33 protein-coding genes and 1 pseudogene (1 of these 34 running past the window's edge) are annotated in these 57,671 nt (G+C 70.9%); 19 read left to right on the top strand and 15 right to left on the bottom strand.

Annotated elements, in window-relative coordinates; all coding sequences use genetic code 11:
- The 3 genes and pseudogenes from AC07XP_RS05965 to AC07XP_RS05955 all read left to right on the top strand — a co-directional run.
- Positions 1-90, top strand: a pseudogene (locus AC07XP_RS05965) (styrene monooxygenase/indole monooxygenase family protein) (its annotated part extends 1,149 nt beyond the left edge of the window); the annotation flags it as partial.
- Between the two features lie 33 nt (positions 91-123).
- Entirely contained in the window at positions 124-585 is a 462-nt protein-coding gene (locus tag AC07XP_RS05960) for a flavin reductase family protein (protein ID WP_253252594.1), read from the top strand.
- Positions 586-636: 51 nt separating this feature from the next.
- On the top strand, positions 637-1,878 hold the full coding sequence (locus tag AC07XP_RS05955; protein ID WP_159270810.1) for a dienelactone hydrolase family protein: 1,242 nt from the start codon (positions 637-639) through the stop codon (positions 1,876-1,878).
- Between the two features lie 55 nt (positions 1,879-1,933).
- Here the strand turns inward: AC07XP_RS05955 and AC07XP_RS05950 are convergent, their stop codons facing one another.
- From AC07XP_RS05950 to AC07XP_RS05930, 5 genes are all read right to left on the bottom strand, one after another.
- Complete coding sequence (locus tag AC07XP_RS05950; RefSeq protein ID WP_095746312.1) at positions 1,934-2,293, bottom strand: hypothetical protein; 360 nt, start codon at positions 2,291-2,293, stop codon at positions 1,934-1,936.
- Between the two features lie 103 nt (positions 2,294-2,396).
- A complete protein-coding gene (locus AC07XP_RS05945) occupies positions 2,397-2,726 on the bottom strand; it encodes a roadblock/LC7 domain-containing protein (protein ID WP_235944037.1) in 330 nt (109 codons plus the stop codon).
- A gap of 101 nt (positions 2,727-2,827) precedes the next feature.
- Positions 2,828-3,352: a GTP-binding protein gene (locus AC07XP_RS05940; RefSeq protein WP_139706695.1), complete on the bottom strand. Its 525-nt coding sequence runs from the start codon at positions 3,350-3,352 to the stop codon at positions 2,828-2,830.
- Positions 3,349-4,065, bottom strand: a complete 717-nt coding sequence (locus tag AC07XP_RS05935) for a hypothetical protein (protein ID WP_495264096.1) — start codon at positions 4,063-4,065, stop codon at positions 3,349-3,351. The genes AC07XP_RS05940 and AC07XP_RS05935 overlap by 4 nt, the downstream gene beginning before the upstream one ends.
- A 351-nt stretch (positions 4,066-4,416) precedes the next feature.
- Positions 4,417-5,265 (bottom strand): ParB N-terminal domain-containing protein, encoded by an 849-nt coding sequence (locus tag AC07XP_RS05930; protein WP_495264095.1) that lies wholly within the window; start codon positions 5,263-5,265, stop codon positions 4,417-4,419.
- 175 nt (positions 5,266-5,440) lie between these two features.
- Between AC07XP_RS05930 and AC07XP_RS05925 the strand changes: the two genes are divergently transcribed.
- The 10 genes from AC07XP_RS05925 (at position 5,441) to AC07XP_RS05880 (ending at position 38,668) form a co-directional block, all read left to right on the top strand.
- On the top strand, positions 5,441-5,974 hold the full coding sequence (locus tag AC07XP_RS05925) for a sigma-70 family RNA polymerase sigma factor (protein WP_070062431.1): 534 nt from the start codon (positions 5,441-5,443) through the stop codon (positions 5,972-5,974).
- Between the two features lie 39 nt (positions 5,975-6,013).
- A complete protein-coding gene (locus AC07XP_RS05920) occupies positions 6,014-6,259 on the top strand; it encodes a FecR/PupR family sigma factor regulator (protein ID WP_495264094.1) in 246 nt (81 codons plus the stop codon).
- Positions 6,260-6,416: 157 nt separating this feature from the next.
- Positions 6,417-6,665, top strand: coding sequence for an MbtH family protein (locus AC07XP_RS05915; protein WP_495264093.1), 249 nt, complete (start codon positions 6,417-6,419; stop codon positions 6,663-6,665).
- Between the two features lie 5 nt (positions 6,666-6,670).
- Positions 6,671-7,417 carry a thioesterase II family protein gene (locus AC07XP_RS05910; RefSeq protein WP_495264092.1) on the top strand — a complete coding sequence of 249 codons (747 nt, stop codon included), beginning with the start codon at positions 6,671-6,673 and terminating at the stop codon, positions 7,415-7,417.
- Complete coding sequence (locus AC07XP_RS05905) at positions 7,395-8,096, top strand: 4'-phosphopantetheinyl transferase family protein (RefSeq protein WP_495264091.1); 702 nt, start codon at positions 7,395-7,397, stop codon at positions 8,094-8,096. Before AC07XP_RS05910 ends, AC07XP_RS05905 begins: the two co-directional genes overlap by 23 nt.
- A gap of 5 nt (positions 8,097-8,101) precedes the next feature.
- Entirely contained in the window at positions 8,102-13,369 is a 5,268-nt protein-coding gene (locus tag AC07XP_RS05900) for an amino acid adenylation domain-containing protein (protein WP_495264166.1), read from the top strand.
- Complete coding sequence (locus tag AC07XP_RS05895; RefSeq protein ID WP_495264090.1) at positions 13,369-20,421, top strand: SDR family NAD(P)-dependent oxidoreductase; 7,053 nt, start codon at positions 13,369-13,371, stop codon at positions 20,419-20,421. Before AC07XP_RS05900 ends, AC07XP_RS05895 begins: the two co-directional genes overlap by 1 nt.
- Before the next feature lie 14 nt (positions 20,422-20,435).
- Positions 20,436-23,531 (top strand): non-ribosomal peptide synthetase, encoded by a 3,096-nt coding sequence (locus AC07XP_RS05890; protein ID WP_495264089.1) that lies wholly within the window; start codon positions 20,436-20,438, stop codon positions 23,529-23,531.
- The gene (locus AC07XP_RS05885; protein ID WP_495264088.1) at positions 23,528-31,291 is read left to right on the top strand and encodes an amino acid adenylation domain-containing protein; all 7,764 of its coding nucleotides are present in this window, start codon (positions 23,528-23,530) and stop codon (positions 31,289-31,291) included. The genes AC07XP_RS05890 and AC07XP_RS05885 overlap by 4 nt, the downstream gene beginning before the upstream one ends.
- Positions 31,292-38,668, top strand: a complete 7,377-nt coding sequence (locus tag AC07XP_RS05880) for an amino acid adenylation domain-containing protein (protein WP_495264087.1) — start codon at positions 31,292-31,294, stop codon at positions 38,666-38,668. It begins immediately after the preceding gene.
- A gap of 96 nt (positions 38,669-38,764) precedes the next feature.
- Here the strand turns inward: AC07XP_RS05880 and AC07XP_RS05875 are convergent, their stop codons facing one another.
- The 6 genes from AC07XP_RS05875 to fhuF all read right to left on the bottom strand — a co-directional run bounded on the left by AC07XP_RS05875 (position 38,765) and on the right by fhuF (position 46,447).
- Complete coding sequence (locus AC07XP_RS05875) at positions 38,765-41,212, bottom strand: TonB-dependent siderophore receptor (protein WP_495264086.1); 2,448 nt, start codon at positions 41,210-41,212, stop codon at positions 38,765-38,767.
- 204 nt (positions 41,213-41,416) lie between these two features.
- Positions 41,417-42,445: a FecR family protein gene (locus tag AC07XP_RS05870; RefSeq protein ID WP_159275879.1), complete on the bottom strand. Its 1,029-nt coding sequence runs from the start codon at positions 42,443-42,445 to the stop codon at positions 41,417-41,419.
- Positions 42,442-43,020 carry an RNA polymerase sigma factor gene (locus tag AC07XP_RS05865; RefSeq protein ID WP_070062439.1) on the bottom strand — a complete coding sequence of 193 codons (579 nt, stop codon included), beginning with the start codon at positions 43,018-43,020 and terminating at the stop codon, positions 42,442-42,444. Before AC07XP_RS05865 ends, AC07XP_RS05870 begins: the two co-directional genes overlap by 4 nt.
- A gap of 160 nt (positions 43,021-43,180) precedes the next feature.
- Positions 43,181-44,500 (bottom strand): lysine N(6)-hydroxylase/L-ornithine N(5)-oxygenase family protein, encoded by a 1,320-nt coding sequence (locus AC07XP_RS05860; protein WP_495264085.1) that lies wholly within the window; start codon positions 44,498-44,500, stop codon positions 43,181-43,183.
- Positions 44,487-45,593: a GNAT family N-acetyltransferase gene (locus tag AC07XP_RS05855; RefSeq protein ID WP_492699253.1), complete on the bottom strand. Its 1,107-nt coding sequence runs from the start codon at positions 45,591-45,593 to the stop codon at positions 44,487-44,489. Before AC07XP_RS05855 ends, AC07XP_RS05860 begins: the two co-directional genes overlap by 14 nt.
- Positions 45,594-45,661: 68 nt before the next feature.
- Complete coding sequence (fhuF, locus tag AC07XP_RS05850; protein WP_495264084.1) at positions 45,662-46,447, bottom strand: siderophore-iron reductase FhuF; 786 nt, start codon at positions 46,445-46,447, stop codon at positions 45,662-45,664.
- A 162-nt stretch (positions 46,448-46,609) separates the two neighbouring features.
- Between fhuF and AC07XP_RS05845 the strand changes: the two genes are divergently transcribed.
- The 3 genes from AC07XP_RS05845 to AC07XP_RS05835 all read left to right on the top strand — a co-directional run bounded on the left by AC07XP_RS05845 (position 46,610) and on the right by AC07XP_RS05835 (position 49,933).
- Complete coding sequence (locus tag AC07XP_RS05845) at positions 46,610-46,843, top strand: hypothetical protein (protein WP_070062443.1); 234 nt, start codon at positions 46,610-46,612, stop codon at positions 46,841-46,843.
- An 85-nt stretch (positions 46,844-46,928) separates the two neighbouring features.
- Positions 46,929-48,608, top strand: coding sequence for a cyclic peptide export ABC transporter (locus AC07XP_RS05840; protein WP_487848198.1), 1,680 nt, complete (start codon positions 46,929-46,931; stop codon positions 48,606-48,608).
- 74 nt (positions 48,609-48,682) lie between these two features.
- Positions 48,683-49,933 (top strand): glutamate carboxypeptidase, encoded by a 1,251-nt coding sequence (locus AC07XP_RS05835; protein ID WP_447746383.1) that lies wholly within the window; start codon positions 48,683-48,685, stop codon positions 49,931-49,933.
- A gap of 17 nt (positions 49,934-49,950) precedes the next feature.
- Here AC07XP_RS05835 and AC07XP_RS05830 read toward each other — a convergent pair whose 3' ends face one another.
- Genes AC07XP_RS05830 through AC07XP_RS05820 form a run of 3 tightly spaced genes read right to left on the bottom strand, consistent with a single transcriptional unit; the run spans position 49,951 to position 52,361 of the window.
- The gene (locus AC07XP_RS05830) at positions 49,951-50,655 is read right to left on the bottom strand and encodes a glutathione S-transferase N-terminal domain-containing protein (RefSeq protein ID WP_495264083.1); all 705 of its coding nucleotides are present in this window, start codon (positions 50,653-50,655) and stop codon (positions 49,951-49,953) included.
- A 55-nt stretch (positions 50,656-50,710) separates the two neighbouring features.
- A complete protein-coding gene (locus AC07XP_RS05825) occupies positions 50,711-51,673 on the bottom strand; it encodes a TIGR03571 family LLM class oxidoreductase (RefSeq protein ID WP_495264082.1) in 963 nt (320 codons plus the stop codon).
- A 7-nt stretch (positions 51,674-51,680) separates the two neighbouring features.
- The gene (locus tag AC07XP_RS05820; RefSeq protein ID WP_493193592.1) at positions 51,681-52,361 is read right to left on the bottom strand and encodes a TetR/AcrR family transcriptional regulator; all 681 of its coding nucleotides are present in this window, start codon (positions 52,359-52,361) and stop codon (positions 51,681-51,683) included.
- A 202-nt stretch (positions 52,362-52,563) separates the two neighbouring features.
- On the opposite strand from AC07XP_RS05820, the gene AC07XP_RS05815 reads away from it, so the two are divergent.
- Genes AC07XP_RS05815 through AC07XP_RS05805 form a run of 3 tightly spaced genes read left to right on the top strand, consistent with a single transcriptional unit; the run spans position 52,564 to position 56,076 of the window.
- The gene (locus AC07XP_RS05815; protein WP_095746287.1) at positions 52,564-53,367 is read left to right on the top strand and encodes an SDR family NAD(P)-dependent oxidoreductase; all 804 of its coding nucleotides are present in this window, start codon (positions 52,564-52,566) and stop codon (positions 53,365-53,367) included.
- A 22-nt stretch (positions 53,368-53,389) separates the two neighbouring features.
- Positions 53,390-54,526, top strand: a complete 1,137-nt coding sequence (locus AC07XP_RS05810) for a DUF5938 domain-containing protein (protein WP_159270827.1) — start codon at positions 53,390-53,392, stop codon at positions 54,524-54,526.
- Positions 54,527-54,531: 5 nt separating this feature from the next.
- Positions 54,532-56,076, top strand: coding sequence for an AMP-binding protein (locus tag AC07XP_RS05805; RefSeq protein WP_495264081.1), 1,545 nt, complete (start codon positions 54,532-54,534; stop codon positions 56,074-56,076).
- 1 nt (position 56,077) lies between these two features.
- On the opposite strand, the gene AC07XP_RS05800 is transcribed toward AC07XP_RS05805, so the two are convergent.
- Positions 56,078-57,640 carry a class I adenylate-forming enzyme family protein gene (locus AC07XP_RS05800; protein ID WP_495264165.1) on the bottom strand — a complete coding sequence of 521 codons (1,563 nt, stop codon included), beginning with the start codon at positions 57,638-57,640 and terminating at the stop codon, positions 56,078-56,080.
- Between the last annotated feature and the right edge of the window lie 31 nt (positions 57,641-57,671).

Here is a 57,671-nt window from a genome sequence, read left to right as displayed (position 1 = left end):
TTCGACGACCCGCGCAACTTCGCGCCCTGGTGGTTCGACGCGGCCGAGGCCGACCGTTTTCTCGAAGCCAAGGCGCGCGAGGCCGCGGTCGACCGCTTCGACCGGCGCGACTTCCGCAAGGCGCTGGGCCAGTTCAGCACCGGCGTCACCGTCATCACCACGCGCGCGCTCGACGGGCGCCGCGTCGGCATGACGGCCAACTCGTTCTCGTCGGTGTCGCTCGATCCGCCGCTGGTGCTGTGGAGCCTGGCGCGGCAGGCGCCCAGCGTGGCCGATTTCACCGGCGCGAGCCACTTCGCGATCAACGTGCTGGCCGCGCCGCAGCACCACCTGTCGCGCCAGTTCTCGACACCGCAGGCCGACAAGTTCGGCGGCGTCGACTGCTGCGAGGGCACGGCCGGCGTGCCGCTGCTCAACGGCGTGCTCGCGCGCTTCGTGTGCCGCAACGTGCGGCAGTACGACGGCGGCGACCACCTGATCTTCATTGGCGAGGTCGAGGGCTACGAACGCTTCGACGGCGAGCCGCTGGTTTTTCACTCGGGCTACTACCAGGTCACGACGCGCCATCCGGAATGCGTACAGTGAGCCCCTGGTTCCCCACGTCCACCTTTCAGCATTGAACGGAGTCACACACCCATGCAGAACAAGGCATCCACCTCTTCGTCGCAAGACATCCGCATCCAGGCCGCCGACGGCAGCGGCAGCTTCGGCGCCTACCTGGCCCTGCCGCGCGGCGGCACCGGCCCGGGCCTGGTGCTTGCGCAGGAAATCTTCGGCGTCAACAAGACCATGCGTGACGTGGCCGACTACTACGCCGAGGAAGGCTACGTGGTGCTCGTGCCCGACCTGTTCTGGCGCCAGGAGCCCGATGTGCAGCTGGGCTACACGCCCGACGACTGGCAGCGCGCCTTCGCGCTGTACCAGGGCTTCGACGAAGCGCTCGGCATGCAGGACATGCAGGCCGCCATCACCGCGCTGCGCCAGCGCCCCGAAGTGCCCGGCGGCAAGGTCGGCGTGCTCGGCTTCTGCCTGGGCGGCAAGCTTGCCTACCTCGCGGCCTGCCGCACCGATGCGGATGTGGCCGTGGGCTACTACGGCGTGGGCATCGACGCCGCGCTCGACGAGGCCGACCGCATCCGCTGCAAGCTGGCGCTGCACGTGGCGGAGCTCGACGGTTTCTGCCCGCCCGAGGCGCGCGACCGCATCGTGCAGACGCTGCGCGGCCGGCCGAACGTCGAGGTGCACGTGTACCCCGGCGTCGACCACGCCTTTGCGCGCGTGGGCGGCGAGCACTTCCACCGTGCCTCGGCGCTCATGGCGCACGAGCGCAGCGTGGCCGCGCTGAAGTCGGCGATCGGCCCCAACTACGACCTGGCCGCGCTGTGGGACAAGCACTGCGAGTACGAGTTCGGCACCCGCAACGTCGACGACACCATGGGCACCATGGTGGCTGAGCCCTACGTCAACCACATCCCGACCATGACCGGCGGCGTGGGCTACAAGAACCTGCACGCGTTCTATACGAACCACTTCGTCAACAGCAACCCGCCCGACACCTCGCTGGTGCCGATCTCGCGCACCGTGGGCGCGACGCAGGTGGTCGACGAGATGCTGTTCTGTTTCACCCACACCACCGAGATTCCGTGGATGCTGCCGGGCGTGGCGCCCACCGGAAAGCGCGTGGAGATCCCGCTGCTCGCGGTCATCAAGTTCCGCGGCGACAAGCTCTACCACGAGCACATCTACTGGGACCAGGCGAGCGTGCTGGTGCAGGTGGGCCTGCTCGACGCGGCGCTGCTGCCGGTGGCGGGCGTGGAAACGGCGCGCAAGCTGCTCGACGAGACGCTGCCGTCGAACACGTTGCTGACACGCGCTTGATGCGAACCTGAGGCGTCCGCGCGGCGAAACTGCCACGCGGGACGCGGCGGGCTGCTCAGACCGTCATGCCTTGTTCGACGTCGAGCGTCTTGCGGCGCGCCATGGCCAGGTTCGACTTGGTCTTGTCCAGCACCAGGTAGACGAACAGGCCTTCCTTCTTCTGCATCGGGCGGATGATGTGGTACTGCTTGCCGAGCGTGATCAGCATGTCTTCGATGCTGTCGTTCAGGCCGAGGTCGCGCATGGTGCGCAGCTTGGCGCGGACCACTTCGGTGTTGCCGGCGGCGGCCACCTCGAGATCGACGCCCGAGCCGATCTGGCCCAGGATCATGCCGCTGCTCGAGTCGACCAGCGCCGCGCACAGGGCGCCGTCGCAGGTCATCAGGTCGTCCATGGATTGCTTGATATTTGCCATCGAAATCTTTCCTAGTCCTCGCCCCTGAAAGTCGGCGGCCACCCGGGCGAAGGGGATGGGTGGCTGCCGGTGTCGAATGGGTGTGGTGCGCCGATGCCCGGCGTCAGGCGTGCTGCAGCAGCTGCGTCGCCTGTTTCGCGAAGTACAGGACCTGGCCGATGATGGCTTCGCGGCTGGTGACCACGCTCACGATCAGCGTCATCTCGGGGTGCCGCGCCTGCAGCATGAGGATGTGGCCGTGCGTGGCCTCGATCGCCACGTTGTCGCAATGGCCCAGCTGGCTTTCCTCGCCGGCCACGGCGCCCAGCGCGGCCAGCGAACTGGCGATGGCCGACAGGCGTGCGACCTGCGCGGTGTTCTCGACGCGCGCGGCCAGCTCCAGGCCGTCTTCGGTCGAGATCACCACGGCCTTCACGCCCTTGATTTCCCGCATCAGGGTGTCGATGGCCGATTCCGCTGCAAGCCTGATTCTTGGAGTGATGTTCATTGCTGCCTGAATGGAAGGAAAAGGAGAAAAAGAGGGGCGTCCTGCGTTCAGACCTCGAGCTGGAGCAGGAGCAGTTCCAGCAGCTGCACGACCTGCTGCGCATCGGTGACGTTGGCCGGCAGCACCGGGCACACGACGCCCTTGGCCTCCATGCGCCGGGCGTAGGCGTCGATGCCGGGGCTCGGGTGCGCTTCCATGCGGCCCACGGCCACCACGCAGGCGGTCTGCGCGATGAGCTCGGCGAAGCCGTCCAGGTAGATGTCCAGGTCGGCCAGCGGATCGGGGCGGCTGTTGTCCACCAGGATCACCACGCCGAGCGCGCCGCGCCCCAGGATGCGCCACATGAAGTCGAAGCGCATCTGGCCGGGCGTGCCGTACAGGCGCAGCTTCTCGCCGTTGTCGAGCGTGAGTTCGCCGTAGTCCAGGCCGACCGTGGTGGTGGCCTTGGCCACCGAGGTGTCGCTGTTGCGCACGTCGGTGCTCACGGGCGGGATCTCGCTCACGCCGGCGATGGCCGTGGTTTTGCCGGCGCCCATGGTGCCGGTGAAGAGGATCTTGTGTTCTACGGTCATTGAGGGCCTGACGGCAGCAAGCCGAGTCGGTTCCTGATGCGTGCGAGCAGGCCGGGCTGCACGGTGTCGCGCGCCGGCGCCGGAAAGCGGCTGTCGGGAAAGACGCTGTCGGGGGCCGAGGCCGCCACCAGCGCGCCGGGGGGCGCGGCGCGTTCGAGCAGGCCGGCGCGCTGCAGGTCGGCCAGGAAATCCGCGCACTCCTGGCGCGTGGCGGGCGAGCGCTGCTGCAGCGACAGCACCGACGCCGGCCGGTTGGACATCAGCGTGGCCAGCCGCAGGCGGATCGGCGCCTCGAGCACGGCCGCGGGCGGCCAGCGCAGCATGCGGAATTCTTCGTGTTCGCCGATCGGCACCTCGGTCGTAGCCAGCCCCAGGCCGCGGGCGTGGACGACCATCGCGCCGAGGCGGTTGAGCACCACTTCCAGCGCATCGGTGTGCAGCGGCAGGGCCAGGAAAGGGCCGCGTTGCGGGTCGGCATGGGCGACGGTCAGCGTGGGCACCGCCGGTTGGGGCGAGGCGGCGGCGAGGGCGACCTGTTCGCCGACGACCCGCAGGTCGGCCTGTTCGGCCTTCCACGACCAGTTCTGGTGCGTGCGGTGGTCGAGCAGCCGGATCAGCGACTTGAGCAGCACTTCTTCGCGGTGCGGCAGCCCTTCGACGCTGTAGCTCAGCAGGGCGCGTTGACTTTTGGGAACGGTGTTAACGGCCGTCATGCAGCCTCCGCACCACCGTGCCGATCGGCCGGCCGCTGTGGGATGTTGCGTTCAACCGCATCGAAAACACCGATTGGAGGCGGCATCGCCGTTCTTTTTGCAACTTAAGCACTCACTGTAAGAAGTTGGACGGAGACGCCGATCGCAACGCTGGCTGGGAGAACTAAAGTGTTTGTTTGGAGGTGGCGTCAAAAATATAACACTTGTTGCAAATAAAAACACAAGATTACGAACAACTGTTTTCAGTGGGTCGCGGACGCGACAAAGCCTCGCGTGCCGCAGCGCGGCGCGCGAGGTTTCAGGGAGGCGCGGGGAAAGCGGCGGGCGGGGAGAAGGGCGCCCGCCGGGGCGTCAGTGCGCCAGTTGCGCCTGCAGCTCGGCCACTTGCCGGCGCAGGTCGGCGTTCTCGGCCGTGAGTTCGGCCACGCGCTGTTGCAGTTGCTGCACGGCGTCGAGCGCCGCCGGTTCGGCGCCTTCTTCGGTTTCGGGCGCGGCCTCGCGCGGCTTGCGCTTGGCCTCGCGCACGCGCTTGGCGGCCTGCTTCAGCTCGTCCTTGCCGGCGTTGGCGGCCGACACCTGCTCCTCGGCGGGCAGCGAGGCGACGGCCGCGGCCGTGTTGATCGAGATCACGCCCGACTTCACGGCCGCCACCAGTTCGGGCGCAGCCTGCTTCTGGATCTTCTCGATCATCACGACCTGGCTGCTGCTCAGGCGCGCGGCGCGGGCGATGGCCTCGCGGCTGTTCAGCGGCACGGGCGGCGGCAGGGCTTCGTCGGAAGCGGGAGTGGAGGTCGGAGCGGGCGCGTCGTCGACGTCGAAGGGCGGGTCGTCCGCCGTGGTCGGGGTGGTCGGCGTGGTGGCGGTGCTGCGGGCGCGGCGCTCGTCCACGATGTCCTTCTTGCGCAGCGCCAGCACGCCGCGCAGGTAGTCCGAGATGCTGCGGCGGCCCAGGTGCTGGTCGATCATCCACAGGTGCACGTCCTGCAGCGTCTTGAAGCGCGTGTTCTGCACGGTCTGGAAGGGCAGGCCGTGCTTCTGGCAGATGCCATAGCGGTTGTGGCCATCCACCAGCACGTCGCCCCACAGCACCAGCGCGTCGCGGCAGCCTTCGGTGAGGATGCTGCGTTCGAGGGCTTCGTACTCCTCCGGCGTCAAGGGATCGATATAGGCTTTGAGTTCTTCGTTGACGACGATGTTCATGGGTACGGGTGCGATGTAAGGGGCGGAATTTTAGGTGTCTCGGTTTCGGCCGCTCGAACGTCTAGACAGGGAGAGAGACGAGAAGGCGTCACCGGGAAAAACAGGGCCTTCCTGCGTCATCAAATGGTAATAGTTCTTATTTGCATCTTTGCCCTTGAACACTTCAGGAGTACCCATGGATCTGTCGCTTTCCCCGTCCGCGCCCACGCTGGGGGAGGTCTTCATCGCGAACCGTGCCCAGCTCCAGCGCGTCGCGCAAAAGATCGTCCGCACCGCTGACCTCGCAGACGAAGTGCTGCAGGACGCCTACCTGAAGCTCGCCGACGGCGCTTCGGTGCGCGATGTCCGCAAGCCGCTCGGTTACTGCTGCCAGGTGGTGCGCAACGTGGCGGTCGACTACCACCGCCACCATTCCGTGGAGGCCAGCTACCGCACCTACTGCGACGACGTCGAGCTCGTGAGCCCGCCCAGCAGCAACGACGCGCCCGACCGCGTGCTCGGCGGCCGGCAGGCGCTGGTGGCCATCGACCGCGTGCTCGAAGCGCTGCCGCCACGCACCCGCCTCGCGTTCGAACTCAACCGCCTGAGTGGCCTGACCCAGCGCGAGATCGCCACGCGCCTGGGCTGCTCCGCCACGCTCGTGAACTTCATGATCAAGGACGCCGACGCCGCACTCGAAAGCTGCCGCTACCTCGTGCAAGCCGCCTGAGTTTTCCGACGCACCGCATCGGCGCTACGATGGCCGCCGATGAGCAGCCCCAACGACACGCAAAGCGACCCCACCTGGCAGACCGCCTGGGCGTGGGTTCGCCGCCAGCACGCCGGCGAGGGCGCGCTCGACGCCGCCGCGAGCGCCGAGCTCGCGCAATGGCTCGCCGCCGATCCCGCCCATCGCCAGACCTACGCCGAGGCGGCCCGCCTCTGGCTGCTCGTCGGCCTGGTGCCGTCCGCGCACGACGTCCCTTCGCCGGACGCCGAAGACGCGGCCCGCTAACCCGCACGCTCTTTTCTCGCAGTTCCAACTGCGGCCCCGCCGCGGCGCAGCCGTGCGCGGCTTTCACGCATGCGGGACTAAACACCCAGCCTCGCGGCGCGTCTTGTATCGCAAGGGCAAACCCTGCCCGTCATTGCACTTACCAAGAGGACCGCCCATGTCTACCAGCTGTTTCGATCGCGAGGACGAGACCTTCATCGTGCTCGTCAACCACGAAGCGCAGTACTCCATCTGGCCGCACTGGAAGGCCGTGCCCGGCGGCTGGCGCGCCGTCGACGGCGTCAAGGGCGACAAGAAGACCGTGCTCGACTACGTCGAAGCCCAGTGGACCGACATGCGTCCGAAGTCGCTGCGCGACTGGATGGCCGCGCAGCAGCCAACCGACAACGCCTCCACCTCCGCCTGACGCACATGCAGGCCTCGCTGCCCCTGCTGTGCCTGCCCTGCGCGGGCGCCAGCGCCACCATGTACCTGCGCTGGCGGCGTGCGCTGCCGCGCTGGATCGAGGTCGTGCCGGTCGAGCTGCCGGGCCGCGGCGGGCGCCTGGGCGAGCGCTTCGTCGACGACTTCGGCCGCATGGTCGCGCAGCTGTGCGCCGAGCATGAAGGCGTGCTGCGCGGTCGCTACGCGCTCTTCGGCCACAGCATGGGCGCGTTGCTGGCCTGGGGCATGGCGCAGCACCAGCGGCAACAGCACCGCCCGCTGCCGGGCGCGCTGATCGTCTCCGGCAGCGCGGCACCGTCGCAGCGCGACCCCGACCGCTTTCTCGACATCACCGACGACGCGGCCCTCATCGCCGACCTGCGCAAGCAGGGTGGCACGCCCGACGAACTCTTCGACAGCCCCGAGCTGCTGCGCATGACGCTCGACACCCTCGGCGCCGACTACCGCCTGTGCCGCAGCTTCGTGCACGCCGACCCTGCGCCGCTGCCCGTGCCGCTGCATGTGCTGGCCGGCCGCCAGGACGACATCGCGCCGTGGCGCATGCAGGCCTGGGCCGCCGAGACCGCGCATGCACGCTTCACGCTCGAGGGGTTCGAGGGCGGCCACTTCTTCATCCGCCAGTACGAGGCCCCCGTGCTGGCCGCGCTGGCGCGGCACCTCGCGCCGGCGGTGATGGCGGCAGGAGGCGTCGATGCGGCTCGTGCCCTGGCATGACCCCTTGCCGCCGGGCATCGCGTTGCACCGCCTGGACCTGGACCTCGCGGCGGAGGACGGCGATGCCTGGGTCGACCTCACGCCCGACGAACGCGCCCGCGCCAATCGCTTCGCCCGCCGCGCCGACCGCGTGCGCTTCGCCCACACCCGCGCCGCCGTGCGCCGCCTGATCGCGCAGCGCCTCGCCTGCCGTCCGGCGGAGGTGCCGCTGCGTGCCGACGCACACGGCAGGCCCTTCGTCGAAGCCGGCAGCGACAGCGCCGCGCCCCTCTTCAACATCTCGCACGCCGGCGACCACGCGCTCATCGCGCTGGCCGATCCGGTGCGCATGCGCTGCGTGGGCGTCGACATCGAAGCCTGCGCGCGCGACCTCATGGCCGACGCCGATGCGCTGCTCGCCATGGCCTTCACTGCGCGCGAACAGCGCGAGATCCGCAGCGACGCCGACCTGCCACACGCCTTCTACCGACGCTGGGTCGGCAAGGAAGCTGTGTTGAAAGCCGCCGGCGTCGGCATGGCCGAGCACCTGCAAAGCGTCGGCATCCACCCCGACGCCCACGGCGCGCTTGCCGTCGACTGCGCCGTGCCCGCGTGGGCTGGCATTGAAGCGATGGCGCTGTCCGCGCCGCCGGGCTATGCCGCCGCGCTGGCCTGGCACACCAAGGAACAACCCCTGTGAACCCGATGCATCCCGTGGACTTCGTGACCCATCTGCGTGGCCTCGCCGCGCAGCGCCCCGACGACATCGCCTTGATCGCCATCACCGACCGCGACGGCACCGCACTCGACACGCCCATCAGCTACCGCGCCCTCGACGCGCGCGTGCGCGGTCTCGCGGCGCACCTGCAGCAGGCCTTCGCGCCCGGCGGCCGCGCACTCATCATGCTGGACAACAGCGACGACTACGTTGTCAGCTTCTTCGCCTGCCTCTATGCGGGCCTCGTCGCCGTGCCGGTGTTCCCGCCCGAGTCCACGCGCAAGCGCCACCTGGGCAAGCTCGAGGGCATCGCCGCCGACGCGGGCGCCTGCTGCGTGCTGACCCACGCCGCCATCCGCGATGCGATGGCGGGCGTGGACGCTGCCTTTGCGCAGGCCGTGCTCATCGCCGTCGATGAGATCGACGCCGCCGGTGCCGACGCATGGCGCCCGCACACGCCGGCCGCCACCGACATCGCCTTCCTGCAGTACACCTCCGGCTCCACCTCGGCGCCCAAGGGCGTCATGGTCACGCACGCCAACCTGATGGCGAACATGCGCGCGATCGAAGAGGGCCTTTCAGTCTGCACGAGCGACACCTTCGTCACCTGGCTGCCGCTGAACCACGACATGGGCCTCATCGGAGGGCTGCTGCAGCCGATGCATCGCGGCGCCGTCGTGGCGCTGATGTCTCCGCGCTACTTCCTCGAGCGCCCCGTGCGCTGGCTCGAAGCCGTGTCGCGGCTGCGCGCCACCGTCAGCGGCGGGCCCGATTTCGCCTACCGCCTGTGCCTGGACCGCGTGTCCGACGCGCAGTTGCAAAGGCTCGACCTGTCGTCGTGGCGCCTCGCGTTCTCCGGCGCCGAGCCGGTGCGCGCCAACACCCTGCGGTCGTTCCAACAACGCTTCGCGCCCGCAGGCTTTCCGGCCGAAGCGGTTTACCCCTGCTACGGCCTCGCCGAATCGACGCTCTTCGTCACGGGCGGGCACCGCGGCGCCGGCATGGTCGCGCACGCCTTCGACAAGGCGCGCCTGGCGCAAGGTGCCGTGGTGCGCGAGGAGGGCGGCGCGATGCTCGTGGGCTGCGGCCGCAGCGTGACGCACCACGCGGTACGCATCGTCGACACGGCCACGCTGAGCGTGTGCGCCGAGGGCGCCGTCGGCGAAATCTGGGCCTCGGGCCCGAGCCTGGGCAGCGGCTACTGGAACAAGCCCGAGGTGTCGCAGCAGACCTTCGTCGTGCAGGACGACACGCGCTGGCTGCGCACCGGTGACCTGGGCTTCGTGCACGACGGCCAGCTCTACGTGGCCGGCCGCATCAAGGACATGATCATCGTGCGCGGCCACAACCTGTACCCGCAGGACATCGAGCGCGAAGTGGAGCGCGAGGTCGAGGCCGTGCGCAAGGGCCGCGTCGCGGCCTTCGCGGTCGAGGGACCGGAAGGCGAGGGCATCGGCCTCGCGGCCGAGGTGTCGCGCAGCATCCAGAAGCTGGTGCGGCCCGAGGTGCTGGTCGAGGCGCTGAGCGCGGCCGTGAGCGAGCAGTGCGGCGAGCCGCTGTCGGTCGTGATGCTGCTTAACCCCGGCGGCATGCCCAAGACCACGAGCGGCAAGCTGCAGCGCGGCGCCTGCCGCCAGGGCTGGATCGATCGCACGGCGGACGCCTATGCGATCTACGCCCACGGTGCGTTCGTGCTGGGTGGCAGCGCCCCCGCAGTCGACACAGCCGAAGCCGCGCTCGACGACGTCGAGCAGGCCCTGGCCACGGTCTGGCACGAGGTGCTGCGCCGCCCCGTCGAACGGCCGCTGGCGCGCGACGCGCACTTCTTCACCCACGGCGGCAACTCGCTCGCCGCCACGCAGGTGGCCGCGCGCATCGGCGAGCGCTGGGACATCGACTTTCCATTGCGTGCGCTGTTCGAACAGCCGCGCCTGGGCGACCTCGCGCGCGAACTGCGGCGCGTGCTCGCGCTCGGCCAGCGCCGCGCGCACCAGCCGATCCTGGCCCTGCCGGCCGAGCGCCGCACGGGGCTGCTCGCGCTGTCGCATGCGCAGGCGCGCCAGTGGTTTCTGTGGCAGCTCGATCCGCAGAACAGCGCCTACCACGTGGGCGTGGCGCTGCGCCTGTCGGGCGTGCTGGATGCCGACGCACTGAAGGCGGCGCTCGAAGGCCTGCTCGCGCGCCACGAAAGCCTGCGCACCGTGTTCCGTACCGCGGCCGACGGCACGGTCGGCCAGCAGGTGCTGCCGACGGCGCCGCTGGCGCTCGCCCACATCGATCTGCGCGCGCTGCCGGACGGCGACCGTGAAGGCGCCGCCGCCGCACAGGCGCGCGCGTTGCAGGCCGAGCCCTTCGACCTCCTGGCCGGCCCCGTGCTGCGCGCCGCCTGGCTCCAGCTCGGCGAAGCGCACCACATCCTCGCGATCGTCACGCACCACATCGTGTCTGACGGTGCCTCGCTGCAGGTGTTGCTCGACGAGTTCGGCGTGGCCTATGCGGCGCACGCGAAGGGCGAGACGCCGCCGCTCGCCGCACCGGCGATCCAGTACGCCGACTACGCCGCGTGGCAGCGCGACTGGCTCGCCGCCGGCGAGGCTGAACGCCAGTTGGCCTACTGGCGCACCCAGCTCGGCAGCGACCATCCCGTGCTGGCCCTGCCCACGGACCGTCCCCGCCACGCGGTCGCCAACTACCGCGCGGCCTCGCACGCTTTCGACCTCGACGCGGCCCTCGTCGCCCGCCTGCATGCCACCGCGCAGGCGCATGGCGCCACGTTGTTCATGGTGCTGCTCGCGGGTTTCCAGGCGCTGCTGCATCGCTACACGGGCCAGCCCGATGTGCGCGTGGGCGTGCCGGTCGCCAACCGCCACCGCCCCGAGACCACGGGCCTCATCGGCTTCTTCGTCAACACGCAGGTGCTGCGCGCCACGCTGAGCGGCCGCGCCCCGTTCGCGCAACTGCTCGCGCAGACCCGCGAGGCCGCGCTCGGCGCGCAGGCCCACCAGGACCTGCCGTTCGAACAGCTCGTGGACGCCCTGCAGCCGCAGCGCAGCCTGAGCCACAACCCGCTGTTCCAGGTGATGTTCAACCTGCTGCGCGAAGACACGGCCGTGCTGCGCGGCCTGCCGGGCCTGGCGGTCGAGGAGTACCGCATGGACGACAGCGCCGCGCAGTGCGAACTCGCGCTCGACATCCGCGAGCGCGCAGACGGCCAGGTGCGCGCCGTCTTCACCGCGGCGGCCGAGCTGTTCGACGAGGAGACCGTCGCGCGCATGGCCGCGCACTATCGCGCGCTGCTCGACGCGCTGACGGCCGACCCGGCCCGCGCCATCGGCGATGCGCCGTGGCTCGCTGCCGAAGAGCAGGCGCAACTGCACACCTGGGGCACGGGCCCATCGCCCGCATCCGCCGCGACACCCGCGCATCGCCTGTTCGAGGCGCACGTCCGCCGCGCACCCGATGCCATCGCGCTGATAGCCGGCGACACCGAACTTTCCTACGCCGCCCTCGACCGCCGCGCGAACCGGCTCGCGCACAGCCTGCTGCGCCAGGGCGTGCGGCCCGATACGCCAGTCGCCGTGGCCGTCGATGCCCCAATCGACCGCGTAGTCAGCCTGCTCGCCGTGCTGAAAGCCGGCGGCACCTACCTGCCGATGGACCCATCGCACCCGCCGCAGCGGCTGTCGGAGTTGCTGGCCGACAGCGGCGCAGCGCTGCTGCTGGCCGGCAGCCACAGCTCAGTGAACGGAACCGTCGCGCGCCTCGCAGTCGATGACGCATCGCTCGACGACGAACCGGACGAGACCCCGCAAGTCACGCTGCACGACCACCACCTGGCCTATGTGATCCACACCTCCGGCACCACCGGTCGCCCCAAGGGCGTGGCGGTCGCGCACGGCGCGCTGTCGATGCACCTGCAGGCCATGGCCGACACCTGCGGCTTCACGGCGAGCGATCGTTCGCTGCAGTTCGCGCTGCCGCACGTCGACGCCGCCATCGAGCAGTGCCTGCTGCCGCTGACCACCGGCGCTGCGCTGGTGCTGCAGCCGCAGTGGTGCTCGCTCGCCAGCGAACTCGACGCCTTGCTTCAACGCCACCGCGTCAGCGTGGTCGACCTGCCGCCGGCCTACGCGCGCCAGCTGCTGCAGGACCAGCCGCCGTTCCACCACGCCGTGCGCCTCGCGCTCTTCGGCGGCGAGGCCTGGACCGGCGAAGACCTCGCGCTGGTCCGCCGCGTGCTGCACCCTGCACGCATCGTGAACGCCTACGGCCCGACCGAGGCCGTGATCACGCCGACCCTGTGGTCCGCCGACGCCGAGGCCATCGTGCAGGGCTACGCCCCCATCGGCCGCCCGGTCGGCCGCCGCACCGCCCATGTGCTCGACGCCGACCTGCAGCCCGTCCCGCGGGGCGTGCCCGGCGAGCTGTACCTCGGCGGCGACGGCCTCGCGCGGGGCTACCTCGGGCGCGCAGCGCTGACGGCCGAGCGTTTCGTCGCTGATCCCTTCGACGGGGCCGGCGGTCGCCTGTACCGCACCGGTGACCTCGTGCGCTGGCGTGCCGACGGCCAGCTCGAGTACCTCGAGCGGCTCGACCACCAGGTGAAGGTGCGGGGCTTCCGCATCGAACTTGGCGAGGTCGAGGCGCGCTTGCGCGAGCAGCCCGGCGTGCGTGAGGCGCTGGTGTGCCTGCACGAGGGCGCAGCGGGCCCGTCGCTCGTGGCCTACGTCGCACCCGCTGCAGGCGCATCGTTCGACGCGACCACGCTCAAGACGCAGCTGGCGCAGGCGCTGCCCGACTACATGGTGCCTTCGGCGCTGATGGTGCTCGACAGCTTCCCGCTCGGCGCCAATGGCAAGGTCGACCGCCGCGCGCTGCCCGCACCGGCGGCCGCCGGCACGCCAGGCTACGAAGCCCCCCACGGTGACGTCGCGCAGAAGCTGGCCGCGATCTGGGCCGAGCTGCTCAAGGTCGCGCAGGTCGGCCTGCACGACAACTTCTTCGACCTCGGCGGCAACTCGCTGCTCGTGATCCGCATGCACCGGCTGGTGGAAGACCGCCTGCAGCCGGGGCTCGCGGTGGTCGACCTCTTCAAGTACCCGACCGTCGGCGCACTCGCCCGTCACATCGAGCAGAAGGGGCGCAGCCCCGCCGCTGCTTCCGCCACCGACGACGCCGCGCAGGCAAAACAGCGCGCGCAGCAGCAGCGCGCCGCCTTGCTGCAACGCCGCCGACCCACGGAAAGAACCCTCTGATGCACGCGCAAGACGACACCCCGCTTTCTGCCCCCGACACCACGGGCCTCGAGATCGCCATCGTCGGCATGGCCGGCCGCTTTCCCGGCGCGCCCGACGTGGACGCCTTCTGGCGCAACATCCGCGACGGCGTCGAGTCGGTCACCGTCTTCAGCGACGACGAACTGCGCGCGCGCGGTGTGCCCGAGCGCGCGCTGGCCGACCCTGACTACGTGAAGGCCGGCGTGCTGTTCGACGGCTTCGACCGCTTCGACGCCGGCTTCTTCGGCTACTCGCCGCGCGAGGCCGAGCACCTCGATCCGCAGCAGCGCATCTTTCTCGAATGCGCCTGGGAGGCGATGGACCATGCGGGCTGGCCAGTGGGGCGTGATGGCCCGAAGGGCGGGGCGCCCGTCGGCGTCTACGCGGGCGACGGCCCCAACCTCTACCTCATGAAGCACCTGCTGCCCGCCTTCGGTGTGGATGCAAGCACAGGCATCGCCGACATGCTGGGCCTCATGAGCGGCAACTCCGCCGGCTCGCTGTGCACGCGCGTGGCCTACAAGCTCGACCTGCGCGGCCCGGCCCTGAGCGTGCAGACCGAATGCTCGACCTCGCTGGTGGCCGTGCACCTGGCCTGCCAGGGCCTGCTGAGCCACGACTGCGACATGGCGCTGGCCGGCGGCGTGTGGCTCAACCTGCTGCAGGACGGCGGCTACCGCTACCAGAACGGCGCCATCCTCTCGCCCGACGGCCACTGCCGCGCCTTCGACGCCCAGGCCGCGGGCACGGTGATCGGCAGCGGCGCGGGCATCGTCGTGCTGCGCCGGCTGGCCGATGCGCTGCGCGATGGCGACACCATCCATGCCGTGATCAAGGGCACGGCCGCCAACAACGACGGCGCCGACAAGATCGGCTTCACCGCACCGAGCGTGCAGGGCCAGACCGGCGCGATCCGCGCGGCGCAGCTCGTGGCCGATGTGCCCGCGCACACCATCGGCTATGTCGAGGCGCACGGCACGGGCACCACGCTGGGCGACCCGATCGAGCTGGCCGCGCTCACGCAGGCCTTCCGCGCCGACGGCGGCGATGGCGGGCGCTGCGGCTACTGCGCCATCGGCTCGGTCAAGACCAACATCGGCCACCTCGACGCGGCAGCCGGCGTGGCGGGGCTCATCAAGGCGACGCTGGCGCTGCGCCACCGCACGCTGCCGCCAAGCCTGCACTTCGAGCAACCGAACCCGCAGATCGATTTCGCGAACAGCCCGTTCCGCGTGAACACCGAGGCGCTCCCGTGGCCCGAGGGCGATACGCCGCGCCGCGCGGGCGTCAGCTCTTTCGGCATCGGCGGCACCAATGTGCACGTCGTGCTGGAAGAGGCGCCGCCTGTGGTCACGGCCACAGAAGCGGCCGGCTGGCAGGTGCTGCCACTGTCGACCCGCAGCGCGTCCGCAACGCGCAAGGCAGCGCAGCAGCTGGCCGATCACCTGCGCGCGCAGCCCGCGTTGCCGCTCGCCGATGTCGCCCACACCCTGCAGGCGGGTCGCCGTGTCTTCGAGCACCGCAGTGCCGTGGTGGCCGACCATGCCGAAGGGGCCGTGCAGCTGCTCTCGGCGGGCGAGGGACTGGCCGTGCGCGCCGCGCCCGCGCAGGCGCCCGAGGTGGTCTTCCTCTTCCCCGGCGGTGGCACGCAGCACGCCCAGATGGGCCGCGCGCTCTACGAGGACGACGCGGCCTTCCGGGACGACATCGACCGCTGCTGCGCGCTGCTGGAGCCCGAACTGGGCTTCGACCTGCGCACCGTGCTGTTCCCCGCGCCCGGCGGCGAGGCCGAAGCCGACGCGCGGCTGTTCGACATCGCGCTCGCGCAACCCGCGCTCTTCGTCGTCGCTTACGCGATGGCGCAGTGGTGGATGCGCCGCGGCGTGCGGCCCGCGGTGATGATGGGCCACAGCCTGGGCGAGTACGTCGCCGCCTGCCTGGCGGGCGTGTTCCGCCTCGAAGACGCGCTGCGCGTCGCGGCCCTGCGCGGACGCCTGCTGCAGTCGATGCCGCCCGGCGCGATGACCGCCGTGCCGTTGTCGCAATCCGCGCTCGCGCCCTTCCTGGCGCCGGGCTGCGACCTCGCCGCCGCCAACGCCGAGCAGCTGTGCGTGATCTCCGGCCCGCGCGAGGCGGTCGAGGCCGCCGAGGCGCGGCTGCGCGCGGCGGGCCACCTGCCGCGCCGGCTGCATGTGTCGATCGCCTCGCACTCGGCGATGACCGAGCCGCTGCTGGCGCCGCTCGAAGCGCTCATCGCCTCGGTGCCGCGCCGGCCGCCGACGATCCCCTTCGTTTCGAACGTCACGGGCCAGCTCATCACGCCCGAAGAGGCCATGAGCCCCGCCTACTGGGCGCGCCACCTGCGCGGCACCGTGCAGTACGCCGACGGCGTGGGCACCTTGCTGCAGGTGCCGAGTCGCGTGCTGCTCGAAGTCGGCCCCGGCGAAACGCTGGCGGGCCTGGCGCGCCAGCATCCGCTGGCCGACACCGCCGCCGGCGTGCTCGCCAGCCAGGCGCATCCGCAGCAGCAGGCACGCAACGCGCAGCAGATCGCGCAGACGCTGGCCCAGCTGTGGGTGGTGGGCGTGGACATCGACTGGGCCGCCTGCCGCGCGGGCGCCGCGCGTCGGCGCGTGCCGCTGCCGGCGTATCCGTTCCAGCGCCGCCGCTACTGGGTCGAAGCGCCCAGTGCTGCGAAGGTGGCGCAACGAACCAACGCTGACGCGTTCTATGTGCCGTCTTGGCAGCGCACGGAGCCGCTGGTCGTCGCATCGTCGGCATCGACCGACGGCTGTCTGCTCGTGCTCGGCGACAGCCGCAGCCTCACGGGCCACCTCGTGCGCCAGCTGCGCGCGCAGGGCCGCACCGTGGTGCTGGCCGAGCGCGGCAGCGCCTTCGCGCGCACGGCCCACGGCCACTGGACGCTGCGCCCCGGCGCGCGCGACGACCACGCGCGCCTGCAGGCCGAGATCGCGGCCGACTTCGGCGCCATCGCCGGCATCTACCACCTCTGGAGCCTCGACGAAGCGCTGCCCGCTCAACAGCCGCAGGCCGAGCTGCTCGAGCGCAGCTTCTTCAGCCTGCTCGCGCTCGTGCAGTCGCTCGACGCGGGCGGGCGCACGCTGCCGCTCGCCGTCGTCGCCAACCAACTCGAAGACGTCACCGGCACCGAGCCGCTGTGCCCCGAGAAAGCCACGCTGCGCGGCATCGGCAAGGTGATCGGCCAGGAATACCCGCGCGTGCATTGCCGCGTGATCGACGTGGTGCTGCCCGCGCCCGAAAGCGATGCCGAAGGCCGGCTGGTCGCGCAGATCGTGGCCGAGGCCGTGGCGCTGCAGGCCGAGCCCGGCGAGCCGCTGGTGGCTTGCCGCGGTGCGCACCGCTGGATCAAGACCTATGAGCCCGCAACACTGACCGCTGCGGAGCAACCGCGCCTGCGTCGTGAGGGCGTTTACTTCGTCACCGGCGGCCTGGGCGGCGTCGGCCTTGCGCTGGCGAAGCACTTGGCCGTGCACTGGCAGGCGCGGCTGGTGCTGCTGGGCCGCACCGCGCTGCCGGCGCGCACCGAGTGGCCCGCGCTGGTGGCGGCCGACAGCACGCCCGCCGCTCTGAAGGCGCGGCTGCAGCAACTGCTCGAACTCGAAGCGCTCGGTGCACAGGTGCTCACCGTGTCGGCCGACGTGTCCGACGTCGACGCGATGCGCGCCGCCCTCGCGCAGGCCGATGCCCGCTTCGGCCCGCTGCACGGCGTCGTGCACGCAGCCGGCGATGCAGGCGGCGGCATGATGGCCGGACGCACGCGCGCGCAGGTCGACACCGTGTTCGCAACCAAGGTGCGCGGCACGCGCGTGCTGTTCGATGCGCTGCGCGGCCAGCCGCTGGACTTCGTGCTGCTGTGCTCGTCCATCTCCAGCGTGGCCGGCGGCCTGGGCATGAGCGACTACGCCGCCGCCAACGCCTACCTCGACGCCGTGGCCGTCGCGCACGAACGGCTCGGCGCGTTCCCGGTGTTCTCGGTCAACTGGGACGCCTGGCGCGGCCTGGGCATGGCCGCGCACATGGACGTGCCCGACGACATCGGCATGGACGGCCCCGAAGGCGCGCGCGTCTTCGAGCGCATCGTCAACGGCCCGGCGCGCGCGCAGACCGTGATCTCGACCACCGACCTGGCCACGCGCCTGGGCCCGCTCGACAACGGCATGCTCGACCTGCTCGGCGACGAGGCACCGGCCGCCGCCGCGGGCGCGGCCCACCCGAGGCCCGCGCTGCAGACCCCGTTCGTCGCGCCGCAGGGCGAGGTCGAGACCGCGCTCGCCGCGCTGTGGACCGAGCGCCTGGGCATCGCGCCCATCGGCGTGGATGACAACCTGTTCGAACTCGGCGGCGATTCGCTCGTGGCCATCCAGCTGCTGTCGCGCGTGCGCAAGCGCTACGCGACCGAGCTGCACCCGAGCGAGTTCTTCAAGGCGCCGACGATCGCCGGCCTGGCCGCGCGGCTCGGTGTCGCCTCGACCGCCATCGCGCCGCAGCGCAGCGCGATGGAGATCACGCCCGTCGCGCGCGGCGGCGCGCTGCCGCTGTCGCCGATGCAGCGCCGCCTCTGGCTGGTCGATCGCCTCACCGATGTTGCCAACCGCAGCGGCCGCGCGGCCTACAACATGTCGGCCGGCCTCGCGCTGCACGGCGAGCTCGACATCGACGCGCTGCGCGCCGCCATCGACGCCATCGTGGCGCGCCACGAGGTGCTGCGCACCGTGTTCACCGAGGACGACGAGGGCGAACCCATGGCCGTCGTGCGCCCAGGCGCGCCGCTCGACATTCCAGTCATCGCACTCGACGACGGCGCGCGCTACGGCCCCCTGTTCGATGAACTCGTGCGTGCGCCGCTCGCACTGGCCGAGGGCCCGCTCATCAAGGCCACCGTCGTGCGCATGACCGCGCGTGAGCATGTGCTGGTGCTCGTGGTGCACCACATCGTGTTCGACGGCTGGTCGATCGCCGTGTTCGCACGCGAGCTGGCCGCGTTCTACGAGCGCGCGCGGCGCGGCCAGCCGCTCGAACTGGCACCGCTGCCCGTGCAGTACGCCGACTACGCCGCCTGGTATGCGCGCGCGCTGGCCTCCGACGGCTTCGCGCCGAAGGCCGCGTTCTGGCGCGAGCGGCTGGCGGGCGCACCGCAGGCCTCGGGCATCAAGCCCGACCACCAACGCCCGGCTGTGCCCACGCATGCCGGCGACTCGGTGCGGCTCACGCTGTCGCCGGCGCTGTCGCAATCGCTGGCCGCGCTCGCGCGGGCGTCGGACGCGTCGCTGTTCACGCTGCTGCTGTCGTCGTTCTTCCTGTTCTTCCACCAGGCCTCGGGCGCCGACGACATCGTCATCGGCACCGACGTCGCGGGCCGCGGCCACCCGGACCTCGAAGGGTTGCTCGGCTTCTTCGTCAACGTGGTGCCGCTGCGCTCGCGTCGCACGAAGGGAACGACCGATTTCGCGCAATGGCTCGCCGCCACCAAGGCCGACACCCTGGCCGCGATGGACCACCAGGACGTGCCTTTCGACCGCATCGTCGAGCTGTCGGGTGTGCCGCGTGCGCGCGACCGCAACCCGCTGGTGCAGGTGCTCTTCGTGCTCCAGAACACACCCGAGATCCGGTTCGCCATCGAAGGCGCCGAGGTCCAGGTGCTGCCCCAGCAGATGAACGAATCCAAGTTCGACCTGGCGGTGTTCGCCAGCGAACACGACGGCGCGCTCACCGCCGAGTGGGTGTTCGCCACCGGCCTCTACCGGCGGAAGACCGTCGAAACCTTCACCGCTTCGTGGCATGCGCTGCTGGAGCGGATCGTCGCCACACCCGGCCAGCCGATTGACGCGCTGGCCCCCATGCCCTCGGAGGAATCCATCGCCATGACAAACGCTCCCAACGTCCGCCCGGCCTCGAAACTGGACAAGCTCGGCAAACTTGGAAAGCTCGACGCCCTGGGCGCCGGCCGCGCGCCCGTGCGCGCCGCCGCGCGGCCCGCCGTGCAGACCTCGTTTTTGAAGCCCGGCGCCGAATTTCCCATCGTGCTGCAGGCCACCAGTCCCGAGCTCGACACCGTGGCCTGGGCCAAGGGCCAGGCCGACTACATCGAGATGCTGGTGGCCAGGCACGGCGGCATCCTGTTCCGCGACTTCGGCCTGAAGACACCGCAGGACTTCGAGGCCTTCGCCGAGGCCATCGAGCCCGAGCTGTACGGCAGCTACGGCGACTTGCCCAAGAAGGAGGGCGGCAAGAAGACCTACCGCTCCACGCCGTACCCCGAGCGCCAGATGATCCTGTTCCACAACGAGAGTGCGCACCTGGACCGCTGGCCGCGCAAGCAGTGGTTCTTCTGCGAGCTGCCGTCGCCCGTGGGCGGCGCCACGCCCATCGTCGACTGCCGCGAGATGCTGCGCCGCCTGCCGGCCGAGGTGGTCGCCGGCTTCGAGCGCAAGGGGCTGCAGTACGTGCGCACCTTCACGCCCGGCCTGGATGTGAGCTGGCAGGACTTCTACAAGACCGACCGCCGCGAAGACGTCGAGGCGCGCCTGGCCACCGCCGGCATCGAATGGCGCTGGTTCGACGGCGACACGCTGCAGACGCGCACCCGCTGCCCCGCCGTGATCCGCCACCCGCTCACCGGCGAGCGCGTGTTCTTCAACCAGGTGCAGCTGCACCACGTCGCGTGCCTCGAGCCGCAGGTGCGCGAAGACCTGCTGGCCATGGGCGGTGTCGAGCGCCTGCCGCGCCACGTGACCTACGGCGACGGCTCGCCCATCGCCGACGAGACCATGGCCATCGTCGGCGAGGCCTACGAGGCCTGCGCCGTGCGCTTCGACTGGCGCCAGGGCGACGTCGTGATGCTCGACAACATGCTCGCGGCCCATGCACGCGATCCCTTCGAAGGCCCGCGAAAGATCGTGGTGGCGATGGGCGCGATGTTCGACCGCGCCGCACTTGACGACGGCGCGCGCGGCACCGAGTCCCGCCTGGCCGACGAACAAGGCGCCTGAACGAAATGACGACCATGACCGACCACTTCGACGACACGACCTTCCCGCTGAGCCCCGAACAACGCGCCGTGCCGGCCGATGCGCCGCGCCTGCTGCTGCGCGCCGACATCGAGGGCACGCTCGATGCTGCGCGCCTGCGCGACGTGGTGGCGCGCGTGCTGGGTGCGCACGGCGCGCTGTGCAGCGCGATCCGCGCGGTACCGGGCTACCGCGGCCTGCGCCAGCAGTACACCGAGGGCATGGCACCGCTGGCCTGGGCGGACGCCGATCTGCGCGATGCGCCTGAAGCTGCACTGGCCGACTGGCTGGCGAACCTCCAGGCCGCGCCGCTGGACATCGCGCGTGGCGAGATGGTCCATGCCGGGCTCGCACGCACCGGGGAGGCACGCCACACGCTGGCGCTTTCCGTTCATGCCTGGGTCGGCGACCGGGGCAGCCTGCAACATCTGTTCGACCAGATCGCCACGGCCTTCGCGGACGAACACGCTTTCGATGCCGCCGAGGTGTTCCCGTATGCACGCTTCGTGACCTGGCGCCAGGACCTGCTCGACGGCGAAGACGCCGCTGAAGGCCGTGCCTATTGGCAGCGCTACCTCGCGCAGGCCGCCGCGCTCACGCCGCCGCGCCTCGTCGGTCGGCAAGCTGCTGTCTCCCAACAGGCTGCGCGCGTGCGTGCCGACGAATCCGTCAATGCCACGTTGGCGGGCCGCATCGCCGCCTGCGCCGACACGCTGGGCGCCCAGCCCGACACGCTGCTGCAAGCCGTCTGGTGGCTGCTGCTCGCGCGCCTGGACGGCACGGGCCGTTTCATCGCCGGCTGGCAGCACGACTGCCGCCGCGACTACCCGCCGATGCAGGGCGCGGTCGGCGTGTTCGACAAGGTGTTGCCGCTCATCGTCGAGACCGCGCCTGAGACGCGCTTTGCCGACTGGTTCGACAACTTCGACGGCACGCTGGCCGCGCATGTCGAGGCGCAGGAGTACTGGGCCGTCGATGCACAGAGCATCGGCGCGCACCTCGCGGTCGGTTTCGCGTGCCACGAGCGGCCGCGTCGCCATGGCGTCGATCCGCAATGGCAACTGGCTGCGTTGCCGGGGCCGCTGTCGACTTTCGAACTCGCCTTGCAGATCGCATGGGATATTGATGGCGCCGCGCTGTCGGTGCATGCCGATGCGATGCGCCACAGCGAGGTGGCGGCGCAGCGCCTGCTGATGCAATACCTCTGCCTGCTGGACGCCGTGGTCGAACGCCCCGACGCCGCGCTCGGCGCGCTGCCGCTGGTCGACCCGCGCGAACGCGAATTGCTGCTGCAGTCGCAAGAAGCCGTGGCCGATGTCGGCACGCAGACCGTCACGCAGCGCATCGCCCACTGGGCCGCCGAAACGCCCGACGCGCCCGCGCTCGAAGCGGGCGACCAGTGCCTGAGCTACCGCAAACTCGACCAGCGCACCGCCCGCGTCGCCCACTGGCTGCAAGGGCAGGGCGTGGTGCCGGGCACCGTCGTCGCGCTGAACCTGCCGCGCGCGCTCGACCTGCCGGTGGCGATCCTCGCCGTCTGGCGCGCGGGCGCCGCCTACCTGCCGCTCGACCCCGACTGGCCCGAGGCGCGCCGTGCGGCGGTGCTGGCCGATGCGAAACCCATCTTCACCATCGACGCGGCATTGCCCGATGCGAGCACGCTGCCCGAAGCGCAAGCCGCGTTGCACATCGCCGCACCGAGCGACCTCGCCTACGTGCTCTACACCTCCGGCTCCACCGGCACGCCCAAGGGCGTGGCCGTCGAGCAGGGTCAGCTGCAGAACTACGTGGCAGCCGCTTCGGCCGCGATGCAGCTCGACACCTGCCGCCGCTGGGCGCTCACCAGCTCGGTCGCGGCCGATCTCGGCAACACCGCGCTGTTCGGCGCGTTCCACAACGGCGCCTGCCTCGTCGTGGCGGCGCCGCACGAGACCAAGGACGCCGAGGCTTTCGCGCGCTTCATGCGCACACACGCCATCGACGCACTGAAGATCGTTCCCTCGCACCTCGAGGCACTGCTCGAAAGCGCCACGCCCTGCCTGCCGCGCACGCTGGTGCTGGGCGGCGAGGCCGCGCCGCGTGCGTTGGTCGAGCGCATCGCACGGCTGGCGCCGCAGTGCGCCATCTACAACCACTACGGGCCGACCGAAGCCACGGTCGGTGTCATGGTGCATGCCGTCGAAGCCGGCGCGCCCGTGCCCGAGCAGCTGCCGCTGACGCGCGTGCTCGCGAACAACCGTGTGCGCGTGCTCGATGCGTCGCGCGGCCTCGTGCCGACCGGCGGTCTGGGCGAGGTCTGCATCGGCGGGACGCAGCTGTGCCGCGGCTACCTGAACCGCGCGAACGCTGACGTGTTCGTCGCGGACCCGTTCCGCGCCGGTGAGCGCCTCTATCGCACGGGCGACCTCGCGTGGGTGCTGCCCGAAGGCGGCCTGCGCCTCGCGGGGCGCGCCGATCACCAGGTGAAGGTCCACGGCTACCGCGTCGAGCCGGCCGAGGTCGAGGCGACGCTGCTGGCGCGTCCCGGTGTGCGCCAGGCGGTGGTGCTGGCCGTGCCCGATGCGGCCGGTGCGACCACGCTCGCCGCCTTCTTCGTCGGCGACAGCGAGGCGGCCGACGGCCGCGCGCTGCGCGAACAGCTCGCCGCGCTGCTGCCCGCGCACATGGTGCCTGCGAGCTGCACGGCCGTGAGCGCCTTTGCGCGCCTGCCGAACGGCAAGATCGACCGGCTCGCGCTGGCGGCCTCGGCCCCGGCCGAAGCACCGCAGCGCGTCATCGCGGCCCCGCGCGACGCGCTCGAAGCGCTGCTCGCCGACGGCATGGCCACGCTGCTGGGCAGCGGCCCGGTCGGCGTGGAAGACGACTTCTTCGAACTCGGCGGCCACTCGCTGCAGGTCATCAAGCTGGTCGCGCGCATCCGCAAGCTGCTGCAGGTCGAGGTGGCGGCCGGTGTGGTGTTCGACCACCCGACACCCGCGGCGCTGGCCGCCGTGTTGCGCGAGGCGAGCGCCGACGCGGCCGCACTCGAAAATCTGGCGCAGACGCACCGGCAGCGCGACCTCGCCGACGAATCCGCGGGCGAGGCCGCATGAGCATCGCCATGGACGAGATCACCCGCACCGTGCACGACGGCCAGGCGGTGCCGCTGTCGTATGCGCAGGAGCAGTTGTGCTTCCTGCAGAAGCTGGAGCCCGGGCTCACGGCCTACAACCTGCCGCGCGTGTTCCGGCTGACCGGCGCGCTCGACGCCGATGCGCTGGCATGTGCGTTCCAGGCGGTCGTTGCGCGCCACGCGATCCTGCGCACGCACTTCGTCGAGCACGACGGCGTGCCGATGCAGGTCGTGCAGGCCGAGGTGCCGTTCGCGCTGGAGCGCATCGACCTCTCGGACCAGGGCGCAGACGAGCAACGAGTTGCTGTCGATGCGCTCGTGCGCCGCACCGCGACGCATGTGTTCGACCTGGGCCGCGCGCGCGCGCTGGTGGCGCGGCTCGCGAAGTTGGCCGACGACCGGCATGTGCTGACCGTCTGCCTGCACCACATCGTGTCCGATGCCTGGTCGAACCCGATCCTGGCGCGCGACCTCGGCGCGGCCTACGCGCTGGCGCTGCGCAGCGACGGCCCGGTACAGCTGCCACCGCTGCCCGTGCAGTACGCTGACTTTGCGGTGTGGCAGCGCGCCCGCGTGCAGGGCGGGGCGCTCGCACCGCAGCTCGCGCACTGGAACCGCCACCTCGGCGACGAGGTGCCCTCGCTCGATCTGCCGACCGACCGCGCGCGCCCCGCGCAGCAGACCTTCGCCGGCACCGCGCTCGGCTTCGAGCTGCCGCCGGCGTTGGCGGCGGCGCTGCAGAAGTTCTGCCGCGCCGAACGCTGCACGCCGTTCGTCGTGCTGCTCGCGGCCTGGCAGGTGCTGCTGTCGCGCTGCAGCGGGCAGGACGATTTCGCCATCGGCGTGCCCAACGCAGGCCGTCACCGCGAGGAGGTGCAGGACCTGCTGGGCTTCTTCATCACCACGCAGGTGTTCCGTGCGCGGCTCGCGCCCCGGCGCACGCTGCGCGAGGTGTGCCGCCAGGTGCGCGCCGACGCGCTGGCCGCGCTCGACCATGCCGATCTGCCGTTCGAGGTGCTGCTGGCCAGCCGCAAGGACCGCCGCGACCCCGCGCGCAGCCCGCTGTTCCAGGCCATGTTCGGCGTGCAGATGGCCGGCGAGGCCGTGGCGCTCGATTTCGCGGGCGTGCGTGCCGAGCTCGAAGAGTTCGATGACGCGGGCGCCAAGTTCGACCTGTCGCTGGACTTCTACATCGACCCGCACGGCGTGCGCGGTCGGCTCGAATACAACACCGACCTGTTCGACGCCACGACCGCGCAGCGCCTGGTGCGCGCCTACCAGCGCGTGCTGCAGGCGATGTCGGACGACCCCGACCGCGTGCTCGCGAACCTCGTGCTCACCGACGCGGACGACGAGGTGCGGCTGCGCGCATGGAGCGAGAACCTGCCGCACCGCCCGTACACGCAGCCCGTGCATCGGCTGATCGAAGCGCAGGCGCGCCAACGGCCGGATGCGGTCGCGCTGGTGTTCGGCGGCACGCTGCTGCGCTATGGCGAACTCGACGCACGCGCCAACGCGCTGGCCCATCACCTGATCGGCCTCGGTGTACGGCCCGACATGCCCGTGGGCATCGCCGCCGAGCGAAGCCTCGAGATGGTCGTGGGGCTGCTGGCGATCCTGAAGGCCGGTGGCGCCTATGTGCCCATCGACCCCGAGCTGCCGCGCGAACGCATCGCGTACATGCTCGAAGACAGCGGGGTGACGCTGCTGCTCACGCAGTCGCACCTGCGCGAGGCGTTGCCGGTGGCGGCGCATGTGCAAATGCTCGCGCTGGATGCGCTCGACCTGACGGCCGAATCCACTGCCTGCCCGCAGGTCGTGCTGCATGGCGAGAACCTCGCCTACGTGATCTTCACCTCCGGCTCCACGGGCCGCCCCAAGGGCGCGGCCAACCGCCACAACGCGCTCTACAACCGCCTGGCCTGGATGCAGGACGCGTACGCGTTGAACGATGGCGACACCGTGCTGCAGAAGACACCGTTCGGCTTCGACGTGTCGGTGTGGGAGTTCTTCTGGCCACTGATGCAGGGCGCGCGCCTTGTCGTCGCTGCGCCTGGCGCCCACCGCGAACCGGCACGCCTGGTTGAGCTGATCCGCACGCACGGCGTGACCACGCTGCATTTCGTGCCCTCGATGCTGCAGGCCTTCCTGGCGCACGACGGCATCGAGGCCTGCACCAGCCTGCAGCGCATCGTCTGCAGCGGAGAGGCGCTGCCCGCCGAGGCGCAGGCGAAGGTGTTCGAGCGCTTGCCGGGCGCGGGGCTCTACAACCTCTACGGCCCGACCGAAGCGGCCATCGACGTGACGCACTGGACCTGCCGCGCCGACGGCCTGAACCACGTCGCCATCGGCCGCCCCATCGCGGGCTGCAAGACCTACGTGCTCGACGCGGGCCTGAACCCCGTGCCGCCGGGCGTGGGCGGCGAGCTGTACCTGGGTGGCATCGGCCTGGCGCGCGGCTACCTGCACCGGCTGGGCCTCACGGCCGAGCGCTTCGTCGCCGATCCGTTCAGCGACAGCGGCGAGCGGCTGTACCGCACGGGCGACCTCGTGCGCTGGCGCGACGACGGCCAGCTGGCCTACCTGGGCCGCATCGACCACCAGGTGAAGGTGCGGGGCTTCCGCATCGAACTCGGCGAGATCGAGGCGCAGTTGCTGGCACAACCGCAGGTGCGCGAGGCCGTGGTGGTGGCCGATGAAGGCCCGGGCGGCACGCGGCTGGTCGGCTACGTGTCGCCGCAGCCGGGTGCGGCGGTGGATGCGGCCGCGCTCAAGGCGCGGCTGGCCGAGGTGCTGCCCGAGTACATGGTGCCGTCGCTGCTGTGCGTGCTGCCGGCCCTGCCGCTCAACGCCAACGGCAAGATCGACCGCAAGTCGCTGCCCAAGCCCGAACGCAGCGGGGCGCAGGCCTACGAGGCGCCCGAGGGCGTGGTCGAACAGGCGCTCGCCACGGTCTGGGCCGAGGTGCTCGGCCTGCCGCGCGTGGGCCGGCAGGACAACTTCTTCGAACTCGGCGGCGATTCGATCCTGAGCCTGCAGATCGTGTCGCGGCTGCGCACGGCGGGCTGGAAGCTCACGCCGCGCCAGATGTTCGAGCGCCAGACCGTCGCGGGGCAGGCGACGGTGGCCGAGCCCGTGGGCGTTGCGGTGCAAGCCGAGCAGACCGCAGCCGAAGGCGAGGTGCCGCTGCTGCCGTTCCAGGCCGCGTTCTTCGAGGCCGACATGCCCGAGCGCCATCACTGGAACCAGTCGCTGCTGCTGCAAGGCCGCGAGCCGCTGGCGGTGCCCGCGCTCGAAGCCGCGCTGGCCGCCGTGGTGCAGCACCACGATGCCTTTCGCCTGCGCTTCCATCAGTCAAGCGATGGCCGCTGGCGACAGGTCTACGAAGCGTTGCCGGCGCGCTGGCGCGAGGAATGGCTCTGGGTGCGCGATGCAGCGAACCCGGCGCAGATCGCCGCGCTGTGCGACGAAGCGCAACGCAGCCTCGACCTCACGCACGGGCCGCTGCTGCGTCCGCTGGTCATCCGCCTGCCCGGCGGCGACTGGCGCCTGCTGCTGGCGGCGCACCACCTCGTGGTCGATGGCGTGTCGTGGCGCATCGTGCTCGACGACCTGGCCACTGCGTACGCGCAGTGCCGCGATGCCCACCCGGTCGTGCTGCCGCCGAAGAGCGCCAGCTTGCAAGCCTGGGCACGTTCGTTGCAGGGCGAGGCTGCCGCGATGGATGGCGAACTCGCGCACTGGCAGGCCTTCGCCGACGTGCCGGTGGCGCTGCCCTGCGCGCGACCCGAGGGCGTGAACACCGTGGCGCGCCGCGCCAGCATCGCGTGGCAGCTCGACCGCGCGCGCACGCAGGCGCTGCTCAAGGCGGCACCGGCTGCCTACCGCACGCAGGTCAACGACCTGCTGCTCACGGCACTGGGGCGCGCGCTGTGCGGCTGGAGCGGGCATGCGCAGCTGGCGATCCTGCTCGAAGGGCACGGCCGTGAAGACATCCTGCCGGCGGAGAAGGCACTGGATCTGTCGCGCACCACGGGCTGGTTCACGAGCCTGTTCCCTGTGCGGCTCGATCCGCTGGGGGCGTGGGGCGACGCGATCAAGCGCGTGAAGGAAGACCTGCGCCGTGTGCCGCAACGCGGGCTCGGCCATGGCGTGCTGAGGCACCTGGGCACGGACGCACAGCAGCAGGCGCTGCGCGCATTGCCACGCCCGCAGCTGGTCTTCAACTACCTGGGACAGGTCGACAGCGCGGCCGAGGCCGCGTGGTCGCTCGCGCCCGAAGACGCAGGCGAGCCGGTCGCGGCGAGCGCGCTACTGCTGCACGAATTCAGCGTCAACGCGCAGGTGCGCGATGGTGCGCTGCAACTGACGGTGGATTTCAGCGCGGCGCGGCATGCGGCCGACGACGTGCAGGGCTGGGTGAACCGCTTCGGCAACGAACTCGAAGCGCTGATCGCGCACTGCACCTCGGGCGCTTGCGGCGTCACGCCGTCGGACTTCCCGTTGGCCGGGCTCGACGCCGCGCAGCTCGACGCGCTGCCGCTGCCCGTGGCGCACCTCGAAGACCTCTATCCGTTGTCGCCGATGCAGTCGGGCATGCTGTTCCACAGCCTGGTCGATGCACAGGGCGAGGCCTACGTCAACCAGCTGTGCATGGACATCGACGGCCTCGATGCCGAGCGCTTCCGCGCCGCATGGCAGCGCGTGCTGGCACGCCACGAGATCCTGCGCAGCGGCTTCCTGGCCGACGGCGCCATGCCGCTGCAATGGGTGGCGCGCAGTGCCGAGATGCCGTGGGTCGTGCAAGACCTGCGCGAGAGCGTCGATGTGCCAGGTGCACTGGCGCGGCTGGCCGCGTCGCAGCGCGCGAGCGGCTTCGACCTGGCGCGCCCGCCGCTCATGCGCATCGCGCTGGCCCGCACGCAGGCGCAGCGCCATCACCTTGTCTGGACTTATCACCACCTGCTGCTCGACGGCTGGAGCGTGGCGCAGCTGCTGGCCGAGGTGATGCGCAGCTACGCGGGGCAGGCCGGCGAGCCCGCACCCGGACGATTTCGCGACCACATCGCGTGGCTCGCAACGCGCGACGCGCAGGCCGGCGAGGCGCACTGGCGCAGCGTGCTGGCCGGTGTGGAAGAACCGACGCGTCTTGCGACGGCGCTGGTGCCACCGGTGACGCCGCGCTCGGGCAAGGCCCGCCAGCGCCTGGCCTTCGACACCGAAGCCACGCGAGGCCTGCGCGAGGCCGCGCGTGCCGCGCATGTCACGCTCAACACCTTCGTGCAGGCCGCCTGGGCGCTGCTGCTGGGCCAGCGCACGCGCAGCGGCACCGTCGTGTTCGGCGCCACCGTCGCCGGCCGCAACGCCGAGATGCCGGGTGCCGAGCGCATGCTGGGCCTGTTCATCAACACGCTGCCCGTGGTCGCGCGCCTGCGGCCTGGCCAGCCCGTGGGCGACTGGCTGCGCGAACTGCAGGCGGCGCAGGTCGCGTCGCGCGAACACGAGCACACGCCGCTGCACGAGATCCAGGCATGGGCCGGGCTGGGCGGGCAGGGCCTGTTCGACACGCTGGTGGTGTTCGAGAACTACCCGGTCGATGCGGCCTTGCGCGGAGACGCGGCGGCCGGCCTGAGCTTCGGCGCGGTGCATACGAAGGAAGAAACCTCGTACCCGCTGACGCTGATGGTGCACGACGATGCGGCGCTGCACATCGACCTCGTGCATGCGCTCGACGTGTGCGACGAAGTACAGGCCGCGACGCTCGCGGGCCAGTTGCGCGCAGCGCTGCTGGCGCTCGCCGGCGATGCGGCGCAGGCCGTGGGCCAATTGACGCTGGCCGATATGGCCGAGCGCGAGCGGTTGTCGTCATGGTCGCGCGGCGCATTCACGCCGCAAAAGGTCGTGCCCGTACACCACCTCATCGAACAACAGGCGAAGGCAAACCCCGACGCACTGGCACTCGTCACGGCTGAGCATCGCCTGACCTACGCGGCACTCAACCGACTCGCGAACCGCTGGGCGCATCGCCTGATCGCGCAGGGCGTGCGGCCCGACATGCCGGTCGCGATCGCCGTCGATCGCTCGGCCGAGACCGTCGTCGGCCTGCTCGCCGTGCTCAAGGCCGGCGGCGCGTACGTGCCGCTCGACCCGGCGTTCCCGACCGAACGCCTGGCCTACATGGTCGAGGACAGCGGCGCCTCGCTGCTGCTCACGCGCCGCGCGCTGATGCCACGCCTGCCCGACGCAGCGAGCGTGCAGCGGCTGGCCTTCGACCTTGACGCGGCCGACGACGGCATGGCCGCCTGGCCCGACCACGACCCGGCGGTGCCGGTGCATGGCGAGCAGCTGGCCTATGTGCTCTACACCTCGGGCTCCACTGGCCGCCCCAAGGGCGTGGCGATGCGCCACGACGCGGTGGCGCGTCTCATCGCGTGGCAGCTGCAAGGCCTGCCGGGCGCGAGCCGCACGCTGCTGTTCGCGTCGCCGTGCTTCGACGTCGCGTTCCAGGAGATGGTCAGCGGGCTGGCCGGCGGCGGCTGCCTCGTGCAGACCACCGATGCGCAGCGGCTCGACCTCGATGCGCTCGAGGCGTTGGTGCACGGAGAAGGCGTCGAACGCATGTTCCTCACCTTCTCGGTGCTGCAGCATTTCGCCGAACAGTCGCTGGCCTCGGGCCGTCGGCTGCCGGCGCTGCGCCAGATCGTCACGGCGGGCGAGCAGCTCAAGCGCACGCCCGCGCTGGCCGAATGGCTGGCGCGCGAATCGCAGTGCCGGCTCATCAACCAGTACGGGCCGACCGAGACGCACGTGGTGAGCGAGTTCGTGCTCGACGGCGCGGGCGATGAAGACCTGCCGCCCATCGGCACGCCCGCATCGAGCGCGTGCCTGCGCGTGCTCGACGCCAATCTTCAACCCGTGCCCGTCGGCGTGGCCGGCGAGCTGTGCGTGGGCGCCGAGGTGCTGGCGCGCGGCTACCTGCACCGCGCCGGCCTGACGGCGCAGCGCTTCGTCGCCGATCCGTTCGATGGGCATGGCGGGCGGCTCTACCGCACCGGCGACCTCGTGCGCTGGCGTGGCGACGGCCAGCTCGAGTACCTCGGCCGGCTCGACCACCAGGTGAAGGTGCGGGGCTTTCGCATCGAACTCGGCGAGGTCGAGGCGCAGCTGCTCGCGCAGCCCGGCGTACGACAGGCCCTGGTGCTGGCGCAGGAAGGACCGGGCGGTGCGCGGCTGGTGGCCTATGCGGCCGGCGCCGAAGGCCAGCCGCTGCGTCCCGCGGCGCTGCGTGCGGGGCTGGCGGCGGCGCTGCCCGACTACATGGTGCCGAGCGTCATCGCGGCGATGCCGCAGGGGCTGCCGCTGAACGCCAACGGCAAGGTCGACCGGCAGGCGCTGCCGCCGCCCGAGGCCGCGGAAGAGCGCGCCCACGTGCCGCCGCAGGGCGCCACCGAAGCCGCGCTGGCGGGTCTGTGGGCGCAGGTGCTGGGGCTGTCGCGCGTGGGGCGCGGCGACAACTTCTTCGAGCTCGGTGGGCATTCGCTCGCGGTGCTCAAGCTGCGGCAGCAGGTCAAGGCGCAGATGGGCATCGACCTGCCGCTGCAGCGCTACTTCGAACTGCCCGACCTGGCGGCGTGCGCGCAGGCGCTCGACGCGCAAGGGCCGGCGCAGGCGCAGCAGGCCGCGCAGGCCGAGAGCGACCTCGATCGCATGGATGCATTGTTGGAAAGTCTGGGGGGTTGAGTGAGCAGTAGCGAACGCAGTAGGGCCATCGCACAACGGCTGGCGGGTTTGCCGCCGGCGCGGCAGAAGGAATTCATCGCCGCGCTGCGTGCGCAAGGTATCGACTTCGGCCGCCTGCCGATCGTGCCCGACCCGGCCGCCGTGCCCGGCGCGCCGCGGCCCGCCTCGTACGCGCAGGCGCGCCAGTGGTTCCTCTGGCAGATGGACCCCGAAAGCACGGCGCAGCACATCACGGCTGCGCTCACGCTGCACGGCGCGCTCGACCATGCGGCGCTGCGCGCGAGCCTGCAGGCGCTGGTGGCGCGGCACCCGTCGCTGCGCACACGCTTCGGCGTGAGCGACGACGGAGTGCCGCAGCAGACCGTGTCGCCCGAGGCGGTGCTCGACCTGCGCGAAGCCGATCTGCGCGCCCACCCCGCGCAGGTGCGCGACGAGGCTGCGCGCCTCGTGCGCACGCCCTTCGACCTGTCGCGCGGCCCGCTGCTGCGCGTGGGTCTGCTGCGCACCGGCGAGACCGCGCACCTGCTGGTGCTGGTGATGCACCACATCGTGTCCGATGGCTGGTCGATGCAGCTGCTGGTCGACGACTTCGGCGCGCTGTACCAGGCGCACCGTCAAGGGAACGACGCCGCCGTGCCGGCCGCGCCCGCGCTGCAGTACGCCGACTACGCGGCCTGGCAGCGCCACTGGCTCGAAGCGGGCGAGGGCGAACGTCAGCTGGCCTACTGGACCGAGCGGCTCGGCGGCGAGCAGCCGCTGCTGCAACTGCCCGCCGACCGTGCACGTCCGCCGCAGGGGCCGTACCTGGCCGCGCGCCGCCGGCTCGACCTGCCGGGCGAACTGGCACAGGCGCTGCGCCGCCGCGCGAGCGCCGAAGGCGCGACGCTCTTCATGGTGCTGCTGGCCGGCTTCCAGGCGCTGCTGCATCGCTACACGGGCCAGGGCGACATCCGGCTCGGCGTGCCCGTGGCCAACCGCGACCGGCCCGAGACGGCTGGCATCCTCGGCCTGTTCGTCAACACGCAGGTGCTGCGCGCCGAACTGGCCGGCCACACCACGCTGGCCCAGGCGCTGGCGCAGGCGCGCGAAGCGGCGCTGGGCGCGCAGGCGCACCAGGACCTGCCGTTCGAACAGCTGGTCGAGGCGCTGCAGCCCGAGCGCAGCCTGAGCCACCCGCCGCTGTTCCAGGTGATCTTCAACCACCGGCAGCAGGACCTGGGCGCGCTCGACCGGCTCGAAGGCCTGCGTATCGAGCCCTGCGAACTCGACGAGCAGGCGGCGCCTTTCGAACTCGCGCTCGACACGCTGGAGCAGGCCGACGGCACGCTCGGCCTGAGCTTCACGTACGCCCGCGCGATCTTCGAGTCCGCCACCATCGAGCGCATGGCCGCGCACTACGTCGCGGTGCTGCGCCAGCTGGCCGACGACCCTTCGCGCACGCTGCGCGAGGTGGCGCTGCTCGGCCCGCAGGAACACGCCCAGCTGCGCGAATGGGGCGAGGGCCGGGACACCGCCTGGGACGAGGTGCCCGTGCACCGGCTCGTCGAGCGCCAGGCCGCGCTGCGGCCCGAGGCCACGGCGCTGATCGTCGACGGCGTGCCGATGCGCTTCCGCGAGCTCGACGTGCGCGCCAACCGGCTCGCCCATGCACTCATCGCGCAGGGCGTGCAGCCCGAGGACCGCATCGGCCTCGCGGTGGAGCGCTCGCCCGAGATGGTGGTGGCGCTGCTCGGCGTGCTGAAGGCGGGCGCGGCCTATGTGCCGCTCGATCCCGACTACCCGCCCGAGCGGCTCGACTTCATGGCGGCCGACAGCGGCGTGCGGCTGCTGCTCACACAGGCGCGCGTGCGCGAGCGGCTGGGCGCATCGATGCAGGCGCTGCCCGCGCTGCTGCTCGACGGCGGCGTGCTCGATCGCGGGCCTGAAGACGCCCCCGATGTCGCGGTGCATCCCGGGCAACTGGCCTATGTGATCTACACCTCGGGCTCCACCGGCCAGCCCAAGGGCGTGGCCGTGGCGCATGGCCCGTTGAGCATGCACATCCAGACCATCGGCCGCGCCTACGGCATGACGCCCGAAGACCGCGAACTGCAGTTCGCGTCGATCAACTTCGACGGCGCGCACGAGCGCATCTGGACGCCGCTGGCCTTCGGCGCCACGCTGATGCCGCGCAGCCAGGAGCTGTGGACCGTGCACCGCAGCCGCGAAGAGATGCGGCGCCACGGCATCACCGTCGCCTGCTTCACGCCGGGCTACCTGCAGCAGATGGCCGACGAACTCGGCGAGGAAGGGCGCGTGCCCACGCTGCGCTCGTACACCGTCGGCGGCGAGGCCATGGGCCGCGTGGCCTGCGAGCGCGTGATGCAGACGCTGCAGCCGCCGCGCCTCATCAACGGCTACGGCCCGACCGAGACGGTGATCACGCCGACCATCGCCAAGGCCTATGCCGGCACTACTTTCGACGCGGCCTACCTGCCCATCGGCGCGCCCGTGGGCGACCGCCGCGCCGTGGTGCTCGACACCGACATGAACCTGGTGCCGCCCGGCATGGCCGGCGAGCTGTACCTCGGCGGTTCGGGGCTGGCGCGCGGCTACCTGAACCGAGCGGGCCTGAGCGCCGAGCGCTTCGTGGCCGACCCTTTCGATGCGAACGGCGGTCGCCTGTACCGCACCGGCGACCTCGTGCGCTGGCGTGCCGACGGGCAGCTCGAATACCTGGGGCGGCTCGATCACCAGGTGAAGGTGCGTGGTTTCCGCATCGAGCTCGGCGAGGTCGAGGCGCGGCTGCGCGCGCAGCCCGGCGTGCGCGAGGCCGTGGTGGTCGCGCGCGAGCGTGCAGGCGGGGCGCTGTTGCTGGCCTACGTGTCGAGCCTCGACGCGCAACGCCAGGTCGATGCCTTCACGTTGCGCGACGGCTTGGCGCAGGTGCTGCCCGAGTACATGGTGCCGTCGGCGATCACCGTGCTCGCGGCGCTGCCGCTCAACGCCAACGGCAAGGTCGACCGCGCCGCGCTGCCCGAGCCCGTGTTCTCTGCGGCGGCCGACACCTGGGAAGCGCCGCAAGGTGCGGCCGAGGAGGCGATGGCGACGGTGTGGGCCGAGGTGCTGGGCGCGCCCCGCGTGGGCCGCAACGACAACTTCTTCGAACTCGGCGGCCACTCGCTGCTGGCCATGCAGCTGCTCGAGCGGCTGCGCCGGCAGGGTTTCGGTGCGCAGGTGCGCACGCTGTTCCAGAACCCGCGCTTCGCCGATTTCGCGCGCGCCACGCTGGAGGCCGGCGCCTCGCCGCGCCCGGTGCCGGTGGTGCCCGACAACGCGATTCCCGAAGGCTGCACGCGGCTCACGCCGCAGATGCTTCCGCTGGTGACGCTCGATGCGGCGCAGCTGCGCCGCATCGAGGCCGCCGTGCCCGGGGGCGCGGCCAACATCCAGGACATCTACCCGCTCGCGCCGCTGCAGGAAGGCCTGCTGTTCCACCACCTGATGCAGGCCGAGGGCGACGTCTACGTGCAGTCGCTGCAGATGCGCTTCGACAGCGAAGCGCGGTTGAACGCGTTCATGGACTGCCTGAACCGCGTCATCGTGCGCCACGACATGTTGCGCACCGCCGTGCTGTGGGAAGGGCTGGCGGAGCCGGTGCAGGTGGTGCACCGCCATGCGCCCGCCGAGATCGAATGGCTGCCGGTCGACGCCGCCGCAGGCGATGTCGCCGCGCAGCTCGAAGCGCATGTGCGCCCCGGCCACTACCGCCTCGACGTGCGCCGCGCGCCCATGCTGCGCGCCATCGCCGCGCACGATGCGGCGGGCGGCGGCTGGCTGCTGCAGCTGCCAAGCCACCACCTGGCGCTCGACCATGTCTCGCGCGACCTGCTGGTCGAGGAGATCACGCTGCTGTTGCAGGGCCGCGCCGACGCGCTGCCCCCGCCCGTGCCGTTCCGCAGCTTCGTCGCGCAGGCACGGCTGGGTGCCGACGTGGCCGAGCAGGAGTCCTTCTTCCGCCGCATGCTCGGCGACGTGCGCGAACCGACCGCGCCCTTCGACCTGTTCGATGCGCGCGGCGACGGCACGGCGGTGGAAGAAGCGCACCTCGAACTCGACGCGGCGCTGGCGCAGACCGTGCGCACGCAGGCACAGCGCAGCGGCGTGAGCGCGGCCACGCTGTTCCACCTGGCGTGGGCGCTGGTGCTGGCCAAGACCACGGGCAAGGACGACGTGGTGTTCGGCACCGTGCTGTTTGGCCGGCTCGCAGGCGGCGAGGGCGCAGGGCGCGCGCTCGGCATGATGATCAACACGCTGCCGCTGCGCGTGACGCTGGGCCGCAGCCATGCGCTGGCCTGCGTGCGCCAGACGCACGCCGCGCTGGCCGGCCTGCTGCACCACGAGCACGCGAGCCTGTCGCTCGCGCAGCGTTGCAGCGCGGTGCCCAAGGGCACGCCGCTGTTCTCGACGCTGCTGAACTACCGCTACGTGGCGCAGGCGCCCGAGGCGGGTGCCGGTGCCGGCGGCTGGGAAGGCATCGAGACGCTCGGCGCGCAGGAGCGTTCGAACTACGCCTTCGCGCTGTCGGTGAACGAACGCGCCGACGGCTTCGCGCTGACCGCGCAGGTCGATGCGGCGGTGGGCGCCGCGCGTGTGTGCCAGTACATGCACGATGCGGTGCGCCGCGTGGCGGACGACCTCGCTCAGGCGGCCACGCACCCGGTCGTCGCCTTCGACCTGCACACCGCCGACGAGGCGCAGCGCCTGCAGGCCTGGGGCGTGAACGCGCCCGCCTACCAAGACACCGCACCGGTGCATGTGCTGGTGGCACGCCAGGCCGCGCTGCGGCCCGAGGCCACGGCCCTGATCTTCGGCGACCACACGCTGAGCTACGCCGCGCTGGAGGCGCGCGCCAACCGGCTGGCGCACCACCTCGTGCGCGCGGGTGTGCGGCCCGAAGTGCGCGTGGGCCTCGCGGTGCGGCGTTCGGCCGACATGGTCGTGGCGCTGCTGGCGATCCTGAAAGCGGGCGGCGCCTACGTGCCGCTCGACCCGGCGTACCCGCCGCAGCGGCTGGCCTACATGGTGGAAGACAGTGGCGTTGCGCTGCTGCTGGCCGACGATGCCGCCGTGCTGGACCGTATCGGCCTGCCCGGTGTGAAGGCCCTGACGCTCGACACGCTGGACCTGTCGAGTGGCCCGTCACATGACCCCGGCGTGGCGGTGCACCGCGACCACCTGGCCTATGTGATCTACACCTCGGGCTCGACCGGAAAGCCCAAGGGCGTGGCCGTGGCGCATGGCCCGCTGGCCATGCACGTGCAGTCCATCGGCGAGGCCTACGGCATGACGCCCGACGACCGCGAGCTGCAGTTCGCATCGATCAACTTCGACGGCGCACACGAGCGCACCTGGGTGCCGCTGGCCTTCGGCGCGGCACTGATGCCGCGCGACGAAGAGGTCTGGCCGGTGGAGCGCACCTGCGCCGAGATCGCGCGCCACGGCATCACCATCGCCTGCTTCACGCCCGGCTACCTGCACCAGATGGCCGAGCTGATGGGCGAGGCCGCGAGCCGGCTGCCGATCCGCTCCTACACCGTGGGCGGCGAGGCGATGCCGCGCACCAGCTTCGCGCTGGTGCAGTCGGTGCTGAAGCCGCCGCGCATCGTCAACGGTTATGGGCCGACCGAGACGGTGATCACGCCGATGATCGCCAAGGCCGCGCCGGGCGAGGGTTTCGACGCGGCCTACATGCCCATCGGCCGCCTCGTGGGCGACCGCACGGCCTATGTGCTCGACGGCGCCATGAACCAGGTGCCGCCCGGCGTGGCCGGCGAGCTGTACCTGGGCGGCGACGGCCTGGCGCGCGGCTACCTGCAGCGCGCGGGCCTGAGCGCGGAACGCTTCGTGGCCGACCCCTTCGGCGCGCCGGGCGGCCGGCTCTACCGCACGGGCGACCTCGTGCGCTGGGAGCCCGACGGGCAGATGGCCTACCTGGGGCGCATCGACCACCAGGTGAAGATCCGCGGCTTTCGCATCGAGCTGGGCGAGATCGAGGCGCAGCTGCTGGCGCTGCCGCAGGTGCGCGAGGCCGTGGTCGTCGCCAGCCAGGGCGCGGGCGGCGCGCGGCTGGTGGCGTATGTGTCGCCGCTGGCGGGCGAGCGCATCGAGACTGCGCGGCTGCGTGCCAGCCTCGCGGCGCTGCTGCCCGAGCACATGGTGCCGGCGGCCATCGTCGTGCTCGACACGCTGCCGCTCAACATGAGCGGCAAGGTCGATCGCCATGCGCTGCCGGCGCCGGTGTTCGCCGGTGGCGACGGCTACGACGCGCCGCGCGGCAGCGCCGAGCAGGCGCTCGCGCGCATCTGGTCCGAGGTGCTGGGCGTGGCACGTGTGGGCCGCGACGACAACTTCTTCGAACTCGGCGGCGATTCGCTGCTGAGCCTGAAGGTGATGGCGCAGGCACGGCGCCTGGGCCTGCCGGCGCTCGACCTGAAGCTGCACGACTTCCTGCGCGCGCCGACCATCGCGGGGCTGCTGGGCGGGCGTGCCGATGCGCCGTCGCTGGTCGCGCTGAATGCCGTGGTGCCCGGCGCGGCGCCGCTGTTCTGCCTGCACGCCGCGCTGGGCACGGTGTACGACTACGCGCCGCTGGCGCGCCGCCTGCAGGGCGTGCGCACCGTGTACGGCCTGCCGTGCCGCATGCTCGCTGATCCCGCGCACCGCGACGTGTCGCTGGCGCGCATGGCCGACGACTACGCCCGCATCGTCCGTGGCGTGCAGCCGCAGGGGCCGTACCACCTGCTGGGCTGGTCGCTCGGCGGTGCGCTCGCGGCGGCCGTGGCCGCGCGGCTCGAGGCCGAAGGGCAGGCCGTGGCGTTCCTCGGCCTGGTGGATCCCTACGTGCCCGAGCCCGACGCACCCTTGCAGACGGTGGACGACGACGGTCGCCGAGACTTCGCCGACTTCGTCGCCTCGGCCTGGCCGGCGGCGCGCCTGGACGGGCTGCTGGACATCGACGACTTCGTCTGCGACGAGGCGACGGTGGCCGCGCTGATCGCCCAGGCGCGTGCCAGGGCGCAGGCCCGTGGCGATGCGCTGGAGATGCCGGCGCACGCGAACCTGCCCGACGACGAGCTGGCCCGCATCTTCCTCGTGAGCCAGCAGCTGAAGGCGATCGAGACCGAGGCGCTCGTGCCGCTGCGTTGCCGCACCGAGTGCTGGTGGATCGCGCGGCGCCCGGCGGCGGACCGCGCCGCGCTCGCGCTACAGCTGGGGCGGCCGGACCTCGCGAGCACTGCGGCGCTCGACGAGGACCACCACGCGATCCTGCGCAGCCCGGTGTTGTTGACGCAACTGGCCGAGCGACTGGGCGAGGCCGAAGCCCTCGCGGCCTGAGGCCTCGGCATAAAAAAACGCACGACCCGGAAGCCGGGTCGTGCGTCAAGGGCACCCTTCTGCCGGTGCCGCCCTAATTCATTTCGTTGGTGCGCGTCAGAGCTTGTAGCTGAGCTTCAGCCAGGCGTTGCGCGGGTTGCCCTGCGTGTAGCCGTTGTAGGCGCCCAGGCCGTTGTAGTAGCGCTTGTCGCCGAGGTTCTCGATGTGCAGCGAGGCGCTCAGGCGGTTGTTGATGTCGTAGCGCGCCATCAGGCCGAACAGCGTCAGGCCGCCTTGCGAGGCGCGGCCGAGTTCGTTGAACTCGTCGTAGTAGATGCCGCTCTGGTAGCTCACGCTGCCGCCGACGGTGAGCTTGCTCCACTCGCCCGGCAGGCGGTAGCTGGTGGCCACACGGAACAGGCGGCGCGGGTACTGCGGGTTCAGCAGCACGCCGTCGGCGTCGCGCTTGGCGTGGTAGGTGTAGCCCGCGAGCATCTGCAGGCCCGGCAGCACTTCGCCGGCGGCGGTGAGCTCGAAGCCCTTGCTCTTGGCGCCCTGCACCGCGCGGTACGGAATGCCGCCGTCGGGCAGCAGCGAGCCGGCGCCGGTGTCGATCACGGCCAGGTTGGTCTCGCGCGTCTTGAAGATCGCGGCGCTGGTGTTGAGCTTGCCGCCGAAGTGCTCGCCCTTCAGGCCCAGCTCGATGTTCTTGCCGCGCTGCGGCGCGATGAGCGAGTTGTTGCGGTCGCGCACCGTGTTGGGCTGGAAGATGTCGGTGTAGCTGCCGTACAGCGAGAGTTCCTTGCTCACGTCGAACACCACGCCCAGGTAGGGCGTGACCACGCCGTTCTCGCGCATCGAACTCACGCCGGTGCGCCGCCAGGTGGTCCAGTCGAGCGTGGACGCATCGGACTTGTACCAGGTGCCGCGCGCGCCGACGATGAGCGACAGCGGCTCGGCCAGCTTCAGGCGGGTCGAGGCGTAGATGGCTTTCTCGGTGGTGTTCAGCGGCGCCGTGTACAGCGGGTACGAGAAGGAGGTCGGCTCGGGGAAGCTCTGCAGCTGGTAGAAGTTCAGCGGCCGGCGGTCGATCATGCGCGGCACGGCGCCGCGGGTGTACACCGTGGCGTCGTAGGTGTTGTAGCTCATGCCCACCACGGCCTCGTGCGTCTGGCCGAAAGCCTCGAACGGGCCCTTCAGGTGCACGTCGAGGGCCTTGTTGGCACCTTCGGCGGGGTTCTCGCGGATGTCGATGGTGGAGGCGCCGGTGCGCGCGTTGATTGCGCGGTAGATGCTCAGGTCGCCCGAGGCGCGCTCGCGCTTGCTCTTGAGGTAGCTGGCGTCCACCTTCAGCTGCCAGCCTGCGCCCAGGCGCTGGTCGAGGTTGGCGAACAGCTTGTCGCTGTACATGTCCCAGTAGCTCCACGGCGCGCTGGAGTTGAACGAGCGCGGGAGGTTGGTGCGCTGGCCGTTGCTGAAGAACAGCGGGCTCTGGCCGTAGTTGGCGCCGTCGATGGCGGTCTTCTGGTGCTCGAAGCCCACCGACAGGCGCGAGCCCGCCGCGAGGTCGACTTCGAGAATGCCGTACAGCGCGTCTTCGCTGCGCTTCTTGTTCTCGATGAAGCTCTTGCCGTCGGTGCGCGAGGCCATGAAGCGGCCGCGCACGGTGCCGTCGGCGTTGAGCGGGCCGCCCACGTCGATCTCGGCGTTGTAGCGGCTCCAGCTGCCGATGCCGCCCGAGATGTGACCGGCGAATTCGGAGGTCGGGCGCTTGCGCACGAGGTTGATGGCGCCGCCAGGCGAGCCCACGCCGTTGAGCAGGCCGGCCGCGCCGCGGATCACCTCGACGCGGTCGTAGAAGGCGGTGCTGATCATGCTCGACTCGCCAGCCACGCTGTTGAAGCCCAGCGTGGGCACGCCGTCGATCATGGTGCTCAGGGCGAAGCCGCGCGAGGAGAAGGTCACGCGCTCGTCGTTGCGGTCGGCCACGATGCCGGGCGTCTGGCGCAGCACGTCCTCGAGGGTGACGAGGTTCTGGTCCTCGATCTGCTGGCGGCCGATGACGCTGACCGACTGCGGCGTTTCGCGCAGCGACAGGTCCATGCGCGTGGCACCGGCGGCGGCGCGCGTGGTGTACGAGCCCGTGCCTTCGGTGGTGCCGTCGGTGGTGGCCTGCGCGGCCACGGTCACGGCCGGCAGCGTGGACGCGCCGGCCGTGCTCTGGCGCTGGATGGTGACGCGCGTGGGGCCGTTGCGCACCGCCACGAGGCCGCTGCCGGCCAGCAGCCGGTCGAGCGCCTGCTGGAAGCTCAGGCGGCCCGACACCGCCGGTGCGGCCAGGCCCGAGACCACGTCACCGGCGGCGAGCACCTGCACGCCGGTCTGGCGCGACAGCTCGTTGAGCGCGGCGCCCAGCGGCTGGGCGGGGACGTTGATGTCGCGTGCTTGTGCAGCGGCCTGGTCGGCGCCCTGGGCGGCGGCGAGGCCGCTCCAGCTGGCAAGGGCGGTTCCGAAGGCGGCGGCAAGCGCGGCGCTCAGGAGTCGGTGGCGAGGCGAGAAACGCATGGGTGAAGGCTCCAGACAAATAAATCGGTGCGGCATGAAACGGGGGCGCGCCGCAGCCGTCGATCGGATGCGGGGTGCTTCTGGATGTAAGACGTTTGAACTCGAAAAAGAGAGACAGGCCCGTGACAAGGCATCGGCCGCCGCGTCGATGCGGGCCGAAAACGAGCGGGAAAAAGGAGCGGCGCGCCGGCGGGCACGCCCGGGTCAGCGCGCCTGCAGGCGCACGCTGCCGTCGGGCCGGGCCACCGCCACCAGCGGCAGGATGGCCGGCAGCGCGTCGAGCAGGCCGGCCGAGTCGTTGGTGCGAAAGCGCCCCGAGAGCCGCATCGCGTCGATGCGGGCGTCGGCGCCCACGATGGGCGCGCTGCGGTAGCTGTTGACCGCGGCCAGCGCGTCGCCCAGCGGCGTGTTGTCGAACACCAGCCAGCCGTCGCGCCAGGCCGAGAGGGCGGCGGTGTCGGCCTGGCGCACCGGGTCGGCGTGGCCGTCGCGCACCTCGAGCATGTCGCCGGCGCGCAGGTCGACCACTTCGCCGCTGCGTTCGGTGCCGGCGTGGCGCAGCACCTGCACGCGCACATGGCCGTGCTCGACGCCCACGGTGATCGGGCCGCCGCGGTCGCGCACGGTGAAAGCGGTGCCGACCACTTCGATGATCGCCTCGCGCGTGCGCACCACGAAGGGCCGCTCGGCGTCGGGCGCCACATCGAAGCGGACCTCGCCGCGCGCCATGTCGATCATGCGGCGGCGGCGGTAGAGCGTGACGTCGACGGCGCTCTGGGGCGCGAGGTCGAGGCGGCTGCCGGCCGAGGCATCGGCGGCATCGGCCAGCGTGACCTTGAGCATCCGCGCGTTCGGCGTGCGGTACGTCGCCTGGAACACGGGCTGCTGCCAGTACCACTGCACGCCGCGCCCCGCGACCACGCCGGCGCCGAGCAGCCCGGCGACTGACAGCAGCATCTTGCGGCGCGAGGGGTTGCGTGGGGCCGGTGCGGGCACGGGTTCGTCGAAGTGCGCGCGCAGATCGTCGGCCATGCCGCCCAGCGCGTTCCAGCGCTCGCGCGCCTCGCGCACGGCGGCGGCGTGTTCGGGCGAGCGGGTGCGCCACTGGTCGAGCGCGAGTCGGGCGCTGTTGGCGGCCGGGCTCGGCGGCGCGATCTCGTCCTCGACGATGAGCGCGAGCGCGCGTTCGATCAGCCGTTCACGCGGAACGACCGCTGTGGCCGCACGGCTCATGAAAAGTCTTCGGCCAGTGCGGTGTCGAAACCGGCGTGGCTGTTCACCGCCTGCGGCTCGATCAGTTCATGGCGCAGCTCGGCGAACACGCGCGAGCAGTCGATGGTGGCGCGCAGCAGGTGCTTGGCGACCGCCATTTCGGTGATGCCCAGGCGCTGCGCGATCTCGGCGCGCGAGTGGCCGTAGGCGCGGAACAGCAGGAACACCTCGCGCCGGCGCGGCGGCAGCTGTTCCATGGTTTCCACCACGCGGCGCAGCACGCGGTGCTGGGCCACGACGTATTCGGACGAGGGGGCCGTGAGGTGCGTGCCCACGACGGCATGCGAGACGGCCCACTCCTGCGCCACCTTGCGGTGGCGGGCTTCGTCGATGCACAGGTTGCGCGCCACGCGGAACAGCAGGGCGCGCGGCGACTCGATGGCGGCGCCGTCACGCAGGCCGAGGGTGTGCGTGTACACGCGCTCGAAGCTGGACTGCGCGATGTCGGCCGCATGGTGCGGGTCGCGCAGGTCGCGCGTGAGCTGCCGGCGCAAGTCCGCGTAGTGAGACACAAGTTCCTGGACGAGGTCGCGCATCCGGTCGCCTTCTCGCAAGCATCGACAAAGGACCCCTGGGCCGATGGCTGGTGCGCGCCGGTGAAGAGGAGGCGAGGGCGCTGGCTTCGGTGACCCCGGGGATGGGGTGAATAAGAACTATTCTTATTGAGTGTAGCACCGAAGCCTGGCGTTTCCGTGGCTAGACCACGGGCGCGGCGTGGGCGGGGCGCTCCGCGGCGGGGGCCTGTGGTGCCTGCGCCGTGTGCCGCGGCGTGGCGTTCAGCAGCGCCTGGCCGATCTCGTCGGAGCGGATGGCGGTGACCGACAGCAGCGTGTCGCTCAGGCCGTGGCTGGTCTCGCAGGCGCCCTGCAGGAAGATGCCCGGGCGCAGCGCCGGCGTGCCCTGCACGCGGTAGTCGCGGTCGACCGAGAAATCGCCCAGATAGGGCGCCAGCGGTGCCAGCAGCGTGCGGTGCGCGTCGCGGGCGTAGCCGGTGGCGAGCACCACGGCGTCGTAGGCCTTGTCGTGGCGCGCGCCGGTGTTCAGGTCGTGCAGCGACAGGTGGATGCCGTCCTGCGCGGCCCGCACGGCCGACACCTCGTGCCGCCGCAGGAAGCTGTGGCGCGTCGAGCCGGCCACGCGCTGGCGGTAGAACACGTTGAAGATCTGCTGGATCAGCTCCAGGTCGGGCGCGGCGTAGTTGGTGTGCCAGAACTCCTCGAGCAGCTCGGCGCGCTCGTTCACCGAGCGGTTGAACACGAAGTCGGTGAAGTCGGTGTTGAAGATCTCGTTCACGAACGGGCTGTCGTCCGAAGGCTTGATGGAGCGCGCCCGCATGATCAGGTCGACCTGCGGCTTCGCCGGGTGCGACTGCAGGTCCATGAAGATCTCGGCCGCGCTCTGGCCCGCGCCCACGATGGCGATGCGGTCGGCGCCGGGGTGGCGGGCGATGGCCTCCAGATAGGTGCTCGAATGGAACACGCGGCCGTCGTCGCGCAGGGGCTGGAAGCGCGCCGGGATGTTGGCCACGCCGCCCACGCTCACCACCAAGTTGCGCGCCAGGCGCTCGCGCACCGCGCCGTTGGCGTCGCGCGAGCGCACGCGCAGCAGCGAGACCTCGTTGCCCTTCATTTCGGGCACCACCTCGAACACGGCCTCGCCGTAGGCGCAGCGGTCTTCGAACTGCGCCGCGGCCCAGCCGAGGTAGTCGTTGAACTCGTGGCGGCTCGGGAAGAAGGTCTTGAGGTTGATGAAGTCCTGCAGGCGCTCTTTCTCATGCAGGTAGTTCAAAAAGGTGAAGCGGCTCGACGGGTTGCGCAGCGTGGCCAGGTCCTTCAGGAACGAGATCTGCATGTGCGCGTTGTCCAGCAGCATGTTGCGGTGCCAGACGAAGCCCGGCTGCTTCTCGATGAACAGCGCATCGACGAAGTGGCCCTTCTGGCGCTTCTCGTCGAGCGCGATGGCCAGTGCGATGTTGGACGGGCCGAAGCCGACGCCGATCAAGTCATGGATTTGCATGGATGTCCTCCAGGGATGGCTCGTGTCGACGAGCCGGGGCCGGCGAAGCGGCGGTGGGGTCGGCGCGCGGAATCCACAGCGCCTCGCCGAAGAAACGCTCGCGCCACAGCACGCCCAGCAGGGCGCGCTTGTGCGGAAAGTCGAACTCCTTCACATGGGCGTAGCCGCAGCGGCCCAGGCTCCGGATCATTTTTTCGTTGTCGGCGCGCGGCTCGATCACCAGGCGCTGCGTGCGCGGGTCGTCCAGGAAGAGGTAGTGCGACACCGACGGCATCCAGGCCGTGAGAAAGGGCTTGCCGCGAAAGCGCGCCTCGCCCACCAGCGCATGCCAGCCGCGGTCGTGGTCAGCGGCGTCGTAGAAGGGCGCGATGCGGTCTTCCTTCGCCCAGTAGGCCTCGAAGTAGCCGAAGGCCTCGCCGTCGAAGCGACCGACGAGGCCGGTCACGCGCGGGTCGGCCGCGATGCCTTCGAGGTACTGGCGGTGGCGCGCGAGGTCGCCTTCCTCTTCCCAGAAATGCGCGACCACGGGGTCGTTCATCCAGCGGTTGAAGGCGGGCAGGTCGCGTTCGATGTCGACCGTGTCGAGCGTGAGCGTCTGGCCCAGCCACGGGATGTGGCGGCGGTACACGGTGCCTTGCGGCTTGGCGGGGCGCAGCGGATGGCGCTTGCCCTGCGTGACGACGAAGCGCTGGGCGAAGGGCTCGCGCGGCTGCGGCAGCCAGGCGCGCGGCCATTGCCAGAAGGCCTCGCGCGCGACCGTGGGCAGCGCGCCCTCGGCCGGCGTGACGATGCCCGCGTCCACCAGCCGCGTGCCGGTCGGCAGCGGCGACTGCAGCGCGAGCTGCCGCGCGGCCGGGTGGCGTTGGAAGGCCGCCTCGATCGCCGCCAGCAGGTGCGCTTCGTCAGGCTCGCCCGCGCAGGCGCCCAGCCATTCGAGGCGCGGCGTGCCGGGCTGCGCGCGCAGGGCCCAGGTGCTGCCGTGGCGGTCGCCGTCGTGCGGCGTCACCTTGAGCACGGTGCCTTCCAGCCGGACGTCCAGCACCCGGCCTTCGGGATGCGCGTGAAAGCGCCATGCAGTGTCGTGGGCGGTCAAGCAAAACCTCCGGGGTGTGGTCGATGTGTGTGGGATGCAGAAGGAAGACGCGGGCTGCGGCCGGATGTTTAGTCGGCGGTGCTTGCACAGCGCTCCCGCTCGAACTCGGGCGAGAGCGGACACGCGCCGCAATAGCCCAGCCGCGGCACGAGGTAGTAGAGGCAGCACTGGCGGTGCAGCGTGACGGGCGGCGCGCTGCGGTCGGCCACGCGCACGCCGCGGCGCGCGGGCATGAACATCGGGTTGTCGCGCGCCTCGCCGCCCGGTTGCGGCCAGGTCGGGCGGTGCAGCAGGTGCTCGAGGTCGGCGGCCACGGCGGGCGCCTGGCCGCTCATGCGCAGGCCTTCTTCCAGCACCGGCTCGAGGTAGCGCACGGCGTTGCCCCAGAGGATCTTGGGCGCCAGCCGCGTGAGCTGCGCCAGCCGCGCGAACAGGGGCGCCAGGTGCGTCCACAGCAGCACGTCGTAGCGCGCCGCCGTGTCGGTGCCGGGGCGCGGCGTGCCGAGCTCGACGATGTGGAAGCACTCCGGGTCGCCGTCTGCGTCGTCGAGCGACACCCACACCTGTTCGGGCCTGACCGGAAAACCGTGCTGCAGCAGGCTCGCCGCGGCGGCCACGGGCGGCAGCAGCGCGTGCAGGTAGTTCATGCTCCAGGCGGAGGCGACCGCGCGCAGGTCGCGCTCCGGCATGTTCAGCGTGCGCGCCTTCAGGCGCAGCAGCGCCAGCAGGCGCGGCGGGTCGGCCAGCAGATCGGCCACGCGCACGGCGTCGGGCGGCGGGTGCGGGGCGCAGGCCAGCGTTTCGCCGTAGGGCGCCCACTCGCCCTGGAAGATCGGCGCGAGCAGCGGGATCACGGGGCGGGGCCGAAGGTGGCGTGAAGAAGAAGGCGCACAGGCATGCAGCAGAAGACGCGCCGGCGGGCCGGAAATTTAGTCCGCGCAGGCCCCGCGCCTAAACAGCCTGCCCCACGGAGCGTCTACTCACTCATCGACAGCAGTGCAGGCGTGCGAATCCCCATGAGCTTCCCGAGACACCGTCCCTCCGATCCGGCCTTCAGCATGGCCTGGCGGCTCTTTCGCGAGCTGCACGACGCACCGTCGCCCGAGCGCGCCGAGCAGCTCGTGGCCTGGCTCGGCCAGGACCCGAGCCACGTGCGCGCGCTCGACGAGGCCCTGACGCTGTGGGCGCTGGCCGGCGCCTCGGTGGTGGAGGCTGCGCGCGAGGCGGGGGCGCAGCCGCTGCTGCAATAGGCGCTGCGCCTTCCTGCTAAACAAGCAGGCCCGCCGAACGTCATTGCAGGGAGCCCGTCTCCCTTTGCAACGAACCGTCCGCCGCATGAACCTCACACCCGCCAGCGCCCCCGCGTCCGAACTCGTCCGGCTGTTGCGGCCCTACTTCCCGTGGATCGCGCTGTCTACCGTGACCGGCATCGGCGCGGGCATCGCGACCGTCGCGCTGCTGGCGACCATCAACCAGGTGCTGCATCGCCCCGGCGGCCTGGCCGGCGGGCTGCTGCTGACCTTCATCGGCCTGTGCGTGGTGGCGCTGGTCGGGCGCGCCACCTCCGACATGTCGAACAACGTGGTCGGCCAGCGGCTCGTGGCGCAAGTGCGCAAGAGCCTGGCGCTGAAGATCCTCGCGGCGCCGATCGATGCGCTCGAGCGTTACCGCATGCACCGCCTGATGCCCGTGCTCACGCAGGACGTCGACATGATCAGCGACGTGGCCTTCATGCTGGCCTCGACCATGATCGCGCTGGCTGTTTCCCTTGGTTGCCTGGGTTACCTGGCGTGGCTTTCGCCGCCGCTGTTCGGCCTGCTGCTGGGGGCGCTGCTCGTGGGCATCACCGTGCAGAGCCTGGCGCATGCGCGTGGCATCTCGGGTTTCTTCAAGGCGCGCGAGCAGGAGGAGGCGCTGCACAAGGCCTACCGCGGCATCAGCGAAGGCGCGAAGGAGCTGCGCATGCACCGCGCGCGCCGCGCCAAGGTGTACGAGCAGCAGGTGGCGCACACGGTGGAACGCATCCACGACATCAACCGGCGTGCCATCAACATCTTCGTGCTCGCCTCGTCCTTCGGTTCGGCGCTGTTCTTTCTGCTGATTGCACTCATCCTCGGCTGGGCCGCGTTCCGCGACACCGCGCCCGTCGTGCTCAGCGGCTTCGTGCTGGTGCTTCTGTTTCTGAAAGGGCCGCTCGATCAGGTGGTGGCGGCCCTGCCGCACCTGGGGCGCGCGAAGGTGGCCTTCGAGCGCATCGGTGACCTGTCGGCCCGCTTCGCCACGCCCGAACCGCACCTGGACCTGCACGCACCGCCCGCCACGCCCGTGCTGCACGACGCCATCGAGCTGCGCGGCGCGCGCTATGCGTTCCCGGCGGTGGAGGGCGCGGAGCCCTTCGTGCTCGGCCCGGTGGATTTGCGCATCGGGCGGCGCGAGATCGTCTTCGTCGTCGGCGACAACGGCTCGGGAAAGACCACGCTCATCAAGCTGCTGTTGGGCCTGTACGCGCCGGTGGATGGCGAGCTGCTGCTCGACGGCAAGGCCGTGACGCCGCAGACGCGCGACGACTACCGCCAGCTCTTCACCACCGTGTTCTCCGACTTCTACCTGTTCGAAGACCTCGTGGCCGGTGAAGAGGGCGGCCACCAGGCGCTGCCCGAAACCGCCTTGCCCTACCTGCAACGGCTGGAGATCGCGCACAAGGTGTCGGTGAAAGACGGCGCCTTCAGCACCACCGACCTGTCGACCGGCCAACGCAAGCGGCTGGCGCTGGTGCATGCGTACCTCGAAGGCCGGCCGGTGCTGGTGTTCGACGAATGGGCCGCCGACCAGGACCCGGCCTTTCGCCATCTGTTCTACACCGAGCTGCTGCCCGAGCTGCGCGCCAAGGGGCACTCGCTGGTCGTCATCTCGCACGACGACCGCTACTTTCATGTGGCCGACCGCATCGTCCACATGAAGGCCGGGCGCATCGCGCAAGCCACGGAGGCGCCGGCGCCGAGCCTCGCGGCTTGACCCGTTCGCGAAGCGGGTGCTAGTGTGGGGTTCGCTTCGAACGAACCTCCACAACAGAAAGAACAGGCTTCCTCATGCACCTTCGCTCCACCCCGCGTTCATGGACGCGCGCCGCCTGCCAGGGCGCCGTTCTGGCCAGTGCCTTGCTCGCCGCCAGCGCCATGGCCCAGAAGCCGCACCAGGGCGTGCTCGACGCCGCCACGCAGCAAAAGGACGAGACGCTGCAGCTGCTGGAGCGCATGGTCAACATCGATTCGGGCTCGACCAACACCGAGGGCCTGGCCAAGGTGCGCGAGATGGTGGCGGACGAACTGCGCAAGCTCGACGCGCGCATCGAGAGCTTTCCCGCCGAGCCGCACCCGGGCACCAACCTGGTCGCGACGCTGACCGGCCAGGGCAAGAAGAAGATCCTCATCCTGGCCCACATCGACACCGTGTTCAAGGACGGCACGGCCGCGGCCAAGCCCTTCTACATCAAGGACGGCCGCGCCTACGGCCCCGGCGTGATGGACAACAAGGGCGGCGTCGTGGCCGGCCTGCAGGCGCTGAAGATCCTGCAGAAGATCGGTTTCAAGGACTACGGCCAGATCACCTTCCTGATCGACACCAACGAAGAGACCGGCTCGGTCGGCACCAGCGCGCTCATCGAGCGCGTGGCCAAGCAGCACGACGTCGCGCTGAACCTCGAGCCGGGCCGTCCGGCCGACGGCCTCGTGGTCGAGCGCAAGGGCTCGGCCACGGCGCTCATCGAGGTGAAGGGGCTCGCGTCGCACGCGGGCGTCGCGCCCGAGGCGGGCCGCAACGCCGCGATGGAGGTCGCGCACCAGGTCCTGCAACTGTCGAAGGTGGCCGATGCGGCCAAGAAGACCACGGTCAACTTCACGGTGCTCACGGCCAACGGACCGACCAACGTGATCCCCGCGTCGGCCAGCGCCAAGGGCGACGTGCGCGCCGCCACGCCCGAGGAGCTCGACCGCGTCGAGAAAGACCTCACGCGCATCGCGCAGAACAAGCTCATCCCCGAGACCGAGGTGCGCGTGCGCCTCGTGCGCGGCCTACCGCCGATGCCGCGCTCGCCCGCGTCGGACAAGCTGGTGCGCATGGCCGAGGGCATCTACGGCGAGATCGGCAAGAAGCTCACCATCGAGAGCAGCGGCGGGGCCGCCGACGCCAGCCTCGTGGCCGGTGTCGGCGTGCCCGTGCTCGACGGCTTCGGCATAGTGGGTGGCGGTATCCACACGCCCGAGGAATACGCCGAGGTCGAGAGCGTGGTGCCGCGGCTTTATCTGCTGTCGCGGATGCTCATGGACCTGAGCGCGAACTAGGGTCTGTTGCCGGGGCCTCAGCCCCGCTTTGGAATGCCCAGGCCCTTCACCACCGCCGGCCGCGCCACAAAGGCCTCAAGCACGCGCGCGACGTTCTTGAACTCGCTGAAGCCCACGAGGTCGCCGGCCTCGTAGAAGCCGATCAGGTTGCGCACCCACGGGAAGGTGGCGATGTCGGCGATGGTGTACGTGTCACCCATGATCCAGGCGCGGTTGGCGAGGTGCTTGTCGAGCACGCCGAGCAGGCGCTTCGACTCGGCCACGTAGCGGTCGCGCGGGCGCTTGTCTTCGTAGTCCTTGCCGGCGAACTTGTTGAAGAAGCCGAGCTGGCCGAACATCGGGCCGATGCCGCCCATCTGGAACATCACCCACTGGATGGTCTCGTAGCGGGCCGCCGCATCCTTCGGGATGAACTGGCCGGTCTTTTCTGCGATGTACAGCAGGATGGCGCCCGATTCGAACAGCGCCAGCGGCTGGCCGCCCGGGCCGTTGGGGTCGAGGATGGCGGGGATCTTGTTGTTCGGGTTGAGCGACAGGAACTCCGGCGACATCTGGTCCTGGGTCTCGAAGCTCACGAGGTGCGGCTCGTAGGGCAGGCCGGTTTCCTCCAGCAGGATCGACACCTTCACGCCGTTGGGTGTGGGCAGCGAGTACAGCTGCAGGCGCTCGGGGTGCTGCGCGGGCCATTTCTTCGTGATGGGGAAGTGCGAGAGATCGGTCATGGGGAAAGTCCTTGGAAGGAAGGTCGGCAACGGCGAGCGCCGGATTCTGCACGGGTCAGGCTGGCGGTGTGCGCGCATGGCCTTGCAGGCGCGGCAGCACCTCGCGGCCGAGCTCGTCGACCACGTCCTGCGCGGGCCGCCGGCTGCTGCGCGCGAGGTTCAGCAGCACGTGCGCGACGCCGGCGTCTTCCATGCGGTCGAGGTAGTCGACGAGCGCGTGGCGTCCCGTGCGCAGGCCGAGTTCGATGGGTTCGGCGGGCGCGTCGGCATCGTCCAGCAGGTCGAGCTGCAACGATTGAATGAAGGGCTTGGCTTCGCCGCCCGCGCGTTCGCGCAGCGCGGTCTGCCACAGGCCGATGCGGCCCTGCTGGCGCGCTTCGTCGCGGTGGTAGGTGGCCCAGCCGTCGGCGTGGGCGGCGGTCCATTGCAGCGACTGGCGCGCCGAGCCCACCACCAGCATGCCGATGCGCGCGGCGGGTGCCGCCATGAGGTCGTGGCCGCCGGTGGCTTCGTGCAGCGCAGCGCGCTCGTGCGCATCGGGCGAGAGCGCCGAGCGCACCAGGTTCCAGCGTTCGCGGAAGACGTCGCCGCGCAGCGCGATGTCCTGCTGGAAGATGGCGAACTCGGCTTCGCGGTCGCCCGAGCCCAGCCCGAGGATGAAGCGGTCGTTCGACAGGCGGTTGAGCGAGAGCGCGGCCTTGGCCACGTGCAGCGGATGGCGCAGCGGCAGCACGGCGGCGGCGGTGCCGAGCGCGATGCGCTGCGTGGCGGCGGCCAGCGCGGTGAGCCAGATGAAGGGCTCGTCGAGCACCGCGGTCTCTTCGCCCTGCGGCAGCATCACGGGCACGTCGCGCGTCCACAGCGCGGCAAAGCCGAGCGTGTCGGCCAGCCGGGCCAGTTGCAGTTCGGACGCGGGGTCGGCCATCGCGCCGTGCGGGCGCGCCAGCGGCGTCATCAGGCCCAGGGTGAGGCGCCCGGCGAGCAGCGTCTGCCGGTAGGCGGTGTTGAACGGCGCCATGGCGGCGTCAGGCGCGCCGCTTGCGGGAGGCCGGCGCGGTGGTTGCGGCGGGGGCGGTGAACAGCCGCTCGATCGACTGCCGCACGTCGGCCTGCATGTCGGCGATGGCCTTGGTGTCGCCCGAGAGGTGCTTGAGCAGCGCCTGCAGGAACAGCCCGTCGAAGAGGGCGTAGCAGGCCGAGGGCGGCAGGCCGGGGGCTTGCCCCGAGAGTTCGGCGAAGCGGCTCATGATGCGCCAGATCATGTCTTCGAGGCTCTTGTCGATCTGCACCACGTCGTCGTGGAAGGCCGCTTCGAACAGCGCCTGCGAACGCAGGTCGTACCAGAGCCGGTGCACGTGGCCTTCGCCCAGCAGCGTGTCGCCCAGGCTCTGCAGGAAGCCTTCCATGAGCTCGTCATACGTCGTGGCGGTGTCGACCGCGTGGTCGTAGCGCGTGACGCAGCGCGCCTTGTACTGCTTGACGCTGCAGACGATGAGGTCGACCTTGTCGCTGAAGTAGTAGTGCAGCACGCCATGCGAGAACTCGGAGTTCTGCGCAATTTCGCGCAGGCTGGTGCGCGCGTAGCCGAGCGTGGCCAGCGTGGTGAGGGCGGCTTCGCCGAGCTCGGCGCGGCGCTGCTCGAACTTGTCGGCCGGTGCCTTCTGCACCCGCCCGGCGTGCTTCTTTACCCGTGAATGAGTGGTCATTTCTAGCCAGGCCGCAGAGTGCCGGCCGCTGTGTTTCCTGGTGATTGCAAACCATAGCACGCGGCGTGGGAAATCCCTCGTACGTGCATTCCAGAGGCATTTTACGAAATTTGGGCAGTCGTCAAAAAAATTCTTGACACTCGTCAAGTCGATTCCTAGCATGACCGCTCCATCTCATACACATATCCACAGGAGACAAGTGATGGCCAAGTTCGACTTGACGGGGCGCAAGGCCCTGGTGACAGGGGGTGCGCGCGGCATCGGCGCGGGCATCGCCCAGGCGTTGGCGCAGGCGGGTGCGTCGGTGATGATCGGCGACGTGCTCGCCGACCTGGGCAAGGAGACCGCGCAGCGGCTTTCCGCAGAGGGAGCGAAGGTGGGCTTCGTCCCGCTCGACGTCACGAAGGACGGCGATTGGGCGGCTGCCACCGAAGCCACGGTGAAGGCCCTCGGCGGCTTCGACATCCTGGTCAACAACGCCGGCATCGAGATCACCTCGCTGGTGGTCGACGTCGACGGCGACGACCTGCGCCGCATGCTCGACGTGAACGTGGCCGGCACGCTGCTGGGCATGAAGCACGCCTTTCGCGCCATGCGCCCCGGCGGCAGCGCGGGCGGCGGCGGGGCGGTGGTCAACATCGCCTCGGTCGCGGCCACCATCGCCTTTCCCGCCATTGCCGGCTACTCGGCGACCAAGTCGGCGGTCGACCGCGCCACGCGCGTGGCGGCCATGGAGTCCGGCAAGCTGGGCTACGGCGTGCGCGTCAACTGCATCTACCCCGGCCTCGTGCCCACCGACATGGGCATGAAGCTCGCCAACGACATCGTGGCCGCGGGGCTCGCGCCCAGCGTCGAGGCCGCCGTGGGCGACGTCATCGGCCAGACGCCGCTGGGCCGCCTCGGCGAGATCGGCGACATGGCCGACGTGGTGGTCTTCCTCTGCTCCGATGCCGCCCGGTTCATCACCGGCGCGGGCCTCGCGGTGGACGGCGGCATGGGCATGTGAGCGATCAACCAGGAGAGAAAAAATGAGCAGCAGCAAGAAGAAACCCGTCATCGTCTACGGCGCCTCCGGCTACACCGGGCGCCTGGTCTGCGAGTACCTGCGCGAGTACCACATCCCCTTCATCGCCGCGGGCCGCAGCGCGGAGAAGCTCGAAGCGGCGATGAAGTCGAACGTGCCCGGCATCGAGACCGCGGACTACGAAGTGGTCGAGGTCGCGCACACGGTTGAAGCGCTCACCGAGCTCTTCACCGGCGCCTCGGTGGTGCTCAACACGGTGGGGCCGTTCGCCAAGTTCGGCCCCGAGGTGGTCGATGCCTGCCTGGCCGCCGGCTGCCACTACACCGACACCACCGGTGAGCAAGACTGGCTCATCACGCTCGACCAGAAATACGGCGCCAAGTTCGCGGCGGCCGGCCTGCTGCTTTCGCCCGGCCTGGCGCAGATGTACACCACCGGCGAAATTGCGGCGCAGCTGTGCCTGGAGACGCCCGGCCTGGACACGCTCGACATCGCCGTGTTCTGGGGCGGCAGCCCGACCATCGCGTCGACGCAGACCATCCTGGTGAACGCGGCCACGTCCAAGGCCTTCTACCTGGAGCAGAACCAGTACGTCGAGTGGCAGCCCGACGCGGGCCTGTACCACCTGTCGATTCCCGGCCAGCATGAAGCCGCGCTGGCATTGCCCTGGGGCGGCACCTCGCACCCGGTGTGGTTCAAGCGCGATCCGCGCGTGGCCAACGTGAAGGTGCTCGGCGGCGTCTTCAACAAGCCGCTGATGCTGGGCGTGCCGCAGATCGTGGCCGCCGCGCTCAAGGCCACCGAAGGCATGAACGACGAAGACCGCTATGCCGCGCTGGCCCAGACGGCCGCGGGCGTGATGAACACCATGCCGCCACGCGAGAACCCGCGCATCAACAAGTCGGTCGACTCGGTGCATGCCTCCGGTCCGCTGGGCCGCGCGCACTGCGTGATCTTCGGCAACTGCAACTACAAGCAGACCGGCCTGCTGCAGGCCTACGCAGCGGCCTCGCTGCTGCAGCAGGCACCGCGCCGCGCCGGTTTCGCCTCGGGTTGCCAAGCCTTCGGACACCGCGAGCTGCTGGGGGCGCTGCGCAGCTTCGGGCTGGTGCAGGAACCCGTGCTCACGCGGATGGGCTGACGCGCATGCGCCTCGTCGACTACCTCGACAAAGGCGCCCAGCAGGGCGCCGATTCGCCGTGCCTCACCATGGGCGACGCCGACCTGAGCTACGGCCAGGTGCAACGCATCAGCTGGCGCGTGGCACGCGGCCTGCAGCGCGCGGGCATCCAGCCCGGGGACAAGGTGGCGGTGCTCTCGAGCAACGACGCCCTGGCCTTCGCCACGGTGTTCGGCATCTCGCGCGCCGGTGGCGTGTGGTGCCCGATCAACCCGCGCAACGAAGCCAGCGAGAACGCCTTCGTGCTCGATGCCTTCGATTGCGCCTGCCTCGTGTTCCACAGCAACTACGCGCCCATGGTCGAGCAGATGCGCGCGCAGCTGCCGAAGCTGAAGGCGCTGGTGTGCCTCGACCAGCGGCAGGCCTTCGCGCCCGCCATGGACGAATGGCTCGACGGGCTGGACGATGCGCCGATCGACATCGCACCGCCCGACGACGTGGCCATGATCGCCGGCACCGGCGGCACCACCGGCCAGCCCAAGGGCGTGATGCTCTCGGGTGGCAACCTGGAGGCCATGTCGGCGCTGACCCTCATGGGCTACCCGTTCGAGGGCCGGCCCGTGTACCTGGCGCTCGCGCCGCTCACGCATGCGGCCGGTGTGCTGTGCCTGCCGGTGATGGCGCTGGGCGGGCGCGTGGTCATCATGCCCAAGCCCGACCTGAGCGAGTTCCTTTCGCTCATCGAGCGCCGGCGCGTCACCCACACCTTCCTGCCGCCGACGCTGATCTACATGCTGCTGCAGCACCCGGAGCTGGCGCAGACGAAGCGCGACTCGCTGCAATGCTTCTGGTACGGCGCCGCGCCCATGTCGGCCGCGCGGCTCGAAGAGGCGCTCGACAAGATCGGCCCCGTCATGGCCCAACTCTTCGGCCAGACCGAGGCGCCGATGATGGTCTCGATGATGCCGCCGCGCGATCACTTCAACGCCGACGGTTCGGTGGCCCGCCAGCGCCTGGCCTCGGCGGGGCGGCCCGGGCCGCTGGTGCAGGTCGGCATCATGAACGGCGAGGGCGCCTTGCTGCCCACGGGCGAGAGCGGCGAGATCGTGGTGCGCGGCTCGCTCGTGATGCGCGGCTACTACAAGGACCCGAAGGCCACGCAGGAGGCCTCGCGCCACGGCTGGCACCACACGGGCGACATCGGCTACCTCGGTGCAGATGGCTTCCTGTTCATCGTCGACCGCGCCAAGGACATGATCATCTCGGGCGGCTTCAACGTCTACTCGGCCGAGGTGGAGCAGGTGCTGATGCAGCACCCCGATGTGCAGGACAGCGCAGTCGTCGGCCTGCCCGACGAGAAGTGGGGTGAGCGCGTGGTGGCCGTGCTGCAGCTGCACGCGGGCCGCAGCGTCGATGCCGAGGCGATCAAGGCTTTCGTCAAGTCGCGCATCGGCAGCGTGAAGGCGCCCAAGCAGGTCGAGGTGTGGGCCGACCTGCCGCGCTCCAAGGTCGGCAAGGTGCTCAAGAAGGAAGTGCGGGCGTCGCTGCTGCAGAAGCTGTCGTCATCCTGATTCAGTCGCGCTGGTAGTGCCCCTGGTGCGCCTGGCGCAGCTCGAACTTCTGGATCTTGCCCGTCGAGGTCATCGGCAGCGCGGGCACGAAGACGATGTCCTTGGGCACCTCGAAGCCGCCCAGGTGCTCCTTGCAGTGCGCCGTGAGCGTGGCCTCCGAGAACTCTGCCGGCGCATCGGGCCGGCGTGTGACGAAGGCCGTGATGGCCTCGCCCCAGCGCTCGTGCGGCAGGCCGACCACCGCCGCGTTGAGCACGCCCGGGTGGCGCAGCAGCACCTCCTCGACCTTGAGCGAGGGCACGTTCTCGCCGCCCGACTTGACCATGTCCTTGAGCCGGTCGAGAAAGATCAGCTGCCCGTCGTCGTCCAGCTTGCCCAGGTCGCCCGAGTGGTGCCAGCCGAAGCGCTGCGCATGCGCCGTGGCCTGCGGGTCTTTGTAGTAGCCGAGCATCACGTTCGGTCCGCGAAAGACGATCTCGCCGACCTGGTTCGGCGCGAGCAGCTCGCCCTCGTCGCCCATCACCGCGACCTCGTTCACCAGCGTGCCCACGCCCCAGTACGAGCCGAAGCGCTCACGCTGCTGGTGCGTCTCGAAGATGGTGGCGCCGGGGTACATCTCGGTCTGCCCCGAGGCCAACGCGAAGTTCGGGCACAGCGCGTCGAGCAGGCGCAGCAGCAGCGTGCGCGACATCGGCGCCATCGCATACACGCACAGCCGCAGGCTCGACAGGTCGCGCGACTCGCGCTGCGGGTGGGCCAGCAGCGCGCCGTACATCATGGGCAGTCCGACCGTCACGGTGATCCTGTGGCGCTCGATGGCGGCGAGCATCGCGCCGGGGTCGAAGCCGCGCAGGATGACGTTCGTGCCGCCCACCGCGAGCGCCGACATCAGCACCGTGTGCTGCCCGCAGTGAAACAGCGGCAGCACGTTGCTCCACACGTCGTGGTGCGCGGGGCCGCCGCCCCATTCGAGCATGTTGCTCTGGAGCACCGAGTGCACCGAGGCGTGCGAATGCATCACGCCCTTCTGGCGGCCGGTGGTGCCGCTGGTGTACATGATGAGCGCGAGCTGGTCGCTGTCGATGGCCACGTCGGGCAGCGTGGCGGGGCCCTGTGCGATGGCCTGCGCCACGGTGGGCACGCCGGGCGGCGGCGTGTCGCCGTCGAGCACGCACAGCAGCGGCGAGACACCCGCCGTTTCCAGCAGCTGGCGCAGCTCGGGGCGCGCGTGCAGCGCGGTGTCGATCACCAGGTGCCGCGCTTCGGCGTGTTCAAGGATGTAGCCGATGGCATCGACCGCGAGCGCCGTGTTGATCGGCACCCACACGAGGCCGGCCTTCTGGATGCCGAGCAGCGCGACCACCATCTCGATCGAGTTGTTGCACAGCATGCCCACGCGCTCGCCGCTTGTGAGGCCCAGGCCCAGCAGGTGGTGCGCGAAGCGGTTCGATGCGGCGTCGAGCTCGCGGTAGCTCATGCGGTGCTCGCCCTCGATGAGCGCGGTGCGCGCACCGAAGCGCCGCGCGCTGCGGTGGATCACGTCGCCCAGCGCGATGCGGGCGATGCGCTGGAAGGAGGAAGGGGAGGGCTCGGGG

The organism is Variovorax sp. GW531-E2, from assembly GCF_059423125.1.
Note: the sequence above shows the minus strand (reverse complement) of the source record. Positions and strands in the feature narration are given on the sequence as shown.

Excerpts from the sequence above, each read along its gene's own strand:
- AC07XP_RS05955 (WP_159270810.1), top strand. The coding sequence starts at position 637 with ATGCAGAACAAGGCATCCACCTCTTCGTCGCAAGACATCCGCATCCAG.
- AC07XP_RS05950 (WP_095746312.1), bottom strand. The coding sequence starts at position 2,293 with ATGGCAAATATCAAGCAATCCATGGACGACCTGATGACCTGCGACGGC.
- AC07XP_RS05945 (WP_235944037.1), bottom strand. The coding sequence starts at position 2,726 with ATGCGGGAAATCAAGGGCGTGAAGGCCGTGGTGATCTCGACCGAAGAC.
- AC07XP_RS05940 (WP_139706695.1), bottom strand. The coding sequence starts at position 3,352 with ATGACCGTAGAACACAAGATCCTCTTCACCGGCACCATGGGCGCCGGC.
- AC07XP_RS05935 (WP_495264096.1), bottom strand. The coding sequence starts at position 4,065 with ATGACGGCCGTTAACACCGTTCCCAAAAGTCAACGCGCCCTGCTGAGC.
- AC07XP_RS05930 (WP_495264095.1), bottom strand. The coding sequence starts at position 5,265 with ATGAACATCGTCGTCAACGAAGAACTCAAAGCCTATATCGATCCCTTG.
- AC07XP_RS05925 (WP_070062431.1), top strand. The coding sequence starts at position 5,441 with ATGGATCTGTCGCTTTCCCCGTCCGCGCCCACGCTGGGGGAGGTCTTC.
- AC07XP_RS05920 (WP_495264094.1), top strand. The coding sequence starts at position 6,014 with ATGAGCAGCCCCAACGACACGCAAAGCGACCCCACCTGGCAGACCGCC.
- AC07XP_RS05915 (WP_495264093.1), top strand. The coding sequence starts at position 6,417 with ATGTCTACCAGCTGTTTCGATCGCGAGGACGAGACCTTCATCGTGCTC.
- AC07XP_RS05910 (WP_495264092.1), top strand. The coding sequence starts at position 6,671 with ATGCAGGCCTCGCTGCCCCTGCTGTGCCTGCCCTGCGCGGGCGCCAGC.
- AC07XP_RS05905 (WP_495264091.1), top strand. The coding sequence starts at position 7,395 with ATGCGGCTCGTGCCCTGGCATGACCCCTTGCCGCCGGGCATCGCGTTG.
- AC07XP_RS05900 (WP_495264166.1), top strand. The coding sequence starts at position 8,102 with ATGCATCCCGTGGACTTCGTGACCCATCTGCGTGGCCTCGCCGCGCAG.
- AC07XP_RS05895 (WP_495264090.1), top strand. The coding sequence starts at position 13,369 with ATGCACGCGCAAGACGACACCCCGCTTTCTGCCCCCGACACCACGGGC.
- AC07XP_RS05890 (WP_495264089.1), top strand. The coding sequence starts at position 20,436 with ATGACCGACCACTTCGACGACACGACCTTCCCGCTGAGCCCCGAACAA.
- AC07XP_RS05885 (WP_495264088.1), top strand. The coding sequence starts at position 23,528 with ATGAGCATCGCCATGGACGAGATCACCCGCACCGTGCACGACGGCCAG.
- AC07XP_RS05875 (WP_495264086.1), bottom strand. The coding sequence starts at position 41,212 with ATGCGTTTCTCGCCTCGCCACCGACTCCTGAGCGCCGCGCTTGCCGCC.
- AC07XP_RS05870 (WP_159275879.1), bottom strand. The coding sequence starts at position 42,445 with ATGAGCCGTGCGGCCACAGCGGTCGTTCCGCGTGAACGGCTGATCGAA.
- AC07XP_RS05865 (WP_070062439.1), bottom strand. The coding sequence starts at position 43,020 with ATGCGCGACCTCGTCCAGGAACTTGTGTCTCACTACGCGGACTTGCGC.
- AC07XP_RS05860 (WP_495264085.1), bottom strand. The coding sequence starts at position 44,500 with ATGCAAATCCATGACTTGATCGGCGTCGGCTTCGGCCCGTCCAACATC.
- AC07XP_RS05845 (WP_070062443.1), top strand. The coding sequence starts at position 46,610 with ATGAGCTTCCCGAGACACCGTCCCTCCGATCCGGCCTTCAGCATGGCC.
- AC07XP_RS05840 (WP_487848198.1), top strand. The coding sequence starts at position 46,929 with ATGAACCTCACACCCGCCAGCGCCCCCGCGTCCGAACTCGTCCGGCTG.
- AC07XP_RS05835 (WP_447746383.1), top strand. The coding sequence starts at position 48,683 with ATGCACCTTCGCTCCACCCCGCGTTCATGGACGCGCGCCGCCTGCCAG.
- AC07XP_RS05830 (WP_495264083.1), bottom strand. The coding sequence starts at position 50,655 with ATGACCGATCTCTCGCACTTCCCCATCACGAAGAAATGGCCCGCGCAG.
- AC07XP_RS05825 (WP_495264082.1), bottom strand. The coding sequence starts at position 51,673 with ATGGCGCCGTTCAACACCGCCTACCGGCAGACGCTGCTCGCCGGGCGC.
- AC07XP_RS05820 (WP_493193592.1), bottom strand. The coding sequence starts at position 52,361 with ATGACCACTCATTCACGGGTAAAGAAGCACGCCGGGCGGGTGCAGAAG.
- AC07XP_RS05815 (WP_095746287.1), top strand. The coding sequence starts at position 52,564 with ATGGCCAAGTTCGACTTGACGGGGCGCAAGGCCCTGGTGACAGGGGGT.
- AC07XP_RS05810 (WP_159270827.1), top strand. The coding sequence starts at position 53,390 with ATGAGCAGCAGCAAGAAGAAACCCGTCATCGTCTACGGCGCCTCCGGC.
- AC07XP_RS05805 (WP_495264081.1), top strand. The coding sequence starts at position 54,532 with ATGCGCCTCGTCGACTACCTCGACAAAGGCGCCCAGCAGGGCGCCGAT.